This window comes from Vibrio phycocola (assembly GCF_053850235.1).
This window is the reverse complement of the sequence record NZ_JBSQDJ010000002.1, coordinates 576,714-634,384: the sequence shown is the minus strand read 5'-3', so window position 1 is coordinate 634,384 and position 57,671 is coordinate 576,714. Positions and strand designations below refer to the sequence as shown.

Here is a 57,671-nt window from a genome sequence, read left to right as displayed (position 1 = left end):
TGTTCGCTGGAAAAAATCGATCTTAGGGAGTTGCTTGTCGTCTGCTCTTCAATCGCGCGGTGAAACTTACAATTGAGATTTGCGACGGTAAAATGAACCTTGCCGTCGCCGGTGTCTGCCGAAGGAGAAACCGTGGCAGCGTTGGCAACCCACATGGACGACGCTGAACTTACGTTCGCCAGTAATTGTGGAGCGTGTTGCGCGGCTTTTTGCAACACAACACTATCTTCACCGGTAAACCCAAGCTGACGTAGTGTTTCGATGCACGGGCGATCTTGTGAAGGGAGCACGCCTTGCTTAAACCCGAGATCAGTGAGAGCTTTCATTTTATCCAACCCTTGCAACGCCGCGAGCTTGGGATTCGCGACCGCACTTTTATTCGATGTTGACGCGACATTACCAAACGACAATCCAGCGTAGTTATGCGTCAGACCAACCAGTCCATCGAAATTTACTTCATATGCAGACATAAGCGCCTCCTTATTAATTAGTTAAAGTTTAAACCTGGGAGGTTTGTTTCTGGGCGCTGAATACGTTCGCTTTCCATCGAAGCCATTGGCCACGCACAGTAATCGGCGGCGTAATAGGCACTTGCTCTGTGATTTCCAGATGCACCGATTCCACCAAATGGGGCGTTACTCGAAGCCCCGGTGAGTGGCTTGTTCCAGTTGACAATGCCTGCGCGCGCTTCAATTAATAACTGCTCATAGAGATCGCGTTGCTTAGATATAAGCCCCATTGAAAGTCCATAACGGGTGTGATTGGCGATCTTTATGGCTTGGGTAAATTCTTCGTAACGAATTACCGTCAATAATGGACCGAAGTATTCTTCGTCGGGTAGCTTATCCACGTTAGTCACATCGATAATCGCAGGAGTCAACATCGCTGCGCCTTCTTCTACACGATTCATCTTAAGTAATGACGTCCCACCAAGAGCGCACAGAGAATCTTGAGCGGCCAGAAGCGTATCCGCTGCTTGATTAGAGATAACAGCACCCATGAAAGGCGCTGGCGTTGCGTCCCATTTACCCACGGAAATATCGCGAGAGACTTCGACAAGGCGATCGATGAATTGATCTCCGTCTTTACCCTTTGGAACAAGTAAACGGCGAGCACAAGTACAGCGTTGTCCTGCACTGATAAAAGCTGACTGAATTGTAATATTGATTGCGTCGTCGAGATTGTCATAGCTATCAATGATCAGCGCATTATTTCCCCCCATTTCTAGGGCGAGAATTTTCTCTGGTTGCCCTGCGAGTTGACGATGGAGTTGGTAACCTGTCCCCGCGCTTCCTGTGAAAAGAAGCCCATCAATGTCACTATGATTAGAGAGTGCAATTCCAGTTTCCTTAGCGCCTTGGATTAAGTTGATTACGCCATTAGGTAATCCTGATTTTTGCCAAATTTCTAAGGTGACTTGGGCGGTCCAAGGAGTCAGTTCGCTGGCTTTGAAAACGATACAGTTACCCGCAAGTAACGCAGGTACTATATGACCATTCGGAAGGTGGCCCGGGAAATTGTATGGACCAAATACTGCTAATACACCGTGTGGACGATGCCTCAATACCGCTTGACCATCTGGGGTTGGGGTTATTTTGATTCCAGTACGTTCGTGAAAAGCCTGAACAGAAATTTTGACCTTGTTTATCATGGCTTGAACTTCGGTTTTTGCTTCCCATTCCGGTTTACCGGTTTCTTGTGCGATTACTCGACCAACACGTTCCGCATCATTAGACAGGTTTTGCGAGAAGGTTTCCAAAACCTTGATTCGGTCTTCTAAATCTTGCTTAGCCCAACTAGGAAATGCGGCTCGTGCCGCTACTACCGCTAAGTCAACTTCTTGCTCAGACGCAGCATTACCAGACCAAAGAACGGCATTAGAACTAGGGTTAGTTTTGTCTAAGTGCTCGCCAGTACCTGAAAGCCAGCTTCCATTAATAAAGTGAGTGAGAGTGCTCATAATTCTTTTTCCTTTTCAAATAATGGGACGACGCGTATTGAGTCTTGATTACTTACATTGAGGACATCTGCTTGCTCTGAGGTCAGATAAATATATTCGTCATCGATAGCGGGCTCACCGATAATGGCGCGAAATGTTAGGTATTGTTCATTCCCGATTAATAGCGTTTGCTTACCTGGCGATAGTGTGTCGCTTGATTCATTTGCCACAATTGAGACGCGTCGTAATTCACTTTTTCTTACGATGCGTAGGTCATCGGTGTAGGCTTCGAGAGTTGGACCACCATCAAAGATATCGACGTATCCTTCATGGCGCAGTCCTTCGCTCTCGAGAATCTTTCGAGCAGGAATAGTATTGGTATGAACTTCACCTATCACTTGTTGTGCGGCTTCACTTAAGAAATCGATATAAATAGCGTGCTTTGGCATTAGCTCAGCAATAAAGGATTTATTTCCTATTCCGGTTTGATAGTCCACTTCGTCAAATGAAAGATTAAAGAAGTGTTTACCCAGTCCTTCCCAAAGAGGGGAGTTACCTTGTTCATCGGTATATCCACGCATTTCAGCAAAGAGTTTGTTTGAGAACAGTTCTTTAAACGCAGCAATGAATAAAAAGCGGCATTTTGACAGCAGATGGCCATTTTTATTCTTACGATAGTCGGGGTTTAGAAACAGAGTACAAAGCTCGCTATGTCCCGTATGATCATTGCTTAGGCTTAGCTTTTTCATCTTTCGGTAGATCCCGAGATCTTTTGAAGCGTGTACTTGAGTCCCTATGTGGAAGGTGTACCACGGGTCACCAAGGCCAATCGCGACTTCTATTGCACTTACGCCAACCATTTCTCCGGTTTCTGAATCTTCTAAAACAAATAAATACCCTTGGTCACAGAGTGGAGCAGTTCCTTGCTGAGTTGCCAGCATTCGATCGATCCGATTAGTGATGTGTTTTTCATCATGGGGTAACGAGGTAAAACCGGTGCCGGTTACTTCAGCCATCTGCAAAAGGGTTTGCGTATCTTGTTTCTCTATCGGGCGTATGAACATCATGATGTTAGTTCCTCACCTGATTGTGTGGAAATTCAGTAAGCGCAACGGCATGCACCATTGTTCCGACTGGAAGTTTAAGTTCGGTTAGATCATCAGAACAAATGTGAAGTTGGTCGCCTTCAAGCACGCCATTAATCAAATAGGATTTAAATCCATCTTCATGCTTGATACCGACCATGAATGTCTTTGGAGTGTCGGACTTTTCATTGGTTACTAACTGAACGAATTTCGTTTGTTGAGTTAGTAAAATATCTTTACGGCGGGCGGTTAGAATTGCCCCCGCATCAAAAATTTCGACGTAGTTGTCTGGGCCAAATCCCTGTTCAGTCAGCAGCGTATTCTGTAGAGCAGCACGCTCATGGATTAACCCAATGACGTCTTGCGCTTCTTTGTGCATTAGCGTCACATACAGCGGGTGATAAGGCATCATTTCAACGATGAACGTCTTTTCACGCGTACTGTTGTAATATTCGACCTGACTGTAGTCGATATCACAGAATTTACGGCCAACATGTTCCCAAAATGGCGCAACCCCGTGTTCATCAAAAATACCGGGTAACACCGCCATCCATTGGTCAGAAAACCGCTGTGGAGCGACTGACATATAGAGTAAACGCCCTAAGGTAATTACCGATGGGTAAAGACTTTCGGCGAATTCAGGATCGATATAAAATGAGCAGAGCTGAGAATGGTCGCTGAGATCATGATTAAGGATTAACGCTTTAACTCGATTGTTTACGTTGAGCTTTCGAGAAGCGTGAATTTTGAATTCTGTCCGATATGAATAAAATGGTGCCTGATTTCCCGCTAGGGCATTGATACCGCCCGTACCAAGAAGCCGCCCAGTGCTTGAATCTTCTAATACAAAAAGATACGACTCATTGCTTGGCGCGGTCACGGCTTTGGCAAAAGATTGCTTCGATTGCTCGACCTTGCCCAAAAGATGGGTATGACTTTCTGGAAGCGTAGAAACGAGAGGCCCACTAGCATTGGCGAACCGTTCTAGGTAACAGATATCATTTGGCTGTGCAGGTCGCAGAACGATCATTGTTGTGCGCTCCCTAGCCACGTGTCTAACGCTGTGGTGAATCGTGCTAATCCCGCTTCGATGTCAGATAAAGGAATGTTGAGTGCCGGAGCGAATCTCAGGATATCTGGTCCCGCAATTAGCATCATCACGCCTTGCTCAGCAACAAGGTTAGAAATTTCCTTAGACTTGCCCTTGTGTTCTTCAACGAGTTCGCAACCAATCAATAAGCCGACTCCACGTATATCTTTGAAGACATTTCGCGATTGATTAATTTCGTTGAGACGAGAGAAGAAGTAATCTTGGCGCTCGATGACACCTTGTAGAAATCCAGGCTGATTGACTTCATCAATAACGGCATTAGCCACCGAAGACGCAAGAGGGTTGCCTCCGTATGTTGTGCCATGAGTACCAACCGATAAAGTGGACGCTAATTTGTCAGTGGTGAGTACAGCACCAATCGGAAAACCGCCACCTAGCGCTTTAGCGGAAGATAATACATCTGGTACGACACCGTAGTGCATGTAGGCATAGAGGTGTCCTGTACGACCGACACCAGTTTGAACTTCATCGAAGATCAATAGCGCATCATGCTGGTCACACAATTCGCGCAGTCCTTGTAAGAATGTTGGGTCAGCAGGAACGACTCCGCCTTCACCTTGAACGGGCTCAACGATTACCGCACACGTATTCGAATTAATTGCGGTTTTAGCTGCTTCCAAATCGTTAAATGGAACGTGGTTAATCCCACCCGGTAATGGCGCGAAATCTTGTGAATATTTAGGCTGTCCGCCCGCACTGACGGTGAACAGGGTACGACCATGAAAACCACTCTTGAAGGCAACGATTTCATTTTTGGTTTCACCGTACTTATCATTGCCATATTTACGAGCTAATTTAAGTGCAGCTTCATTCGCTTCAGCACCGGAGTTGCAGAAGAAAACTTTATCCGCAAAGGTGTTTTCAACTAACTTTTTAGCTAGGGTCAACACTGGTTCATTAGTGTAACCATTGCCAAGGTGCCAAATACTGTCGGCTTGAGAAATGAGGGCTTGTTTTAGTTTTGGATGGTTATGCCCTAGGACATTAACTGCAATACCCGCGGTAAAGTCGATGTACTCTTTTCCTTGTTGATCGGTAATGATTGATCCTTCACCTTTCACAGGAATGAATGGAGCAGGTGAATAAGTAGGGACCAAATATTGATCAAAATCGCTTCGAGTTACTTCCTGTACCATGACTGTGCCTCTTAAATTGGTATTAACAAATCATTTAAATTAGCGCTGATGAAAACCGTTTCTAATGGAATATCAACACTGATTTTTCCTATGAGTTTGTAGTATGAATTCAAAATATTGGTATTGCTAGAGCAGGGACTGTGCCAAAAATAGTTGCTGATTCATTAAGTTAAAAAAACAATGCGTACAATTGAACTTTATGCGATGGAGAAGAAAATGCTGAAATTAAATTCGCGTTTAAACGATTTGATGAAATTAAATGCAAAAATAAATTTACATGATTTTGTGAAGTGAAACGGGATTGCGACTTATTCAAACTATTTTGAGTAGTGATGGTGCGCGTAAGCACTATTCTAGTGCGATCAATGTAGAGTTGTAATAAATACAGAAGGTGAAATGTTGTCATGCTTCCGCTTAAAGGCAGTTTTTTTTGTCCATGACAGTGGCATTGTTAAAAGAGCCAATCAAAGAAACTGGATTTAATTAATTTAGGATTGTAAGGTTAAAATAGGATAAACCACCGATGTAGTGATACGTCATTAATGAACGTAGAAAGATAACTTAATGAAAAAACTAGATAAAATAGATTATAAAATTATCGAAATACTACAAAAAAACGGTCGTGTCACCAATCAAGAGCTTGCGCGACAGGTCGATCTTGCTCCAAGTTCTTGTTTACTTCGGCTTAGGAGTCTCGAGGAAGAGGGGGTGATTAGTGGCTATCACGCAAAAATAAACCTTCACTCTGTATGCCGCTTTGTAACCTGTATTACCAGTGTCAATTTAAAGAACCATACCTATCAAGAGTTTCAATCATTTAAAGCGCTCGTTGAATCAATTCCCGAAGTGGTTGAATACTATACGGTAAGTGGGGAATCTGATCTCATACTGAAAATTATTTGTCGTGATATGGCGGCGTATTTGGCGATAAACGATAGGTTAATCAGCAGTAAGGACTATTCAGCGACAATTAATAGTTACGTTGTAATGGAAGAGAATAAAACCTTTTCTGGTGTCGACTTAGATACGTTGATCTAAATGTTACTAAAACTCCAATAAACCCACCATAAATGTCAAAAAATGTAAGCCCTCTATACTTGCTGTGATCGCGAATGTTAGTCTCGGGTTAAGTGAATTCAAAATATTTTTCAATTTTATGTAATATTCTTGTTTTAAGCACGTCTAACTAAGTACATAAACAGAAACCTTGGTTTAAGGAAATCAACATGAAGCAATTATCTAAATGGCTGTTCTCTTTCGGAGCATTATTGCCAATACTGGTTTTAGCTGTTATGCCGGATCGATCAGCAAACGCGGAAAGTAGTAATGCTATGCCAAAAGATAGCCAAGTTGCGACAATCGCGGGCGGTTGTTTCTGGTGTACCGAGTCCGACTTTGAAAAGCTTGAAGGTGTTTCCACTGTTGTCTCAGGATATGCAGGAGGGAGCGAAGAAACCGCGACTTACAAGCAGGTATCATCAGGAAAGTCTGGACATATCGAAGTTATTCAAGTCACCTATGACGGTGATGTATTAAGTTATGAAGAAGTTATTGATTACCTATTTAGACATATGAATCCTACCGATGGTGACGGTTCTTTTGTTGACCGTGGTCCTCAATATCGTCCTGCAATCTTCTATCATAACGCGGAACAAAAAACGATTGCAGAGCAGTTCATTCAAGATGTCGATGCAGCTAAGATCTACCCAGATCCTATCGCTACTGAACTGATCGAATATTCTGAGTTTTTCCCTGCTGAAGAGTACCATCAGGATTACTATAAGAAGAGCAGTATTCGTTATAAGTACTACCGTCATGCTTCAGGACGCGACCAATACCTAGATGATTTATTTGGCGAAGATCGCATTAAAAACCCAGTGACATTGCGTCAAATGATCGATCAAAAAAATCAATCATCAGCGGTAAAGCAATACGCTAAACCAACCGACAACGAGATTCGTAAGTCGCTGACTTCTTTACAGTATGAGGTAACTCAAAATGACGCAACGGAGCGTCCGTTTGACAATCTTTATTGGGATAATAAGGAGGCGGGTATCTATGTAGATATCGTGACGGGCGAGCCGTTATTTTCTTCAACAGACAAGTACAAATCGGGAACCGGTTGGCCAAGTTTTACTAAACCTTTGGACGGTAATTACGTTATTACCACCACGGATTACAAACTCTTTTACCCAAGAACCGAAGTCAGAAGTCGCTTTGGTGATTCCCACTTAGGGCATGTGTTTGAAGATGGCCCAGAGCCGACGGGATTACGCTATTGCATGAACTCTGCTTCTCTGCGCTTTGTACCTGCTGATCAGTTAGAGAAAGAAGGCTACGGCGAATATCTAAATTTATTTCAAGCATAAAAATATCCGTGACATTGATTTAATTTAAGCCATCTTAAATAGGTATTTAAGATGGCTTTTTACTCAGTTTTTCAACCACAAAATCAAGAAATACTCGTACTCTCTTCGGTTGATAGTCTCCACCTCGGAACAGAGCATTTATGGGGAAATGCAATGGTTCAAAGCCAATATCTAACTTTTGTAGACGACCAGATTTAACATAGCGCGCCGCGATAATATCGGATTGATAGCTGACTCCCATTGCCGATAACGTCAATTGTCGGATCAGGCGTGGGTTATTACTCCGAAATACACTGCGTACAGCCATGGTTGTTATTTCAGAATGTTGATTTAAACAAGAGGTAATAGGCCACCGAGCGGTAGGGTGAAGGTTGTTATCGATAAGACATGGGAGTTGCGCTAGATCAAGGTCGCTTTGACACAACTGCGCCAGTTCAGGTGCGGCATATAATGAACTCTGAGTTGTCATAATCTTACGACAGTTAAGGCTAGAATCGTCGAGCTCACTGGCGCGAAATGCAATATCAATTGCGTTTTCAACCAAATCGAGTTTTTGATTGGTGACGATAATATCGATCTCTACGTCGGGATAACGATGATGAAATTCGGGAATTATTGGGCTTAGTAACTCCTCTGCAAAACCTTGAGAAGCCGTGACACGTAATGGCCCAGAAGCGATGTTATGACTTAAATCGAGTTGGCTATACAATTTATCGACTTGCAATAATACCTGCTGTGCTTGAAGGTAATATTGCTTACCCGCTTGTTCAATAGATAGCTTACGAGTGGTTCGATTGAACAGTTTAGCTCCGATCTGTTTCTCGACTTGATTAACGTATTTAGACGTCAGCGATTTAGAAATACCTAAACGTTCCGCAGCAGCAGTGAATGATCCGGTTTCAATTACCGCAACCACTGTTCTCATTCCATCAATAGTGTCCATAGATTATCAACATTTGGGAAATTATCATTCCATAGTAGCGGGGTTTCTATTCATGGCAAGTTGTACTTTAATAGCCACAGGATAATTAAACAGGAAAATACAATGATAAAACTGTATTGGCACCCGATGTCTGGGCATGCACATAGAGCCCATATGTTGTTGAGTATGCTGGAATTGGATTTTGAATTGATTGAGGTAGACTTGCTCGCCGGCGAACAGCAACAGCCTGAATTTCTGGCGCTGAATCCTTTTGGTCAGGTTCCAGTGTTAGTGGATGGCGAAGCGGTTATTTATGATTCCAATGCGATATTGGTATATTTGGCCAGTGTTTATGACGAACAGCAGACGTGGCTTCCTCAGTCTCCAGTTGAGCGTGCGCATATTGAACAGTTTCTTTCATTAGCCGCGAATCGTTTAGCTGGCAATGTCGCTAAATTGCGCTGGGCAAATCTATTTGATCGTGACCTTGATAGAGAAACGTTAACTGAACAAGCCAATAAACTGTTCACTGAACTGCAAGGGTATCTGAAGAACCGAGAATGGTTGGTGGGTGATGTTCCTACAATTGCGGATCTGGCATTTTATTCCTATACAAAATTAGCTCCTGAAGGCGGAATCAATTTGGCGGATTTTCCACGAGTAGAAGAGTGGCTAGAACGAGTAGAAACCCTCTCAGGTTTTGTGCCAATGAATCTTTCAAACGTCGGGCTGCGGCACGAAAAATAGCTTAGTGGTGTGGGTTTAGATAAATAGTGAGTAGAGAGGTAGCAGTTAACACGCTACCTTAATCGCTTATACTTGTACGGAAACTATTACAGAATAGGAGGGAGTGAACGACTTGTTAGATCTAATTACATGGAATCGCTTTACGATTGGTCATTAAAACTGTTGATGAAGTGGATTGTTTCATCAGCGTTCATTGGTTTAGCAAAATAATATCCTTGAAATAGGTCGCAATCGCATTGTTTTAGAATTTCGTATTGCTCCTTGGTTTCGACACCTTCCGCGACACTTTTCATATTAAGTTGTTTGGCGAGTTTCAAGATGGTTTGCACAAGTGATAACGACTTTTGTTCATTCGTCATGGTCATAACAAAAGAACGGTCAATTTTGAGCTCGCTAATCTCGAGCTTCTTAAGTACCGATAAAGAGGAATAACCGGTCCCAAAATCATCTAGTGACAGCCTTATCCCATAGAACTCAAGTTGCTTACAAACCGGTCTGATATGTTGATTGTCGTCGATAAAAATAGATTCTGTCACCTCAACAATGATGGATGAACCACTAATACCATACTTCGTCATACCATCAACAATGAAGCGCAGAAAGCGTTTATCCGACAACTGCTGTATTGATACATTAAGTGACAACGATAATGGGCTAGATACATGCTCTTGAATATAGGAAAAGTCTCTAAATGACTTATCGATGATGAGGAAGCCCAAATCATTCATTTGCCCAGTGACCTCCGCTACATGGATAAACTTGTCCGGAGCAATCATTCCAAATTGTTCATCTTTCCATCTGGCAAGGGATTCTAACGATTGAACTTGTCCATGACGGTTAATCTGAGGTTGAAAAACCATAAAAGGAAGGTTTTCTTCAATGGCTCCACGTAATAGTTTTCCGATCTGAACTCGAGATTGATAACGCGCTAAAATACTTGAGGAGAGTGATGTTACGGAATTTCGAGACTTCTTGGCGTCCGATAAAGCAATGTCAGCCGACATCATCAAATCGTGATAGTCTTCTCCGTGTTCTGGGTAAGACACAATACCGACACTTGCCGTAATGGAAATGTGAGATGATTCGAGTAAATACGGTTCGGTGAGTATGGCTTGTAAGGAATCCCCATAACTCACTGGCGAGTGTTCTCCAATATCAGGTGTGATTAGCAAAAATCTATTGGCGTACTCCCGAACAACTAACGCATCTTTTCCCGCTTCAGACATGAGCCTCTGTGCAATTTTTATCAGAAGAGTGTCACCTACGGAGTAACCAAAGCCTTCATTTATATCTTTGAATTTATCCACATCGATATAATAAAGCGTTGCCACTTTATGGGTTGCTAACCAATCATTCAAATTGTTTTTCAAGTAGACTCGGTTAGGTAGATAGGTGATGTGATCGTGCTCGAGTTGATGTAATAGAGTGTCCTCATTTCTGGCTTCTATACGATTTATATATCGAGTCAAACCATAAAATATGATAAGCAAACCAATAATACCGAAGGTGAGTGGCAATTGTTTTTTAGCATAGGTTGCAACTAACTGTGAGGTTGGAATTGTAGAAACAAACCACAGGCGTAATTCTGGCATAAAAAATATTACCGCTTGATACGATTTGCCGTCTTTCGTTACGGTTGTAATTTCCGTTTGATGTCGATTGAATGAATTGTGACTAGAAATTTGATTGAAATACGACTCAGGGACTTTTTTGGATAAATCAGAATAGATGGATCGTATAGAAAACTGTAAATATTGGTCTTCTCTAATTATTTCATAAGAGTGGTACGCTTCATTACCTATTTTTTCAAAAAATAGCGGCATATTTTCAAATACAATCCCTGATGTTACGGCTAATAGAGGAGTGTTACTGTCCTTGATTCGACCAACATATCGTCCAAAAGGGATGACGGACTCCGTAGCGCCTTCGACTAAACTTACGTGACTACGCTTCATGATCGTGCCGTTGGGTAATTTGCTTTGTCTAAATAATTGAAGCGGATCGTCTTTATTTCGGTCGGGATGATGAGGAGTGAAGTTTGAGCTCGCGGCGATAAATGTACCATCCATCGTCATTACGGAAAGTGCTTTGATCCAAGAGTGTTGTTGCACTAGTTTGTCAATCAAAGGGTAATGAAAGTCATCTTCTGTAAGTTCAATTGAAATGAGATGCTCGCCCAATAGATCGAAGCTTGAGGAAATCTGAGAGAAAAATGCTGATGTAGAATCGGTAAATAGGGTTAAATGAGAATGTTGGTATTTTGCCGATTCCTCTTTTACCTGCTGCCACTCTTCTACCGAGTAAAATAGAAATGCGACACTCGTCGTAAGAGAAACCAGAATGAAAATAAGCCCAAAATGTTTTCTTAAGTTCATCATACCCGACTCGTTAGTTCAAAAGCTACTTTATAAACATAGCACGTTAAATGCGCGATACCATCTTAGATTCATATAAATGCTAACTTAGTTAAAACACTATCCAGCAACCCACACTGTTACCCATGACTCGAAGAAATGTCCAAGTGATAAATTAATTACTCTAATGAATGTTTTTTGCTTAATTCAAAAGATGTTTGTTTGCCTGTAGTGAAGACATTTAATTAAAGTTAAATAGATTTTTTAGATTGTTAATTTAAATAATTCTTATTACGAATATATATAGCTTCTAAGGAAGCTGGATATACCTTTTATTTATCGTATTCATTTAGCAATTTTTTCATTTAATGAAATCCAGATCATATTTCACTTATATATTTCGTGGTTTTATCTAAACTAAACCGATCGTTAACCCTTGATGACTTAGCGTTTCTATGTAATCGGATAAGTGCGTTTTTACGCAACATTAAAAGCCGATATATAAAAAGGTCACTTAATCTAATCGGAATATTTATTCACTTTGACACATGGAAACAACAGATGAATACAGAAGCAATCTCTTTAGATACCTCTAAACCCAAGCCGAGTCGTTTTAAATTGCATATTAAGCATAAGAAGCTGCTTGCGTTATACGCTATTTTATTAGTCATTCCATTTCTTGTTACTTTATCTCTCGACATGGATGGAAAAGGTTTCTACTTAAGTGCGATCAGTATTTTTAATGTCATCTTCATGATGGCGTTTTTCGTACAGTTCCCTTTGGGTAGCCGTGTAAAACAAATCTCATTATTCGCAAATATTGATTGGAGTATGTCCAAGCATAAAAAAATTGGTCAGTGGATTGGGATTTTCTTCTTTCTTCACCCTTTGTTTATTTTAGCCCCAAAATTCTTTCAGTCTGTCGATGATGGCATTCGAAGCGTTATTGAGATCGTTGTTGCACCGCAGATGCTAACAGGTCTTATTGCATGGGTTGCAATGATTTTATGGGTACTCACAGCTGTATTTAAGAATCGCCTTAGAATGAGCTACGAAACCTGGCGCCTGACTCACTTAGTCGGCTTTGTTGTCATTGCCGTTTTAGCTACTTTACACATCACCACCGTGGGCAGTCATGGTCAATTTAGCGGTGCGTTTAATGCGATTTGGTGGTTACTTTGTGTTTCTTCAGTGCTACTCGTGGCTTACAACCATATTACTAAGAAACGCATGATTCTGGCTAAGCCGTTTACCTTAGTCGACATAAAGAAAGTCAGTAGTAGAGATTGGAAGGTTGTATTAGAGAAAAATAGCAACGACGATTTCTCTTTTGAGGCAGGACAGTTCGTGTGGATTAATACTGGAAGTTCAGTGTTCAACTTGAATGACCACCCATTTTCAATCGCATCAAGCACCGATGAACTTCCTCGCTTTTCAATGGTGATCAGAGAACTAGGTGATTATACATCTCAGCTCAACACGCTATCTATTGGTCAAGAAGTGTTTGTTGATGGCCCATACGGAAGCATGGGTTTAAATGAAAGCAAAGATGCAGATTCCATCGTTCTTATCGCAGGAGGGGCGGGGATCGGACCAATGTTAAGTCTATTAAGCGAACTTGCCGCGAATAAAGATCCACGTCCGATACGTCTGATTTACGGTAATGGTGATTATCAACAGATGTCGCTACAGGATGAGGTTAAGAAACTGGAATCAGAGATGCCCGACTTTAGTCAACAATTGGTGTGTATGGAGGTCGGTGATGAACCCGATGTTCGCAAAGGTTTTGTTGATCAGGAATGTATCCAATCTGTCCTTAAAACGATTAATGGAACCAATCACAGTGTGTATCTTTGTGGTCCTGAAGGCATGATTGCATCGGTACAGAAAAGTCTTGAAGCAAGCGGCATTCCTACCGCTGACATTCACTTCGAACAGATCTCATTTTAAATACAGGTTTTTGAGGAAACGATATGCCAATTAGTCAAATATCAGGTTGCATAGGGTGTAAGACCTGTGTTGAAAGTTGTCCAACCGATGTTATTCAGTTTGACGAGAACAAGAAAGTTGCCGTGATCACTTATCCGGAAGATTGTCAGATCTGTCATTTATGCAGACTGTATTGTCCAGTGGGGGCGATAACCATCACTCCTGAAAAAACATTACCCGTTATGGTTTCTTGGAGGTAGTAACATGAGTGATAAAACAAAAATATCTAGACGCCAATTTATTGGTGTTGCCGGTGGTGTAATTGGTGCTTCAATGCTTGCATCTTCAGCTTTTGCAGCAGGTAGGCCAGTAGAAAATAAGCCCACAATCAAGGTAGAAGATTACACTCAAGAGAACCATGAAACTGACGTGCTCGTTATCGGTGGTGGCTTTGCAGGTCTGTTCGCTGCGGTCAAAGCACACGACGCCGGCGCCAAAGTTATGATGGTGTCGAAAGGGCGCTTAGGCAGTTCAGGTTTAACGCCATTTGCGAAAGGCTTTTTTACTTATGATAAGTCCAATGCCGAAATAAGCATTGATGAGTTTGTCGCGCAAGTGTCGGAATCATCGATTCAAACTAATAACCCGGTATTTACTCGTCAGTTAGCAGAGCATTCACAAGCCAGAGCTGAAGAGCTGAAATCGTGGGGCTATTTTGATTCTCCTTTGTATAATAAGTCGTTCTCTAAGCCAATAAACGAGCGCGATATCCCTCTTCAAGAACGCGTGATGATTACCCACTTAATGAAGGAGAAGGGTCGCGTCGTCGGCGCTGCTGGCTTCAGTATGGATGAGAACAAAGTCATATTCTTTAATGCGAAAACCGTAGTACTGTGCACCGGTTCTGGAGGCTTTAAACCAAATGGCTTCCCAATGTGCGACCTGACTCACGACGGCACCATTATGGCTTATGATATTGGCGCAGTTGTGACGGGTAAAGAATGGAACGATGGTCACCCAGGCTCATCAGAAAACTCAGGGTCTAGTTATGATAACTGGCATGGATTGTTTGAAGATAAACCTCAGCTTAATGGTGTTGTGGTTAAACATCACCTAGGTGTTGATTCGAACTATGAAGCGTATACAAAGGGGGCTCCAATTGTTATGGGACCACCGCCTAAGCCAGGGGAGGCGGCGCAGGCCGTAGCGGCTCCAAGTGAAGGACCATATACCCCAGAAGCATTCGCTGATAAGAGTTTGCCGGGCATGGGGGGACCACCTCCGGGTATTGCTAGCTTGTTAGCTATGTTTGGAGAACCGCCTCAAGAGGGGCCTCCAGGTATGGGTGGTGAACAAGTTGGGGGATCGACTGCAGGTATGGCGATTCACAAAGCAGAAGGTATCGTCCCTATTGATGAAACCGGCTTAAGTTCTATTCCGGGACTTTATGCGGCAGGTGATGCCTTAGGCTCATATATGTCAGGTGGTATTTATACTCAGATAGGAGGCTCGTCAGCGGGTTCTTGTGTTCAAGGTGCTATGGCTGGAGAAGCGGCTGCGAAGGCAAGTAAAGCCATCGAACAAATGGTCGCTAGTGATGCAAATAAAACCAAGATCAATGACGAAATTCTTGCTCCACTCAAAAGGGAGAGAGGGTACAGCCCAGCTTGGGTAACACAAGTATTACAAGGCGTGATGATTCCGAACTTTGTTCTCTATATTAAGAAAGAACGCATGATGCAAGGCGCGCTTGCTTATATTGAAGAATTGAAAGAGCATCATGCACCAATGTTGTTGGCAGAAGATCGTCACCAACTAAGATTGGCTCATGAAACCAAGAATATGATTCATACCGCTGAAATGAAACTAAGAGCGTCGATGATGAGAACTGAAAGCCGTTGTAGTCACTACCGCTTAGATTATCCAGAGGTGGATTATGAAAATTGGCAAGCTTGGATCAACATCCAAAAAGGTGAAAATGGCGAAATGGTATTAACTAAACAGCCATTCGACAAGTGGCCTGAGCTGGCTTAGTGCTCGATCAATAATAAAATAAAACGTCACCGACTTGAGGTGACGTTTTTATATCTCATAAATTCTATGCAATATTTCTTACTTAGCTTGGTCGGTGTGATGTTTTAGATTTAAAAGATCATCAACCCAAGACCTATGATAACCCCAGAAGCCAATAGAGACACAATGCAGTAACCCATAATATCCTTAGCACTTAATCCGGCAATACTTAGAGCGGGTAGCGCCCAAAAAGGCTGGATCATATTAGTCCATGCGTCACCCCATGCGATTGCCATAGCTGTTTTTGCTGCTGGGACTCCGAGTTCTAAGCCTGCTGGCATCATTATTGGAGCTTGCACGGCCCACTGCCCCCCACCAGAAGGAACAAAGAAGTTTACAATACCAGCACTTAAAAACGTAAAGAGAGGGAATGTCACGTCATTCGAAATTGAAACGAACATATCAGACATGGCTCCCGCAAGTGATATTCCATCTGGTCCTTTGGCAACCATCATCCCCATAATACCGGCATAAAATGGAAATTGAAGCAGTATACCTGTAGTGTTTTTGGTTCCCTCGGCTACTGCATCTAGTAATTTTTTAGGTGTTCCATGGAGTAAAATCGCAGTGAACAAAAAAATGAAGTTAACAATGTTTAAGTTGAGCGCGAAACCATTGTCAATAAAATAGCTGATGATATAAGTGAAGCCAAGTAAAGCTAACAGTCGATTAATCCAAGGGCTATGTTCGAGTCTTTCTGCTGGAGTTTTAGGAATATACTGTTCAATGTCTTTATCACTTTCGTTACTAAGTAGATGTGGGGGAATAGTAAAAACGTTTTCGTTAGTTGGATGCATGGCTCTATTTAAGATTGGAATTATAGCCAACATCACGAGAAGAATAACGATATTCATACCTGAAAATATAGTGTGATCCGTTGAAATAGCAGTAGTCACCACACCAGAAGTAACCGTTTCTAAGTTACTTCCACTCGCCAATGCAAGGGGTACAGAACCTGATAGACCCGCATGCCAGAATAGGAACCCAGTATAGGCTGAAGCTATAAGAAGTCGGTAATCAACTCCTTTGACTTTTACTGCTAGTTCTCTTGCGAAGATAGCGCCTACAACTAAGCCAAATCCCCAATTGATCCAACACGCTATTGCGGAGATAAAAGTTACAATTAGAATCGCTTGGCCTGGGGTTTTTGCAATCATAGCCAAGTTTGATAGCCCCCGTCTAAACACAGGAGCTGATGCCATCGCATGTCCTGTTACTACAACTAAAGCCATCTGCATCCCAAACTTTAATAACTTCCAAAAACCTCCGGCAAATGCATCAACCATTTGCAGTGGACTTTGGTTTGTTATTGGCATAGCTAATAGAAATACGATGAAGGTTAGAATGGCAGCAAAAAGAAAGGGGTCGGGTAAATATCGTTGTACTACTGTAGTACAGATAGAAGAAAAACCTTGTAGCAGAGTGGGGTTTGATTTTGGATAAGGTTGTGTAGACATGGTGGACTCCAAGTTTGTAGAAATACAAATTAATTGAAATAGTTATATTTACGTATTTTCATAATTCACTCAGTAGGAGTGTTGAATATTGAGTATTTGTAATATTTGTGATTGGTTCACGGGATCAACGTTTCGATTTTCAGCTTAAGTCTCATGTGAAAGCATATGCATTAAGTTTATGCTTGGATTTAGTTTGATATATCGATGTAAGTAGCGTTTATATTTAGTAGGCGTCCAATTGATAAGAAGTTGTTTTTCACTAGTGGGACAAGAGTTGATTGCGTTGTATAAAGAGGAGCAAATGCAGTTTCTTTATAACAATGCCGAATTTTCCATCGCAATTTAACTTACTACTTTGGTTATAATCAGTGACCATTCACACCACACGCGTGCTATTTCATTCTGTAATAATCAAAAAGTAAAAATTAATTACCAATATTAGGCGTTGTCGTGTTGTTTGCGTTGCTTTCTAATTAGGTATTCGAATACCTAAATACCTAAATACCTAAATACATAGAGGTAGGTGTGAATAGTTTAATTAACATCTCTGAAGGCACATCTTTGGCAATTCATGGACTGGGATTGCTCGCGGAAATGGCTCCGAAACGCGTCAGTGTAAAGTACGCCGCAATGCGACTTTCTGCTTCTGAAGCGCACCTAGCAAAAGTGTTTGGGACATTACATAAAGCTGGTTGGGTAAGTTCGACGCGGGGCCCATCTGGTGGTTTTGCGCTGACCGTATCACCTAGCGATGTAAGTTTTCTCGATGTCTATGAGGTATTTCAAACAAAAATAAAAATGAACAGTTGTCCGTTAGGGCGGACGAGTTGTCCATTTAATAATTGTATGTTTGATGACCGTATTCACAAGCTAAACCTGCAAGTCTATAACACATTGAAAAAGACAACGATTACTGAATTGAACTCAGCTGCTGACATACGGACATAAGCCAAATGATAGATAAACAAAGTACCTTATTCGAGATTACCGATCGTTACCCAGAAACCATCGCTGTGTTTGTGTCGAATGGTTTTCCGCAAATGAATGATCAAGCGATGCGTACCAGTATGGGCAAGAGTATTTCTTTAGCCAACGCGGTGATGATGAAGAAAATGGACCTCGATGCGTTTACGGGTTTATTGGAAGAAGCCATCTCAAGTAATTCAAATGAAAGCGATGTTACGTTGATGGAGAATAAAACCAGTGCGGCAGATGCAAGTTCGTTGAACGTAGTCGGTATCTTACCCTGTCCGATAAGAATTCAATTGATGGAAAAATGGAATTCGTTTTTAAAACAACGCCAAGAATCAGGCCAGCCAGAGATAAAACACGAACTCAAAGCGGCATCTATGGGGCTAGATTGGGTTCAGAAGAATATCGATGGCGTTAATGATCCCGACTTGCTGCCGGATTTGTTTCTGTCGGCGGGGTTTGACATGTTTTTCGACCAGCAACGTTTCGGTCGCTATCGACAGCAAGGCATGTTTGCAGACTTTACTGGGATTGATGACTACAATTCTGACTTTTCGGGATTAAATATTAAAGATCCCAAAAAACACTATTCCATACTTGCAGTTGTACCAGCGCTGTTTCTAATCAACACCGCAGAGCTTGGTGACAGACCAATGCCTTCTTCATGGGCTGACCTTCTAGACCCGCAGTTTGAAAACAGCGTCTCTCTTCCGGTATCCGATTTCGACCTGTTTAATGCGATTTTATTAAATATTCACAAAATGTATGGCGATGATGGTGTTCGTGCGTTAGGTCGCAGTTTACTTGAGTCAATGCACCCTGCAGAAATGGTAAGAAGTGAACGGCGTAAACAGCGCAAGCCGGCGATTACCATCATGCCTTATTTCTTTTCAAAAATGGTGAAAGGTGACGGACCACTGCAAGCGGTATGGCCACAGGATGGTGCAATCATCAGTCCTATTTTTATGCTGGCGAAGTCTGAGAAAGCCGAGCAGCTTAAAGATATTGTCGAATTATTTGCTTCAGAAGATGTGGGTGACTTGCTCGCCGGCCAAGGGTTGTTTCCGAGTACTCATCCGAAGGTTACGAATGTGCTGCCGGAAGCGCATCCATTTATGTGGCTGGGGTGGGATTATATCGAACAAAACGATCTCTCTTCACTTATCAGGCACTGTGAAACGTTATTTACAGCGGAAAGTGGTGCAAGTGCGCAGAAGAATTGTAATAGCGGAGGGTGTTGTAAGTGAATTTAGTCACTGTATCGGGTCCACCGTCGTCGGGCAAAACCGCAGTCATTGTTAAAACCGCAAACGCATTGAAAGCGAAAGGTTTAAACATTGGTGTGGTTAAATTTGACTGCCTCTATACCGATGATGATTTGGTGTATAAAAAAGCTGGGATTCCAGTCAAAAAAGGGCTGTCCGGGTCTATGTGTCCCGACCATTACTTTGTCAGCAATATTGAAGAAATCGTCAAATGGGGATTATCACAAGAGATGGATTTACTGATCAGTGAATCTGCTGGCCTATGTAATCGGTGCTCTCCTTATGTCAAAGAAATCAAAGCGGTATGTGTGATCGACAACCTAAGTGGAATCAACACACCCAAAAAAATTGGGCCAATGCTGAAATCAGCTGACATTGTTGTGATTACTAAGGGCGATATTGTGAGTCAGGCTGAACGGGAGGTGTTTGCGTCCAAAGTAAACTTGGTGAACCCAGCCGCGACAATCATGAATATTAATGGCTTAACCGGTCAAGGTTGTTTTGAGCTAAGCACGTTGCTCCATAGCGAACAAAGTGTAACAACGGTTGTAGGTAGTGAGCTTCGGTTTACCATGCCGTCGGCACTTTGTTCATATTGCCTTGGTGAAACTCGCATTGGTGACAGTTATCAGATGGGTAATGTGCGTAAAATTGATATGGAAGACAACTCATGATTGAACGTACTCAAGTAGAACATCGAAGTGTTGCGTCGTTGTTATTCGATTACCCATTTCTGACCACGTTTTTCAGTGATAACCAGCTAAAACTAAATGACGATGAACAACGCACTGTGTTGGAGTATTTGAATCAGTTTGACCAGATTGAGCAGGAGGATAGAGCAATCGATCCAAATGTTCTGATTGACCAGATGACGGACTTTATCAATCAAATGCTTCAGTTTTTAGGTCAAGATGATGACGTGCGCTCAATTACCTTACTGGCTGGAACCGATAAATCAGGTACCGATGAAGGCTTTACCTCGCTAACCATTAAAAGCGGCGAAGTCGTCTCTATTGTGGGCCCAACGGGTTCTGGTAAGAGCCGGTTATTGGGGGATATTGAATGGGTCGCTCAGGCGGATACCCCGACGGGAAGAAGAATACTCATCAACGGCGATATTCCTGATCACTCTTGGCGATTCTCCACAACTAAGAAATTGGTCGCTCAACTATCGCAAAATATGAATTTTGTTATGGATTTAGAAGTCCGAGAATTTGTGTCGCTTCATGCTGCAAGCCGTTTAGTGCAAGACGCGGATGAAATAGTCGACCGCATCATCGCAGAAGCAAACGATCTCGCGGGTGAACCGTTCACGCCGGAAACTCCAATTACCAGTTTATCGGGCGGACAATCTCGGGCACTGATGATTGCAGATACCGCGATTTTAAGCCGGACACCGATTGTGTTGATTGATGAAATTGAAAACGCTGGAATCGATCGTAAGCGAGCGTTAAAACTGCTGCTGGCTGAAGACAAAATTGTGCTGATGGCAACCCATGATCCTATTTTGGCGCTTATGGCTGACCGTCGATTGGTGATAAAAAATGGTGGTATCGCGCGTGTACTCGATACTTCGGACCAAGAGCGTCAACTACTCGGAACACTTGAGAAGCTTGATCAAACACTAATGGGATATCGCAACCAATTACGATTTGGTGAGTCGCTGACCCTAATAGATAACAATGATAACTAGAGGAAATTAAGATGCACGATGGATGTTCTGCAGAATTTGAAGACGGCAAAGCAGTTGTAGATAAAGTTAGAATGATGGGGTTTTCTGAACAATCGATGCCAATAGCGATGACCTTGGATTGCAAAGGCTGCCGTACTCAGTTTGAGATGGAGACATTTGAAGCGCAATGTCCGGAGTGCGGCGCAGTACATGCAGTAACACCTTGTCACGCTTTCGATCCTGACAATGTACAATCGGCAGGAGTCGGTTATTAAACGCTAGACTCTCTGATACCCGTTGATACAGGATAAGGAAATATCTTTATCCTGTTTTATCGAGCGAATTCCTCACCTCTGCCTACCTTACGTTTCTTTTGACGTCGTTCGCCTAATACACTCTAACAATATAAATACGAAAGAAATGCTCAACCCAAAAGACCAAGGCATTGCCTAGTTCGTCACCTCGGACAAGATATTTGCATTCAATCACGAAAAACTGTTTTGATTGTTGAGGAGTCGCGATATTCTGGAGGGTCGAAAAGGATTTTAGTTTGTTGGAACTTCACTATAGTTCCTTATTGGTAGGGAGAGTAATCAATGAAAAACACTACAATTCTAAAGGGAAACATTCTCTATACCGCAATCGCAGATAAGTTTGATGTCTATCCAGAAAGCTATATTGTTGCGATCGATGGCGTCATTAAAGGAATTTATCGCGAGCTTCCACAAGAGCATAACGATGATGTGGTGATAGATTATGGTAATCGGTTGATTATCCCAGGTTTTGTCGACTTACATTTACATGCAGCTCAATTTCCGCAATGCGGTATTGGAATGACTCACCAGTTACTGCAATGGTTAAATGATTATACGTTTAAGCTAGAGAAGGAATATCAGGATCCCGAATTTGCACGAAAAATTTATGCTCGCTTTGCTGATAAGCTAGTCGCGAGTGGGACATTAAGGTCGTGTATATTTGCTTCTTCTTCAACCGAAGGTACGGAGATTCTATTTGACGCGTTAAGGGACCGGGGTGTCGGAGCCTTGGTCGGGAAAGTCAATATGGATACCAACGCGCCAGAATTTATCATTGAGACAATTGAGGACTCGATAACAGGAACAGAGTACTTAATCGAGAAGTACAAAGACGAGGCGTTAGTGAAGCCGATTATCACGCCACGCTTTGCGCCAACGTCGACACCAGAGTTACTCAAACGGTTAGGTGAACTGGCGTTAAAACATAATTTACCGGTGCAATCTCATTTGAGTGAGAATCTAGATGAAGTCAACTGGGTTAAAGAACTATTCGAAGATGCAGAAAGCTACTCCGATGTTTATCATAAGCACCAGTTATTTGGACAAACACCGACGCTGATGGCCCATGCCATTTATCTCGACGATAAAGAGATCGAACTTGCTAAGAAAAACAAGGTGTTCTTAGTCCATTGCCCTGATTCAAATATCAATGTGCGCAGTGGCATCATGCCGGTTAGACAATATCTAGAAATGGGGATGAAACTCGGTTTGGGCAGCGATATAGCGGGTGGGCACAAACTGGGTATGAACGAAGCAATTACTCGAGCTATTCAATTATCGAAATTGTACAGTCTAGAACATCCTGAAGATCGCCCGCTTTCTATAGCTGAAGGGTTTTATTTAGGAACGAAAGGTGGTGGTGAGTTCTTCGGCAAAACTGGGAGTTTTGAACAAGGTTATGCACTTGATGCTTTGGTGATTGAAGATGATGATTTTACCGCTGAATGGTATTCATTAGAAGATAGGCTAGAGCGGTTTATTTATACCGGAGATGATCGCAACATTGTTGCTCGTTATGTTGAAGGAAATTCAATTTAAGTGTGGCTATCTTATTTAATGCTTAATTCATAACATCTTAGTATTTTTAATGTTGATGGATGAGAATAATAATATATCTCATCCATTTTTTACATTGCCTTCTGTTTTATATATATTCTTATCCCTTCTTATAATTTTAATGTTATAAAAACTTATTTTTTAATAACGTAATTACATTTCACTTATATCAAATGTTTTAATGTTATTGTTGAAAATATATATTTGGTTATATCAAGATCTATTTTGAAACTATTATTTAATAATTTTCGACTCTTAACGACCATGTTGATAATCGTTATCATAATCATTACTTATTATCTTTTAATTAATATTAAGCAATGAATGATTAGTTCATATCGTGATTATTATTAGCGTCTTATATAAGGGAAATAGATTTTGATATGTGCATTGAATTACTAATTAATAATATGACCATGACCACTTTATATTATTTATAAATAACCATACTAATGCCCCTGTTGAAAAGCATTTCTCAATACTTGTCTGTAAATCACTAAAACTATTTAATTTAATTACGTACAGGAGCATCAGTTATGGATGGCTACGATACCCTTGAGAGTAACGGAATAACGCGTCGCTCGTTTATGAAATTTTGTGCTGGTCTCGCGGCTACTATGGGAATTCATAATGCGTCTGCGGCTCAAAAAGTTGCTGATGCTCTCGTGAGTAATAAAAGACCTCCAGTAATTTGGATTGGTGCTCAAGAGTGTACGGGATGTACTGAGTCCTTGCTTCGCTCTACTCACCCGACGGTTGAAAACCTAATACTCGATATGATTTCACTGGAATACCACGAGGTACTTTCGGCGGCAGCTGGTCATCAGGTTGAAGAGAATAAACACCGCGCAATAGAACAATACAAAGGCGAATATGTGTTGGTGGTCGATGGTTCGATTCCGACAAAAGATGACGGTGTCTATTGCATGGTTGCAGGTAAACCAATCCTTAAACATATCGAAGAAGCAGCGGAACACGCCGCTGCGATTATTGCGATAGGGTCTTGTTCTGCTTGGGGTGGAGTGCCGTCAATTGGTGTAAATCCAACCGACGCGCGTTCACTTCAAGATATTTTGCCCGGCAAAACCGTTGTTAATATTCCAGGGTGCCCACCGAATCCACATAACTTCTTAGCGACTGTCGCACACCTAATTACCTTTAATCGCCTGCCAGGGTTGGATAATAAAAATCGACCAGAGTTTGCTTATGGCCGACTTATACACGAAAACTGTGAACGCCGACCTCATTTTGATGCTGGCCGTTTTGCCAAAGAGTTCGGTGATGAAGGACATCGTCAGGGCTATTGCTTGTATAAGTTAGGCTGTAAAGGGCCAGAGACTTATGGAAACTGCCCATCGCTTGAGTTTTGTGACATTGGCGGTGGAATCTGGCCGGTTGGAATCGGGCATCCATGTATTGGTTGTAACGAAGAAAATGTCGGCTTTAGTAAAGGCATTCATGAACTGGCGAATGTGACATTGGCTACGCCTCCAGAAGCGCTTCCTGAGGTTGATGTGGTGGTTGGAACAGGACCGACCCCGACTGCCACCGCTATTTTAGGTGGTATTGCCGGCCTTGCAGCTGGTGTTAGCTTGGTTACCGCAAGAGAAATGACTCGCCAACAGAGGAAGCGAGCATATTCATCTTCTGCTCCTGCTGCTCCGAAAGAAGAGGAGTTCTAATGGAACGAAGAGACTTTTTAAAGCTCGCTGCGAGTGGCGCGGTGATTGCTACCAGCGCACCTACAAGCGCTCGTGAATCCCATCCTCCTTTGCCTAATGCAGTCGGAATGCTGTATGACTCGACGCTGTGCATTGGCTGTCAGGCATGTGTTGTTAAATGTAAAGACGTCAATCATATGCAGCCTAGCCCTGATGGTGGTGCAGAGCAGTGGGAGATGAATGCCAATCTGTCGCCTTATGCATTAAACGTTATTCGTCGCTACGACTGTGGAGATGGCTCGGTAAAAGACGATCCAACCAATGGTTATTCTTATATTAAACGTCAATGTATGCACTGCGTCGATCCTAACTGTGTATCGGTTTGCCCAGTGTCGGCGATGACTAAAGATCCCGTTACTGGCATTGTTTCGAATGATCCCGATATCTGTACTGGCTGTCGCTATTGCATGGTTGCCTGTCCATATAATGTTCCCAAATATGAATATCACGACCCCTTTGGGCAAATCCAGAAATGCGAACTGTGTAATCAACCGGGCGTAGAACGTATCGACAATGGATTACTGCCTGGGTGCGTTGAAGTGTGTCCGACTGGAGCCATTATTTATGGAACGCGTGAAGAGCTTTTATCTGAGGCAAAAAGACGCTTGATGATGAAACCCGGCGATATTTATGAGTATCCACGCGAGACACTTTTCGCGGGCCTAGAACATAAAAAAGCGATCCCGAGCTACTACGATAACGTTTATGGCGAATTTGAAGGTGGTGGCACTCAGGTGTTGGCATTAACTGCGAGAAAACCTGATGCGTTAGATTTACCAGATTTGCCTAAACAAGCTTACGGTGCACGATCCGAAACGATTCAACATACGCTCTATCAAGGAATGATGTTGCCGTTTACTGCGTTAATGGGGCTTATGTATCTAACCCGGAAGAATATGTATAAAGAGCCGGGAGAAGATAAGACGCTAGATAACGGTAACAAGGAGGATCATCATGAATGATCATCATAAAATAAATCCGTTAGGTGGACGTTTGCTCACTCGGCCCGTCATCTTTTTTGGATTTTTCGCCTTCGTATGTTTTCTGATCATTATTAAACGAATGGTACTTGGTTTAGAAGACGTGACCAACTTAAATGGGGGCTATCCTTGGGGAATCTGGATCGGCTTTGATTTGTTAGTAGGAACTGGCTTTGCCTGCGGTGGTTGGGCTCTTGCGTGGATCGTTTATGTGTTTAACAAGGGTGAATATCATGCGTTAGTTCGCCCGGCGTTATTGGCGAGTTTATTTGGATATGCGTTGGGTGGTTTATCGATTCTGATGGACATGGGACGCTGGTGGAACCTGCCTTATTTCTACCATCCCGGTTATTTCAATGTGAACTCAGTGCTGTTTGAAACGGCAGCGTGTATGACGGTTTATATCTTAGTGCTTGGATTAGAATTTGCTCCCGCGTTACTCGAAAAACTTGGGCTTAAGATTCCGTTACGCGTATTGAATAAATTCTTATTTGCAGTGATTGCGCTAGGGGCTTTGCTGCCAATGATGCACCAGTCTTCAATGGGATCTCTCTTCGTTTCCGCAGGCCATAAAATTCATCCTTTGTGGCAAAGTTATGAGTTCTTGCCGATCTTCTCATTGCTTGGCGCTCTGATTATGGGCTGTTCCATTGTGATATTCGAAGGTGCACTCGTTGCCGCTGGGCTCAAAGATCGTATGCCTGATGAACGTCCATTGATGAATAAGTTAATCTCATTTATTCAAGTATTGGTCGGGATGTTTATCATTTTACGTCTTCATTCCACCAATATCGCTCATAAATGGGATTATGTTTTTGAAGGCGATATCTACAGTTGGCTATATATTGCAGAACTTGTATTGATCGCTTGGCCAGTCATCTTGGTAAAACGGATTAGAGATAACGGCGGGCTGTTATTTTTAGCTGCATTGAGTCTTTTAGTCGGTGCTGCTATGTACCGAATTGACTTGGCCATCGTTGCTTATCATCCGGGGCAAGGTTATCAGTACTTCCCATCTTTAGAAGAAATACTGCTTTCTTTCGGACTTGTTGCTATTGAAATTGTGGGGTACATCCTGCTGATCAAATTGCTGCCAATACTACCGGGTGCAGCAACAACCAACCGAATTAATCAAATTAAACAAACGAATAAAGCCTAGATGGCCTCAATCGATTTAAAGAATTTTAAAGGAACTATTCATGAGTCAACGAATTACTATTGATCCAATTACTCGTATTGAAGGCCATTTGCGCATTGACTGTGAAATCGACAACGGTGTTGTGACCAATGCTTGGTCTTCGGGCACGATGTGGCGTGGCATGGAAGAGATCTTAAAAGGACGTGATCCTGTCGATGCATGGATGATTACGCAACGCATATGCGGAGTTTGTACTACTGTACACGCTCTGGCTTCAGTTCGAGCCGTTGAAAGTGCACTCGAGCTCAAAATTCCCGTTAACGCACATCATATTCGCAACATCATTTCTGCGGCGCATAGTATTCATGATCACGTGGTTCATTTTTATCAACTCTCTGCTCTAGACTGGGTCGATGTCGTTTCTGCACTTTCTGCTGATCCGAAAAAGTGTGCTGAAATTATGGAATCACTTTCTACTTGGTCGTTAAATTCAGTACAAGAATTTACCAAGGTGAAGGCGAAGCTACAGAGGCTAGTCGATAGCGGTCAACTTGGTATTTTTGCCAATGGCTACTGGGGACATAAAGAGATGAAGCTTTCCCCTGAAGTTAACTTAATCGCTGTCGCGCACTACTTACAAGCTTTAGAACATCAGCGCAATGCTAACCGTATTGTTGCCGTCTTAGGTGGGAAAACGCCCCATATTCAGAATTTGGCCGTGGGCGGAGTAGCAAACCCAATCAATTTAGACTCCGAAAGCGTTCTTAATATGGAACGTTTGATGCTGATTAAGTCATTTATCGACCAACTTGATGAGTTTATCGAGCAAGTTTATAAGGTCGATGTGGCTATCGTCGCGGCGAATTACCCTGAGTGGTTATCGATTGGCAAAGGGGTAACGAACTATTTGGCTATGCCAGAGATCCCAACCAATGCAGAGGGGACTGGGTTTAGAATGCCAGGCGGTTATTTCGAAAATGCTGATTTGTCTACATTCAAATCCATCGATAGCCATCAAGATCAGTATTTAATCGATGGCATCGCCGAAGGCAGCAAACACGCTTGGTACGAAGAAGATGGGCCATTTCACCCTTGGGAAGGTAAAACCAACCCGGATTACACCGGTTTCGAAGATGATGGTAAATACTCTTGGGTGAAAGCTCCAACTTTCTACGGTAAGCCGGTGCAGGTTGGTCCTTTAGCGCAAGTGTTCTGTGCAGTTGTTGCTAAAGACGAAATGACGATTACCCATTTGAATGATGTACTTGGTGCGTATGAAAAACTCACTGGTATAAAACCAGAGCTAAGTCAGTTGCATTCTACATTAGGTCGCCATGCTGCGCGCGCGGTTCGCTGTGGAGTATTGAAAGACGTATTACACCAAGAATGGAAAGCCCTGATAGACAATATCGCTACCGGTGATACCGAGACCTATATCAAACCAGAATTCCCAGAAGGTACGATTAAGGGCGTTGGCTTCCTAGAAGCGCCTCGTGGTCTGTTGTCCCATTGGATCGTGATTGAAGATGGCAAAATTGAAAACTATCAGGCGGTTGTCCCTTCAACTTGGAATTCCGGCCCGCGTAATAACGATGGACAACTTGGGCCTTACGAGCATTCGCTAATCGGGACGCCCGTTGCAGATCCTGACAGGCCGCTAGAGGTGATACGCACTATCCACTCATTTGATCCTTGTATGTCATGTGCGGTGCATATTGTTGATACGCGCGGGAAGGGCATTATGGAAATTAAAGTGGTATAGAATGAAAGACTGCAAACCAAATATCTTAGTGTTAGGGGTGGGTAATATATTACTAAGTGATGAATCTGTAGGTGTCCATATTGTTGAACAGCTTGAAGACACCTTTGATTTTCCGAGTGGTGTTGAAGTCGTCGATGGCGGCACCGCGGGAATGGAGTTGCTTGATTACATTGCCAGTCGTGACCACGTTATTATTATTGATGCGGTGTTAACCGGAGCCGATCCCGGTACGGTTGTTGTTTTAAAAGATGACGATGTTCCAGCACTGTTTAACAATAAAGTGTCACCACATCAGCTCGGACTTTCCGATTTACTCGGCTCATTAAAACTCACTGATGAATCCCCAAACCATATCTATCTTGTGGGGGTGGTACCGGAGTCGGTTGAACCCGGCTTGGACATGACCCAAACAGTGATTAATTCAATGCCAACGATGAAAAAATGCGTACTCGATTACCTTACTGAAATAGGCGTTTACCCAAGAACGAAAACGAGCACCACATGTGTATAGGGTATCCAGCAAAGGTGGTTACCGTGTCACATAATGGTATGGCAGCAGTAGTGGAAACGCGGGAAGAGCAGCAAACCGTTAACCTGATGATGCTTGAAGAAGTTGTCGAAGTCGGAGATTACTTGATCATTCAAGTTGGTGGATTTGCTGTAGAAAAAATGGAACAAGATGAAGCACTCAACGCGATTGCTTTAATTACTGCCATTGAAGAGGGAGATATTCAACGTGCCAATGAACTCTATTGAAAACCCTAGTGTGGTAGTGAGTGAGGTATTCAACAGTATTTATCACACTGAAATGAAAGCTCTTCCTTTTGTTAACACGAACTTATCGGTCGAATGTATTGGCTTTGCTCTGCACGAAGAAAATTGGCTTGGGGTGCTGTTAACCCCATGGTGTATGGATTTGCTGCTATTTCCTGGGCCCGGTCGAGAATGGTCGCAGTCACTTAATGTCGGCGACAAAATGGGGCTGACGCTGGGTGAAAATCAATATACTTTTTTCGCCAGTTATCATGAAGAGTTGGGGCAATACTTGTCGTGCTCGTTGTGCTCTCCGGTAAAACACTTAACCACTCATTCGGCAGCGAGGCAGCTCGCAATCGATATTCGCCGCCTGATTGTCGCGCTTCCGCTTGATACTGTGAATGATAAGTCACGGCGTCAATTGTTTACTAAGTTGGTCAATCCAACGCCAGCGTTATAGCGAGGCGAAGTGACGTGGACGAGTTAACCAAACCCGAAATGCCAAACAGTGCTATTGCCTCTACAGGTAAGATAGAAATTGAGCTGCATTTAATCGCTAAGGGCTTATCTGAACTAAGACTGGTTGAGCGGTTAACGATTCAAAATAGCCGACCTCAAAACCTCGGTAAACTACTTGTTGGATTGACACCCGCACAAGCATTACTGAAGATTCCAGTGTTGTTTTCTTTGTGCTCACAAGCACAACAGGCTGCGGCTTATAGCGCGTTGGCCGGAGCAAGAAATATTGCACTCGAGCCAAATCAACAATCGATTTTGGTTGAACGTTGTAGCTTGGAATGGGTCAAGGAGCACAGCTGGCAACTATGGATGATGATGCGAGCATTAATTGGCGACGATTACGCTAAAAGCGAGAGTATCGCGATTACCCAACCGTTGCTTAAGCAATTACAGCAACAGCCGAATTTGTCATTAAGCTCACCGTTACCAACGTCAAGTGACATCGATTGGGAGGCGATTAAAGGTTCAATGACAGCTATTTTTGGCGTAATGCCGAGAGAATTTTTAACCCTTTCTTGGTCTGAGCTCATGCGCTGGGCGAAAACCAACGCACCTTATGCGACGTTATGGTCGTCAATGCTAGATCTAGGAAGTGTGCGATTGGGGTCATTTGAGCATTGGGATCCTCTACTTGAAAGTGGCCCATTGAATAGAGCACACCCACGCCATCCGCTTGTGGAACAATCATTGGCACTCTGGGGGCCAAGTGTTGTTACCCGCGTATTGGCGAAATTGATCGAATTGGCTCAAGCCTGTGTAAACCCACAGATTGCATCACCGATTGTTCAGGGACACGCTCAATCGTCGCGCGGTGAGTTAATACATACCGTATCGCTTGACCAAAATGGTGTGATTGAAAGCTATGACATAAATGCACCAACTGACCGACATTTTGGCCGAAATGGGCTAATGGCAAAATCGCTACTTGGCCAGACTATTTCGGAGAATCAACTTAACATGGTGAAACAACTAATTTGGGCAGTCGACCCTTGTGTTGACTTCAACGTGACGTTTCTATTCGGAAATAAAAAAATTCAGAGCTAATTATTTTATCGGGACTCAACCTATGAGCGAGCATCACTATGCATGAAATGTCACTTTGCGAAAGCATCATCCAATTGATTGAAGACCAAGCCCTTGCTCAGCAATTTAATCGTGTGACTAAGGTCTTTATTGAAGTTGGAGCATTTGCTGGTGTCGAAGTCGACGCAATGCATTTTTGTTTCGATGTTGTTAGCCGTAATACGCTGGCTGAAGATGCCAGCTTAATTATCACCGAATTAGCAGCACAAGCTTGGTGCTTTGATTGCTCGACTCAAGTGAGTGTAACCAGTCGATTAGATTTATGCCCTCTTTGTAGCGGTGTGAGTTTGAAGTGTGAAAGCGGTGATGAAATGAGAATTAAAGAATTGGAGGTGCACTAATGTGTACAACTTGTGGCTGTGGAGCTGGAAATACGAGAATTGAAAACATCGATAGGCACGACCATTCACATAGTCATGATCACGACCATCATCACGGCGAACACCATTCGCACCACCATGCGGAAGAGCATCAACATGATCATTCACACAATCAAGCGGGTGGCATCAATCAAGTGATCCATCACCATTACTATTATAATCAGGTTCATGTTCATCATTATCCATCGGCACCGAACTCTGTTGCGCCACACGGACATCATCGTTCTCATGCACATCACCATCCAGAAGCACATTCACACTGTGATCATGTAGACCACGAACACTCTGATGCTCATTCTCACCAACATACTCATCATCACGAAGAAGAACGGTTTGTACCTGAATTGAGCGGTGAAGATCTTCATTATGGAGAGGGAGCGGCGCACTCGCACGCACCTGGTATGACTCAAACGCGGATGGTTCAGATTGAACAAGACATACTGGCAAAAAACGATGCAATAGCGGAAAGGAATCGAGCATTTTTACAGTCTCGAAACATTAAGGCTCTCAATTTAGTTTCGAGCCCGGGCTCAGGTAAAACCACGCTGTTAACTGAAACCTTAAAGCGGCTCGACACCGATCAGTGTATGGTGATAGAAGGCGATCAACAAACCACCAATGATGCTGACCGAATTCGTGAAACCGGTGCTCAAGCGATCCAAATTAATACCGGTAAAGGGTGTCACCTTGATGCGCAGATGGTCGCCGACGCGATTGCGCGGCTATTACCAGAGCAAGATACAACTCTGTTTATTGAAAATGTCGGCAACTTAGTTTGTCCTGCCGCGTTTGATCTTGGTGAGAGTCATAAAGTGGCGATTCTTTCTGTCACAGAAGGAGAAGACAAACCATTAAAATATCCAGATATATTCGCTGATGCAGACTTAATGTTAATCAATAAAATCGACTTGATTCCATATCTGAATTTTGATCTTGATGCTTGTACGGCCAATGCAAAACGAGTCAACCCAGATCTGGAAATATTGCTGGTCTCGGCAAGTAGCGGAGAAGGTATGCAAGTGTGGCTTGACTGGTTAGGAGAGCGTTAAGTCATGTGCTTAGGAATTCCCGGAAAAATTATTGAGATCACCGATCCGGTTGAAATGCTTGGTCATGTCGAAGTGAGTGGGATTAAACGTGAGGTAAACCTGGCTTGTGTGGTTGAAGATTTACCAGAAAACTTAATCAATCACTGGGTACTCGTTCATGTTGGTTTTGCGATGTGTGTTATCGATGAAGCTCAAGCTAAAGAGACGTTAGAAGCGTTGGAAGCAATGAGCGCCTTGGATCACGAACTCGATGATTTTAGTCAACGTCAACAGAGTGAGAACGGCTAATGGAATATGTTGATGAGTACCGAGATCCAAAGCTCGCCAAAGCAATAATTAAGCAGATTGAACAAGCTGTTGCGGATATTCCAGATGCGAAGAAGCCGTTACAAATTATGGAAGTCTGTGGCGGACACACTCACACACTATTTAAATATGGAATTCTTCAACTGTTGCCGAGCAGTATTGAGTTTGTTCACGGTCCCGGTTGCCCGGTATGTGTGTTACCTAAATCTAGACTTGATCAATGTATCGCGATTGCCGAACAACCCAATACAATTTTATGTACGTTTGGCGACGCGATGCGTGTGCCGGGTTCGAATGGCTCGCTGTTTGATGCCCGTGCTCGTGGCTGTGACATTCGCATGGTGTATTCGCCTTTGGATGCATTGCAATTGGCTGAGACGAACCTCGATAAACAGGTCGTCTTTTTTGGGCTAGGGTTTGAGACTACGATGCCAGCGACAGCGATGACATTACGTCAAGCTAAACAACGTGGGATTCAAAATTTTAAACTGTTCTGCCAACATATTACGATCATGCCGACATTGAATGCGCTACTGACCCAAGATGATGTGCGTATTGATGGCTTTTTGTTACCAGGTCACCTTTCTATGATCATTGGCACCAAACCTTATCAACCACTAGTTGATGAATTTTCAAAGCCGTGTGTTGTTACCGGATTCGAACCGCTCGATATGCTCCAAGCCCTGTTAATGTTAATTAAACAATTCCGCGATAAGCGTTGTTGTATCGAAAATCAGTACGGCAGAGTCGTTAAAAATGGTGGAAACAGTAACGCACTTAAGGCGATGGAAGAGGTTTATCAGGTTAAAGCGCGGAGTGAATGGCGTGGACTTGGCTTTATTGAAAATTCCGGTAGTGAACTTACAACTGAATATCAACAGTTTGATGCTGAATTGTTCTTTAAACCAAAATCAAAATGCAGCAGTGATCCACAAGGAAGTCGCTGTGGTGATGTATTGTCCGGGAGATGCAAACCAACAGATTGTTCGTTGTTTGGCCGAGAATGCGTACCAGAAAATGCGATCGGAGCACTGATGGTTTCCTCCGAAGGCGCGTGCGCAGCCTATTACCATTATCACCGCCAACCGACTATGACCCCGACAAGTACTAATGAGGTTACAAATGGATAGAATCACACTTGCTCATGGTAGCGGTGGTAAAGCCATGCAGAAATTGATTGATGATGTGTTTATGCGCCATTTTTCTAACCCGACTCTTTGCCAGCAAGAAGATCAAGCGCGTCTTTCGTTGCCTGAATTGGTGAGCTCGGGTGGGCAGTTAGCTTTTTCGACCGACTCATTTGTCGTTGACCCATTGGTTTTTCCCGGTGGTGATATCGGTAAACTCGCCATTTATGGAACTGCGAATGATGTTGCGATGAGTGGCGCGAAACCCGTGTATATGTCGAGTGCATTTATCCTTGAAGAAGGACTACTGATATCAGAGCTTGAAGCTATTGTTTGTTCTATGGCTGAGGCAGCTAAAGACGCTGGAATAAAGATCGTAACCGGTGACACAAAAGTCGTTGCGAAAGGCGCTGCGGATAAACTGTTTATTAATACTAGCGGGCTTGGGGTTATTCCTAATGAGATTGATTGGGGAACATCCAATATTCAATCTGGCGATCGCATTATTGTATCGGGTTGTATTGGTGACCATGGCGCCACTATTTTAAATCTTAGAGAAAATTTAGGTCTAGATGGTTTGTTGCAAAGTGATTGCCAGAATCTGTATCCATTGGTTGAAGCACTTCTTCCTATATCTGGCATTCGTTGTTTACGAGATGCAACTCGTGGTGGTGTAAATGCGGTATTACATGAGTTTGCATCAAGCTCAGGTTGTGGCTTTGAGCTCGATGAATCAGCGTTACCTATTAATACCGAAGTTCGTGGAATATGTGAACTCCTTGGGTTGGAAGCGATTAATTTTGCTAATGAAGGAAAGCTTATCGTGATTGTTTCAGAGCACGATACCGACCATGCGTTAGATAAATTACGAGCACTTTCTGGAGGTCAACAGGCCGCAATTATTGGCGAAGTGAACGACTCAAAGCAGATAACCATGCGCAATTTATTTGGTGGCAGCCGGTGGATTGATCTTCCGTCAACAGAGCCAATGCCTCGGATTTGTTGAGTTGATTTTATGAGTAACGGCATTGCGATTCGAGTTAAAGGTAAAGTGCAAGGCGTCGGGTTTCGTCCCTACGTATGGCAGCTTGCTAACGCGATGAATTTACATGGCGACGTTATCAATGATGGAGAAGGGGTTCTCATTCGGTTATCGAGTTTGCAGAGCTCAACGACCTCATCTTCAATAAAATGGCGCGAATTCGAAAGGGCATTGATCTCTAAGCTGCCGCCTCTTGCTCGAATCGAGTCCCTAACATCAAGTTCGTTTGATTGGCGGACGTTACCCTGTCGCTTTGTTATTTCAACATCCCAATCTACAGTTATGGATACGCAGATTGTACCGGATGCGGCGACTTGTCCCGCGTGTGTCGAAGAACTGCTCAAACATCAAGATCGTCGTAGTCACTATCCGTTAATAAATTGCACTCATTGTGGCCCTCGTTTTACCATCGTGAAGGCATTCCCTTACGATAGAGCAAACACAGTGATGTCGACGTTTCCACTGTGCTCAGATTGCTCGACGGAATACACCAACCCAACTGACCGACGTTACCATGCACAGCCGATAGCGTGTCATCAATGTGGCCCACAAGTTACGGTTTATAATTCCAAAAAGGAGTTGCTTGATATTAATTGGTTGGATATTGCTATCGAGGCATTAACCAACGGTCAGATTATTGCGCTCAAATCGGTAGGCGGTTTTCATCTTTGTTGTGATGCGACCAACGCTCATGCAGTTCAACTATTACGCCAACGTAAACATAGACCAGCAAAACCCTTTGCGGTGATGGTGCCGACTCTGAGTGCAACCGCCGAGGTAGCAAATTGTACTAATGACGAGGGAGAGATGCTGGCAAGTCCGGTCGCACCGATCGTCTTGGTTAGCAAGAAAACCAACACAGATTTAGCGCAAAACATCGCCCCAAATTTAGCCGAAATTGGCTTAATGTTGCCGTCAAACCCAATACAACATCTGTTAGCTGATCATTTCAATAGACCTTTGGTGATGACGTCGGCTAATGGAAGTGGGCTTCCTCCGGCGATCGATAATCAGGATGCGTTAAGAGACTTATCACCGTTTGTTGATTATTTGGTGCTGCATGACCGCGATATCATTCAGCGTTGCGATGATTCGGTCGTTCGAGTAAAACCTGACTCAACGATCGAAGTATTACGTCGCTCACGTGGCTTGGTTCCAGACGTGATCAACTTTCCTCACGGCTTCCCAGATGCCGATGGATATCTTGCCTATGGTGGTGATCTTAAGAGTGCGTTCGCGGTTGGCAAGGGGCGTCAAATCGTCGTGAGTCAGTATTTAGGTGACCTCGCCAATATTGAAACCCAGCAACAGTACAAAAAGACCATCGCCGACTACCTCTCGCTGTATCAATTACGTATTAAAGCCCATGTTATTGATCAGCATCCTGGATATTTCACTCACCAACTGGCTCAAGCTAAGGCTTCAGACTCTAACGTCATTCAGGTTCAGCACCACCACGCACATATTGCGAGTTGTCTGATAGAAAACCAGTGGCGACCAAATCAAGGAAAAGTACTTGCTCTTGCACTAGATGGCCTAGGGATGGGAGAAAACGGAGAATGGTGGGGCGGCGAGTTATTTATCGCAGACTATAGCAGCTGCAAACGATTGGGTGGGCTGCCACCGATCGCTTTGGTTGGTGGTGATAACGCGGCTAAGCAACCTTGGCGCTCATATTTTGGTCACCTAAAAGCCTTTTCGTCACAAATAAGTCGCAAAGAATTAGCGGGTATTTTTCCTAACAAACCACTAGACCTGCTTGAACGAGCTATGCAGAACCAGATTAATACACATGTGGTGTCATCAACTGGACGTCTATTTGATGCTGTCTCCGCATCACTAGGTATTTGTTTTGATGAGATTGAATATGAAGGGCAGGCTGCTAGTCAGCTAGAAGCGCTGGCACTTCAAGAGCAAACGTTGTGTGACGATGAATTTGCAATTCCGATCAACGATCATCATTTGGATTTGTCGACATTTTGGACTAACTGGTTGTTAGTCGAAGCAACAACAGCACAAAAAGCTTTTCTGTTTCACCACGCTCTTGCTGATGCATTTGCGACACTAGTGCTCGAAGCCCAACAAGAGCATAAAGTTAATCACGTGGTATTAACCGGTGGTGTTTTTCATAATGCGTTGCTTACAAAACTGCTTACTCAGCGACTGAAGAATCATATCCAAATTCTACAACATCAATATTATTCATGTGGCGATGGCGGATTAGCCTTAGGACAACTCGCCGTCTCACTGTGTAAACCAACACTTTGATTTAAACAATAAAGGAAATCACTTACGATGAAAAAACGACTATTAGCATTACTTATTACTTTGCCAGAACTCGCATTTGCTCATACGGGGCATGGTGCTCATTCTCATCCAGAAGAAGTATATGGAGGCTTTATGTTAGTTGCTGCTGTAGTGGGAGCCTACTATATATGGAAGCGTTTTCGTTGATAAGATGATTGTGGGGTTGAACGGTGTTAGTGATTCGTTTGTATCAGCGCCGTTCATACTCAGTCTGTATCGTACTCAGTTTGAGTCTAGTATGGGTAAGTAAATTGGTAAGTGAATCACTGCTGTATATATCTATGATATAGTGAAGTTTAACAATTCTTATCTACTTCATTAGACAAACAGTACCATGAACGCGATTAAACAGTGGTGTTTAACGAATATAGAAGGCGTTGATGTTTGGTTATTCAGACCCGACGAAATATTAGACTTCGGGTTATTTAAAAGCCAATTTTTTCACCTCCTTTCTGCCGATGAGCAACGAAAGTTCGAGGCTATCAAACGAGAACAAAAACGTCGTGAATATCTCTTCACGCGGGTATTTGTGCGTCACGTACTGTCTCGATATTGCTCACTTGCGGCAGGACAACTGGTCTTTAGCAAAGAGAGTAATGGAAAACCTTATTTATCCACTCCTGAGCGCACCCCACATTTTAATCTCAGCCATACAAAAGGTTTGCTTGTATGCGCGGTTAGTGATCGCTTAGACGTCGGGATCGATGTTGAGAATATTACCCGTACGACTGACTTTGAAAGTATCGCATCGCAATATTTCTCCAATGATGAAAATAACCGTTTAAACACCAAAAAACTTCATGCTCGAAAAGCGTATTTTTATGAACTTTGGACATTAAAAGAAGCGTATCTCAAAGCGTTAGGGATTGGCATCTCAGTTCCATTGAAGAGTATAAATTTCTATGAAAATCAATCAAATGGAAATAAGAGAGTTATGATTGATGACAAGGGCAATACTCTATTTGAAGTGATGAAGTATGGTGAAGAGCACCTAATCTCCGTATGCGCTAGGCAAAACTCAACATTTGAAAAGGGTGTTTAACTAAAACTTAAAACCAAATGCAAGCGTAAACGGCACATCGATACCATCATTCGGTTGCTTTAGATTGGCGTTGCTAAAGTGGCGATATTGAAAACGAACCTGATATTTTCGCTGCGAGTCAAGATAAACTCCGCCACCCACCTGAGCCTGAAAAGCAAAATGAGAAGCTTGTTTTCGTTCGCCGAATTGTTTTGTACTTAAGTAGCTCGGTCCTAATGCTCGAACATGAAAGAAGGCTTCTTTTCCTGCAAGCGTTTTAAATAGCTTGAGCTCTGGAAAAATAGAAAACGCGACTAACGACTCTTCACCCTCCTGACTATCAGTGCCCATGTAAGTAATACTGGAACCTAAGCTTAAAATTTGTCTCTCACTTCGAATGTGATCGTACAGTATTGCATCGAGATAAAGTGTTTTATTCCAATCATTGGTGCCGAATTGAGGCCCGAGACCGCCACCGAGCATTAATTCTGATGCGTAGCTATAAGCAGACGACATCCCCGTCAGTGTCAATAGTAGTATCTTCGGGGTAGATAGCCTCATCGGTTGATCTCACGCGTTAGTTATTGTTTACGACAATGAATTAACGAATGGCCTAGGCCAATGTTATCGGTGACTGAAATTATTTGTAGTCCTGCTTTTTCGATGAGTGGTAAAAAGTCGTCACTCATGTAAAAGCGACTATTACCATTGGCTAGAGCGGTAAAATATAGACTTGTGCCATTTAGGGAGTAGCTAGCGGATTCAAATTCTTGTCGGTCTGGAAACAGCTCCATAATATAGACGTCAGATTCTTGATTCATTGCTTCAACAACCCGACTTAAAATACTGACAATTTCGGGTTGGCTGAAGCAATCAAGAAACTGGCTCATCCAATAAATATCTTTATTTTGGGGTAGCGTGGTATCGATGTTGAGTAAATTGCAAGGATGAGCGGTGACACGCTCAGAAAAGCCATGTTGCTCTACATTTTTCTGTGCGACGGCAATTTGCTGTGGTAAATCAACCATGGTAACAGTAACGTTAGGATTGAATTCGCAGCATTTAAGCGTCCATTTCCCAGTATTTGCGCCGATGTCACAAATGGTTTGTCCATTACCACTAAAAACGGTATTCAAAATCGTAGGAAAGCTTCGGTCAGAATAATAGTGGTCAAAATCAAACCAACTGCGTTTTTCCTGATCGCTTAAGCTCGATAAGCCTTCATAGATGGTCGACCATTCACCTAACGCTTCGAGGCCAGCAGGGCGGTTTTCTAATATGGACTCAGTAAGCTGCGCCATTCCTTGATAACACACGTCAGACACAAAGTTCATGTTTACTTTGGTCATCTCATCATGATTCACAAAATGCCCAAGCTTAGTAATGATATAACGATCCTGATTTTTGGTGACTAACTTGACCGATAGCCCCATGTCCAATAACACAGCAACCCCATAGCGACTGATTGTCAGTTGTTCAGATAACTCATCAACCGTTGCACCTTGTGATTTGAACTTAGATAAAATATTCAAGATACCTAAGTCTCGCAGTGATTTGGAAGCTTGGAATGCGATTGGAGCAAAAGCGAGCCTTTGAGCTTCTTCTTTTGCTTCAACGGCAGATAGGGTGTCGGTGCTATAAAATTTCATCGAATTATTATTCAGTTAATCAAAGTGTTGCTAGCCTATTTAAATTTATAATGAAGTGCAAGCCTCAAAATATAGGTTTTAATTATTCATATAAAAAGCAATGAGAATTATCCGGATATCGCTATGGTATCGTGAAAATTAGACTCTATAGAATGAGCTATACTTTTACTTTGCCATATTAAATATAGTGTTATAGGATTCACTCAATTGTTTGTAAAACAGCATGTACTACGTAAATAATGAAAATAGATATTAAAATATGCGTTAGTGGAAATCTCGATTCGTTTGATTCGCTTAGTGAGAATATTTCTTTGTGTAATTCGTCTCCAAACGTACCTAAGTCGATTCTTCGCCGCAGCAGTACACTAACAAAGAAAGTCCTTTCGTTTTCAGATTTTATTGTGTCTAGTAATACTAATTTCATGGTGTTTGCAACGCGACACGGCGAATTGAGCCGCACTTATAAGCTTTTACATTCAATCGCTTCAGGGCAGGAATTATCTCCAACTCAATTTGCTCAGTCGGTTCACAGTACCGCTCCCGGTTTGTTAACAATCTCCAATAAGAAAAATATCCCATTTACAACAATTTCAGCAGAACAAAATACATTTGTAATGGCATTAGTCGAAGCGATAACACATCTCAAAATTAATCCTACAGATGAAGTATGTGTCATTTATGCTGATGAATGTGTCCCTGACGAGATAGCTCCCTATATTAGTGATGATTGTGAGCTATCATTAGCAATTAAATTAAGAGTAGGAAATCAGTATATTGTTGATGTGGACACTGAAAATACGAGAGTATCTTCCACTGAATGTGATAATAGAGCTAACATCTTTAATATGATTAACCGATTATCCACATCGAATGAGTTTCAATTAACATCAACGTCACTAAATTTAATATGGACACGAACTGACAGTGATCGCAAAGCGTCTTAGACAAATAGGGTTTGGATTTTCATTTTTAATGTTCGGCATTGGTGGGCTGATGTTGTCGTACTTGGTCTTTCCGCTAATATTTATCTGTTATCGCGATAAATTAAAAAGACAAGATATATGTCAGTTTATGATTTCATGTTGCTTTGAACTGTTTGTTTTGATGTTGTCTTCGCTTCGAATCGTGTCGGTCGAAATATTCGACAAACATCGCCTAAACCCAGAGCAAGGTGCGCTCGTTGTTGCAAATCACCCAACATTAATTGATGTTGTGATTATCATTTCGCAACTGCGTCAATGTGATTGCATTGTTAAGTCATCATTGTGGGAAAACCCGTTTATGCGCCATGTAATTCAAATGGCGGGTTATATTCCCAATGAATCCCCTGATATTTTAGATATTTGTCATGAGAAATTATCCTCTGGACGGAAGTTGCTTGTTTTTCCTGAAGGCACTAGGACCGTTCCCGGCGAGCAGATTCGGTGTCAGCGTGGTGCGGCGCAATTAGCGGTTAGATGTGAAGCAGATATTCAACGTATTCTAATTCATACTCATCCAGCAATTCTTTATAAAGGAATATCTTGGTACAATGTGCCTTCCGAACAACCAGAAGTAAAAGTTCAAGTTATGGACGTGGAGTCGGTAACGACACTAATTGAGAGTTCTAGGTCAACCCCAATCGCAGCGAGGCGTCTTACTCGTTACTTTGAAGCGGCACTAGAACCGAGCAGTATTCACGAGTCATTAAATATTGAGGAATTCACAGTTGGAATCTCTAGAAAACAAAATTAAACAACTTATTATAACAACACTAAACCTTGAAGATTTGTCCCTCGATGATATTGATTCAAACGAACCTTTATTTGGCGATGACGACGGATTAAATTTAGATTCAATTGATGCATTGGAACTTGGACTTGCAATAAAGCAGGAATTTGGCGTGGTCATCAACGCTGATGATACCAAAGCTCGAGAATACTTCCGTTCGGTAGCCTCACTATGTGAATTGATCGAACAACAATCATCAATAGTGGAGTAATCGAGCATGGAAGAGTTAAAAGTATTCGAATTGATTAAAGACGCAATGGTTGAGTTATTTGAATTAGAACCTAACAGCATTACGCGAGATGCTCATATCGTTGATGATTTGGATCTTGATAGTATTGATGCTGTTGATTTAATCGTTCACTTGCAAAGACAGACTGATATTAAGATTAAGCCAGAAGAGTTTAAATCTGTTCGAACAGTGGATGATATCGTTAATGTCGTAATGAAACTCATCGATAAATCGGAAGCATAATTTTTTGGTCCGACTTCTCACAATACTGATAGTCATCGTTACAGTTTGCTATCCGGTACTCATTTATTGGGGAGTCACTTCAGGCAACGTGATTGGCGTTGCTTGGATGATGATATCTTTATTGTGTGTAAAACTTACCATTCAGGTTTACAAGAAATCGACACGTGCAAATGAAATTTTGCCTCCAATCATCGGGATATTGGTTTTAGCGTTTACGTTGATTAGTGAAGATGTTAGAGGGACGCTTTATTATCCTGTCGGAATAAATATCTCCCTGTTGATTACGTTTTTTCTTTCACTGTTTTATGGACAGCCCATAATTACAAAAGTGGCACAAATAACGACGACTTTGGATGAGGCGGGTCTTATATATACACGAAACCTGACTAAACTATGGGTGGTTTTTTTCGCAGTAAATGGGTGCATTGCTCTTATCACGACTCAATTAAGTTTTGAAATATGGGCTCTGTACAATGGCGGGATTAGTTATGTTCTTATTGGTAGTTTTATTTCGGGCGAATGGATATATAGAAAACGGGTTTTAGAGAAGTAATTATGCTGTCTAATTTACACCAACTGCTTTTTTCTGATCGAGACACGACAATCTTAGCGTACGATTCAAACGGTAATAAGTGCATTGCTGATTTGAAAAATGAAGTTAACTGTGTTGTCCAATTATGCCGGGACTTTACTGATCAATATTTTGTTATTGCTTGTCGCGAACCATGGTCACACCTCGTTGCTATGCTCGCAGCACAGCAATTAGGCAAAACCGCTATTTTTCCTCATAACCAAGCGACGCTCACTCTGAAGCAGTATCAAAGAGACGCGGTTCTTATTTCTGATGACGCCTCTGTTTCCCCTGATATCTTAGTAGACTCCAGAATGCTTAGTAATATCACTGAGTCAAGGCGCCCAATACAAGTTGATGCGGCAGCATGTAAGGTCGATCTCTATACATCGGGGTCTACCGGATTCCCAAAGAAAATAACCAAGTCACTTGCAGTACTTGAACGAGAAGCTGGAGTCTTAGATGACCTGTTTGGAACGATAACTGACGTCACTCATGTAGTCGGCAGCGTTTCACATTTTCACATCTATGGCTTTCTATTTCGAATTGTGTGGCCATTGCTATCGGGAAGAATCTTTCAACGTCAACTTATCACCAATGCAGATGTTCTTTCTAGATTAACCTCACCAACTACTGCATTAATTGCGAGCCCAGTAATGCTAGAGCACTTGGTTTCGGAAGGGGCAGAGTTTTCCGCAGGAATTGTGTTTAGCTCAGGCGGCCCGCTGCAATATAAAACGAGCCAAGAGACTCTAGCTCTATCGGGCTTTTTACCCATTGAAATATTTGGCAGCTCTGAAACAGGAGGGGTTGCTTGGCGCCGTCAAGCCTCACTTGAGCAAGATTGGGAGCTTCTGCCAGGAATCAGCTATCGACAGGACTCTGAACGGCTCAAAATCGTATCCCCATTTATTGATGAGCCAGGCGAGTACGTTACAGATGATTCAGTTTCTTCGATAGATGAAACTCACTTTCGCTTACTTGGTCGCCAGGATAGGGTGGTCAAACTTGCGGAAAAACGCGTCTCTCTTACCGCGATTGAACGTTCTGTTGAAATGCTACCCGAAATCGAATCAGCGGTGGTGATTACAATGCAAAATAGACACCGCCAAACCGTCAATCTTGTTATAACCTTGTCAAACGTTGGCAAGAAAATTGATGATATGTCAAATAGCGACTGGTGGAAAAAAATTAGGCGTCATCTATCACAAGATACAGAATCGGTAGCATTGCCTCGACGTATTCGGATAATTGATAGCATCCCTCGTAATACTCAGGGTAAAATAGATAATCAACAACTTTTGGAACTATTTCAGTCACATGGTTAGGCAGTTACCGTTTGTACAAAATGTCGAAATAACTCACGATAGAGTGGTGTTATCGATCTCGATTCAACCTGAACTTGAATATTTTTCAGGTCATTTTGATGGTTTCCCAATTTTACCGGGGGTCGCTCAACTTGATTGGGCATTGTATTTTGCCGCACACTATTTTGAAGCTCCCTTTGAGTTCTCTGGTATGGAGGTCGTGAAATATCAAAAACCAATCTCACCTTCAACCGCATTACAGCTAGAGCTTAAATGGGAACGAGAGAAGAATAAATTACAGTTCAGTTATTTTGATCGCGATAGCATTTATTCCAAGGGCAAGGTAAAGCTAAGATGAAGTATGCGATTCTCATCCCTTGCTACAATCACGGCCAAGCATTAATAGAAGTAATTAATTCGCTGCAAGAGACCGCGTTGCCAATTTTGATTGTTAATGATGGAAGTGACGCAAATACATCAAACATCATCGATGATTTAGCTTCGAAATTTGAGTCTGTTTCCCCACTGCATTTACCGGAGAACTCTGGCAAAGGTGGGGCCGTTATGGCTGGCATTAAGCACTTGCAAACTCTTGGTTTTAGTCATGCGATACAAGTGGATGCCGATGGACAGCATGATTTAAAAGCCATTCCTGAATTATTGAAAATCTCACAGCGCTCACCAGATAAATTGGTCTCTGGTGCTCCAATATATGGTGATTCCGTTCCTAAAGCTCGATTATATGGCCGCTACGCAACTCATGTTTCAGTTTGGATATCGACACTTTCGTTTGAGATTAAAGATTCGATGATTGGTTTTCGTGCTTATCCTATCGAAATGTGTTGTGCACTATTTTCTCGTAAACAGCTCGGTACTCGGATGGATTTTGATACGGAAATTCTCGTCCGACTTTATTGGCAAGGTGTTGATATTGAATACCTCCCTGTAAACGTACACTACCCAGAAAATGGGATCAGTCATTTCTCAGGGCTTAAAGATAATTTGCGAATCAGTTGGCTTCATACGCGGCTCATAACTGAAATGTTCATTCGCTCACCACAATTGCTTAAACGTAATTGGAAGCGCAATGTTCATTGGTCTCGTAAAAAGGAAAATGGCTCCATATTAGGGATGAAAGCCTTACTCTGGAGTTACAAGGTCTTTGGTCGTTCATTGTTTAAAAGTCTACTCTATCCGGTGATCTTGTATTACTACTTAACCGATCATAAATCACGTAACGCGTCAAAACAGTTTCAATTAGAAGTGGCGAAACGCAATAACGCACCCATCGCCAGTAGCTACCGACATCTTTTTAACTTCGGTGAAGCGATGCTAGATAAGCTCGCAGCGTGGATGGGGCAATACAGTGTCGATGATGTTGTGGTGCACAACGAAAGCTGTTTTGAAGAAGCGATTAAAAGTGATACCGGTTGCCTTATCTTGGGAAGTCATTTAGGCAACTTAGAAGCTTGTCGCGCACTCAGCGAACGTTATACCGGCCTAAAAATGAACGCGATTGTATTTACCCAACACGCTGAGAAATTCAATTCGGTGATGGAATCAGTAAACAAAGACAGCAGCTTAAACTTGATTCAAGTGACCGACTTAGGGCCTGATACTGCCATTCTACTTGAGCAAAAACTTAATGCGGGAGAATGGGTTGTTATCGTTGGTGACCGCACGCCTGTTACCAAAAATAAGCGAGTGGTTTGGAGTGATTTTATGGGTAAACAAGCTCCATTCCCATTAGGGCCCTTTATACTGGCCTCTATTTTAAAGCATCCAACATACGCTATGTTTGGGTTCTGTTTTAGCGGCAAAATTGAAGTACACCTAGAGCCACTACCATTCCAGCCTCTAGTAAGAGGTAAACGAGAGCAGGGATTGCAAACGAATGTCGCGATGTATGCGTCTATCTTAGAGCGCTATGCGCTACGTTATCCCTTACAGTGGTTTAATTTTTATGATTTTTGGAAGTTAGATAATGAGTAATATAGAGTCAGTGGTTTTCGGTTCTCAGTTCATAACAATCGAAGCGATTAATGCCATCGCTCATGGCAAAGCAAATGTTGCTCTTAACAATGAATCATCTTATTTGGGAATGATCGATAATTCTGTCGCGTTTTTAGAACGTTTGCTATCCGAAGATGGCGATATATACGGTGTCACGACAGGGTACGGTGATAGTTGTACCGTCCAAATTCCACAGCATTTAGTTCAATCGTTACCTTTGCAATTAACTCGTTTTCACGGTTGTGGCTTAGGTGATTACTTTAATGCCGAAGAGACCAGAGCAATTGTTGCTGCGCGTCTAGCATCACTAGCGATTGGTAAGTCTGGTGTCTCTCGAGAGTTGCTCTCAGGACTGACTCATTTACTGACTCACGATATATTGCCTCAAATCCCTGAAGAAGGTTCAGTGGGAGCTTCTGGCGATTTAACACCTTTATCGTACGTTGCGGCTGCACTTATTGGTGAGCGTGAAGTGACGTATAACGGAAGTGTTATCGATGCAAAAGACGCGCTCGAGAAGACAGGAATGGACGCAATAACGCTTCGCCCTAAAGAAGGGCTTGCGCTTATGAATGGCACGGCGGTAATGACCGCAATTGCTTGTTTAAATTGGCAACGTGCGAGTTACGTGTCGGAAATGGCGACGCGAATTACTGCAATGACTACACTTGCTATGCAGGGAAATGCCTTTCATTATGATGAGCGTCTTCACGCTGTAAAACCTCACCCAGGACAAGTTAAGTGCGCCAGTCGATTACGTGGAGATCTTGCATCAGAGCTGCCACCTCGTAATTCCGATCGTCTTCAGGACCGTTATTCGTTACGTTGTGCTCCTCATGTGATCGGTGTTCTAGAAGACACGTTAACGTGGACTCGGCAGTTAATCGAAACCGAATTAAACTCGGCTAATGACAATCCAATCATCGACGGCGAGAATGAAACCGTACTCCATGGTGGCCATTTTTATGGTGGTCATATTGCTATGGCAATGGACAGTTTAAAAACGGCGGTTGCCAATGTCGCTGATCTCTTGGATAGACAATTGGCACAACTGTGCGACTATAAATTTAACAATGGATTACCTTATAACTTAACCGGTGCTGCAGATGATATTTTACCGATAAGCCATGGTTTTAAAGCGGTACAGATCGGTGTATCTGCGTGGACGGCTGAAGCTCTGAAAAATACGATGCCAGCGTCGGTTTTCTCTCGTTCGACCGAGAGCCACAATCAAGACAAAGTGAGTATGGGAACCATCGCATCGCGAGATTGCCGTCGAGTGTTAGAATTAACCGAGCAAGTGGTCTCAGCGTGTTTGTTTGCTTCGGTTCAAGGGGTTGAATTAAGAGTGAAGGCACAGCAACTCAGCGATACAGAACTCAGCAGCGCAGTTACGACAACAATGAAAGAAGTACGAGAAATATCGTCACTGCTCGAAGGCGATCGTCCTTTGGAGGCGGAACTTCGCGAGTGTCTCTCGGTCATCGCTAAACGAGAATTTACTGGGTATTTAAATGATTAGTGCAAATGCGTATGTGACGGTGGCCTTTCAAGATTGCGACCCAATGCAGGTGGTGTGGCACGGTAACTATTACCATTATTTGGAAGAAGCTCGTCGAGCATTATTGGAGAAACTCCAGTTCACCTACGAATATATGGAGAGTAACGGCTTATCGTATCCTGTTGTCGACACGAGGATGAAGTTTACTTCTCCCGCGCGCCACGCCGACAAGCTCGAAGTTACTGCCACGTTATCGGAATGGGAAAATAGGTTAAAAATTAATTTTGTTGTGTTTAATCACACGACTCAAAAAACCTGTGTAAAAGCCCATACCATTCAATGCGCAGTCAATATGACCACCAATGAAATGCTCTATGCATCACCTCAGTGTTTATTAGATAAGGTCGCTGCATGTCTCGATTGATACCGTACTTATTGGTCTCTCTATTTGCTTTTTCGTCATTTGAATCCTTAGCAGACAAAGATGAGGAGATGCCCCCCGAGCTAACGAGTATCATTTCGATGGTAAGCAGTCAGCCTCAACAAATGGGCACGTTTTTGCAAGAAAAGAACATCTCTGGTCTAAGTCAGAAATTACTCTCCTCTGGTGAGTACTTTATCGAAGCAGGCGAATTAGAAACAAATAACGGAATTGTGTGGCAGCAAAATCAACCTTTTGATGATCTCTTAGTGGTCAAAAATCAGCAGCTGTATACCAAATCTGGTGATGGGCTCAAGCTTCAAAATGTCCCAACAAATGTTGTTAGCTTGATGACGGATATTTTCTCGGGCCTAATGACGGGGAATGTGACAAATCTGCAGAATCAATTCGATGTTGCGGTTAATGATAGCGACATACTTACAACTGACGATGCTGAATGGTCACTTACCCTAAAACCAAAGAGTACTCCACTGGACAGTATTTTTGAATTAATCACGCTATCAGGTAAAGACAGCGAGCTAAATAGTGTTAGATTACTAGAGGTTTCAGGTGACTCAACCAATATTGAATTGACCTCTTCATCGGAAGTCTCTGATATAGCAAAATGGTTGCGGAGCATAGAGTAATGCGTGACGTTGTAGCGCGTAGAAGTTGGTTCATTATTCTTATCGTTGCGCTTCTATTTTGTGCTATTAAGCTGCAAGGTAGTAATACAGTTCAAACCAGCGTGTTTGATATGTTTGCCAGTGAGACCAAAACACCCGCTTTGGATATCGCACTTAACCATGCTACTAAAGTGTTTGAACGTGATTTGATAGTGGTTGTTGAAGCGAACAGCGATAGTGAAGCTCGGCAAACCTCCCAAGCGCTAATCACAAGAATTGAAACATTTCCCACGATTGAGTTTATCGATAGCACTCAACGCGTAAGTTACCTCTCTGAACTGTTCTCACACCGCCAGCAACTTATCACAGAGCAAGATAGGGCGATAATTGCTCAAGGTCAGTCTGATCAACTTAGCCAGAATGCATTACGGCGCCTTTATTCACCCGCAGCGATTAATGGCCAGAGTTTTCTTAGTGACCCGTGGCAGACCTTTGAACGCTATCTTTTAGAACTGGTCGGTGAATCCTCATTTGAATATCAAGATGGGATGTTGATTGCGCATCTGAATAATAAAACACAAATAATGCTTCAACTGTCCTTGGTGGAGAGTGCTTACAGTAGCGAGGCGATAGAAGACATATCTCAGTTGAATCAATTTATCTTGGAACTTAAAACAGCTAAACACCAAACTTTTAGTACTGAGATTAGCTTAGAGGGTTCTGAAGGTGTTATTGCGAACCAAGAATTCAACATCTACCGAACGGGAGCAGGGTTTTATTCAGTTAGTGCCATGACATCGGCTCAAGCTGAAATTTCAATAATAGGCGGCGGTGCATTGTTGTTGATCATCGCCGTAGTGTTGTGGTTATTTGCTCAGTTTAAACCGTTGGGTATGACTATCTTGTCTCTGGGCAGTGGTGTTTTATTGGGACTTGCGGCGACATTAGCCTGCTTTGGTCAAGTTCATGCCTTCGCCTTGGTGATGGGAAGTAGTTTGATTGGTCTGGCGTTCGATTACGCGTTTCATTATCTTAGCTATCAGGTATGTTGTTCCGATCATACCCATAGCGCCGAGGTAGGAAGAAAACTTAGGCCTGCTTTAATTGTCGGAATGGTGAGTTCGATAATTGCATATGGCTGTTTGTTTTTTGCCAATCTTCCGATATTGAATCAATTGGCTGTATTTTCCGCATTTGGTTTGATGGGGGCTCTTGCCACTGTTTTGCTATTTTATCCGGCGTTTGGCCAAGTTAAACACTCTAACCGTGCAATTATCGTTGCTCATCAATTAACGCGTTTCGTTACACAGTATTTTAAACCGAAATATATCGGGGCTGTTGTCGCGTTATGTGCCGTGATTGCCGTGGTTGCCATGTTCCGTGGTTATTCGAATGATGATGTTCGAATTTTGCAGTCTCCAGAGCAACAGCTTGTTCAAGAGGAAGCCTATATCAAACAATTGTTTGGTTCGAAAAGCGGTTCAGATTGGATCATAACGATTGGTGACGACTTACAACAAATCGCACAAGATGAAGAACGTTTAACTGCGAATTTGAATATTCTTATCGATCAAGGAACACTGACTGGGTACACGTCATCAACACAATGGGTTCCTTCAATAAAACGTCAAACTGAAAATTGGAACCTTTATAAGGCGCTGCTTGATCAACAAGGAGCTTACTTAGCTACGCGAGCGGGAATGAATCAAGTTCCACAACTGATGCCGTTTGTTCCGCTCGATAAGCTTAATGACCAAGCAGGTATGCCTCGGTTGATCGGTGAATTACCAGAAGGTGGATTCTTTTCATTAACTATGCTCGACGGGCTCAAAGCAAATATTGATTCTGATGTATTGAGCGAGAATCAGTTCTACCTTAATTATGTTGATGATATCGGCAATCTATTGGGTGAATATCGTGAGCACGTAACCAAATTGTTGGGCGTTGCCATTGGTTTGGTGATCATTTTTATTTTTGGATATTTTGGGCGTAAAAACCTATTAAGGCTTATCCTTCCTCCCATATTAGCCGTCGTACTCGCCGCGACGTTGCCGGCTGCGTTAGGGTTACCAATTACGCTTTTTAATGTACTCGGCCTTTTTTTGATTTTTGGTATTGGGATCGATTACTGTGTATTTTTGCTTTGTCATGGCGAAGCAGAACATACTATTTTGGCGGTATTTATTGCGGGGATTAGCTCGTTACTCTCTTTTGGTTTAATGGCGTTGTCGAGCAACTATGCGATCTCCAGTTTTGGTATGACGATTGGGATTGGAATTCTATCTTGCTGGCTGGTTGCACCCATGGTTCTTGTCACTAGGAGTTCCAATGAAGAATAGAATAGTTAGCAGTATATTGGTTGGTCTTTTGTTAGGTCTTGCCGGATGTTCTTCATCTCAATCGACCTTTAATCAGACACTGTCATCGGATACCACAACTGAAGACAAGCTAGTACTGCTGAGTCCTGAATCATATCATGGAGAGCTAATAACTCAGCAACTAATGGACGTCGAATATGACGGTCAACAACATCGCTTGCGAATGATTCTAGAAGTGAATCCTAGCGGTGTTACATTGGTAGCATTGACCGGATTCTCGCTGCCAGCTTTTACGCTTTCTTGGAACGGTGAGGTGTTAGACCTCGACTCTAAGCTGCCGATTGAAGCGAAAGGAATCGATGCGCAACGAATCATACAAGATATTATGCTCGCACTTTGGCCTTCGACGTCTTTAAAGCCATTACTAACATCAAAAGATTGGGTATTAGTTCGTGATGGAGAAGTTCGCCAATTTGTAGGCGGTGACCAAAACCAAACCATGACGATAAAATATAAAGACCACCGTAATCAAAATGGAATCATTGATGTCTACCATCACGATGCAAATATTGGCTACCAATTAACAACACTGCAGTGGGAATCTAGGTATGAGTAAACATGTCTATATTGAAGATATGGCTGTGAGTTGTGCCATCGGCTACGAAAGCAATACTATTTTACATAACATGCGTACTGGTCTCGCCCCAGGTCTAAAGCCTTGGAAAGAAGTGTTGTATTCAGGAAGAGAAGCCTATGTTGCGACGATTACTCACGAACTCGATGATGTTAATGATGCATCAATTGTTAACAATCGCAATAACCAGTTAGCGAGTTTTTTATGCAGTGAACTCGAACCGAGTTTGACAAAACTTCGCCAGCGTTATGCGTCACATCGAATTGGCGTGGTCATTGGTTCAAGTACATCAGGTATCGAAAAAACAGAACAACAGATTGCTGAAAAAGTTAGAACTGGGGAGTTTCCACAAGATTATACTTATCAGCATCAAGAGATGGGCGATGTTTCTCAAGTTGTCGCCTCATTAGCAGGAGCAACGGGCCCGATTTATTCGGTATCTACCGCATGCACTTCATCTTCGAGAGCGTTCATTAGTGCTGCGAAATTGATTCAAAGTGGAATATGCGACGCTGTTATCTGTGGTGGTGTTGATACTTTGTGCCATCTTACCGTAAATGGCTTTGATTCTATTGAACAAGTTTCTAGCGAGCCTTGCAGGCCATTTGACCCAGATCGAAAAGGGATCAATGTTGGTGAGGGCGGCGCATTATTTATTTTAACCGCTGATAAGAGTGACATTGAACTTGCTGGTTATGGAGAATCGTCTGACGCTCATCACCTTTCGAGCCCACTACCTTGTGGATCTGGTGCGTACGATTCAATGCAACAAGCACTAGCTAATGCGCAATGTTCGACAGAGCAGGTGGACTATATCAATGCCCATGGCACTTCAACTCAACAAAATGATGCGATGGAAAGTAAAGCAATCTCAGATCTATTTTCAACGTCGATCCCCGTTAGTTCTACTAAAGCTTTAACTGGGCACTGTTTAGGCGCCGCTGGTGCTGTGGAGATCGCTATTGGTTGTTTAATTCTTAGACATCCCGACGAACCGTTACCCAAACAATGGCCTTCACAACGAAAGGTGGATATAAATATTCCACAAATTCAACTTGTTGAAGAAGAACTCATCGTTGAGCCAAAAGTGGTATTATCAAATTCCTTTGCGTTTGGTGGCAATAACGTCTCACTTATTATAAAGAAAACACTGTAGTATCATGAATTCAAAATTATACCCTGCGATCGAACAACTTCTTCCTCATAGTGCCCCGATGGTTCTATTGGATAGGGTCGTTGAACATACAAATACATCGATAACATGTGAGGTCATCATTAATGAAAGCAGTTTTCTTTTTGATGATGAACTCAACGGCGTCCCTGGCCAAGTTGGAATAGAATACATGGCTCAGTCGGTGGCGGCATTAGGCGGAATCGAAGCGTCTGCAGACGGTGAAAAACCACCAATAGGCTTTTTGTTAGGGGCGAGGCGTTATCAGCATAATTCTGGGTGTTTTACTAAAGGTAAACGATATCGGATTTGTGCGACTGAATTAATACGAGATGAAAACATGGCGGTGTACCAATGTGTTATTTGTGATGAAGCCGAAGAAACGATTGCATCTGGTCAGGTCAATACCGTTATCGCTTCAGATAGCATGTTAAGCGCAATGAATAATAATGAGTAATAGGCTGTTAGAGAATATGAAAAATGTGTTGGTTACTGGTGCAAGTAAAGGTATCGGTCGAGCTATTGCGATGAGATTAGCAGAAGATGATTTCATTGTTACCATTCACTATGGTCGCGATCAGCAAGGCGCTCAAGAGACCGCGGAGCTAATTCAAGCCAAAGGTGGTCAATGTCGTATTGTACAATTTGACATCGCTGATCAAGCAGAGTGTAAAGCGATTATCGAAGACCAAATTGAACAATATGGCGGCTATTATGGTGTGGTCAATAACGCGGGTATGTCTAACGACAATGCATTTCCATCTATGACAAGTGATGAGTGGCGTGGTGTTGTCCATACAAATTTAGACAGCTTTTATAACGTCATACACCCACTGATTATGCCTATGATTGGACTAAAGCAGGGTAGAATCATTACGTTGTCATCATTAAGCGGTCAAATCGGAAATCGTGGGCAAGTCAATTATTCTGCCGCCAAGGCTGGAATTATTGGGGCAACCAAAGCACTAGCATTAGAATTGAGTAACAAACGTAGGCAAATTACGGTTAACTGTATTTCACCAGGTTTAATCGACACAGGAATGGTAGAGCAGCATGTTGTCGATAGAGTCATGCCTCAGATCCCGGTTCAGCGAATGGGTAAACCAGAAGAGGTTGCAGAGTTAGCCGCATTTTTGATGTCTGAGAATGCGAGTTATATTAACCGTCAGGTAATTGGTATCAATGGAGGTTTGTATTAATGACGAATAGAGTTGTCGTCACCGGAATGGCGGGTGTTACAGCACTAGGCGAAGACCTTTCAACGGTATGGAATGGTTTACGTCAATATAAAAATGCTGTCGTCACGATGGATGAATGGGATAAGTACGATGGGCTGCAAACTCGCCTTGCTGCCCCAATACAAAATTTCGAACTGCCAAAGCATTATACACGTAAACGTATTCGCTCCATGGGGCGAGTTTCTTTGTTATCAACAAGAGCTACCGAATATGCCCTTGAGCAGGCGGGGTTGATTGGTGAAGATGTTTTAACTGACGGATCAACAGGGATAGCATTTGGCTCATCGACTGGTAGCACCGGCCCGGTATCTGCGTTTGCGACAATGCTCTTAGATCACAGCACTCGTAACATAAATGCAAACACTTATGTGGCAATGATGTCGCATACTACTGTTGTTAACACTGGACTCTTTTTTGGGCTACGTGGACGGGTTATTCCAACCTCATCGGCATGTACATCGGGTTCTCAAGCCATTGGCTATTCCTACGAAGCAATCAAGTTTGGAATTCAAAAAGCAATGGTTGCTGGTGGAGCAGAGGAGCTATGTCCAACCGAAGCCGCGGTGTTTGATACGTTATTTGCCACTAGCCAATACAATGATCAGCCTCACCTAAGTCCTAGACCTTACGACCAAGACCGCGATGGCTTAGTTATTGGTGAAGGTGCTGGCTCCCTTATTTTAGAAGATTATGAACATGCCATGGCGCGTGGAGTTAAGCCCATTGCGGAACTCGTTGGTTTTGCGACAAACTGTGATGCGGCCCATGTTACCCAACCAAGAGCGGAGACCATGCAACGTTGTATGGAAATGGCGCTTAAGGACGCAAACCTAAAACCTGAACAAATTGGTTATGTGAATGGTCATGGAACGGCAACGGAATTAGGGGATATTGCAGAAACTAACGCGACATTTAATGTCTTCGGTAGCCGTATGCCAATTTCAAGTTTGAAAAGCTATTTTGGTCATACATTAGGTGCATGTGGTGCTGTCGAAGCATGGTTGACCATCAACATGATGAATCAAGATTGGTTTGCGCCAACGTTAAACCTTAATTCGGTGGATAGTCGTTGTGGCGACTTAGACTACATTAAGTCTGAGGGCCGAAGTATGTCTTGTGAATATGTTATGACCAATAACTTTGCGTTTGGTGGTATCAATACATCACTGATTTTTAAACGACTATAACCGTGAAATTCGGCGTAAAGGGGAAAGTGAAATCTATACGAACAAACTAGATGAAGGCATTCATATTATTTCGTTCCCCAATTGTGAACCGTGTGCGCTTGGGGATCTTTTTCCTTCTGAAATAGCGGGTAGTGAAATTGAAATCCTCGACCAGCAAGGTAACTGGGTTAACAAAGATACCATCGAGCTAGAAGATGATAAACTCGTGGTTCCGGTCGCTTATAATATCATTCCTCCATTTCCTACTTTTAAAATTATTCTAAAAAATTCGATCCAATTAGCGTGGAAAGTTAAGTTAGAGCGTAACGGATTGCCCACTAAGATGGCGGTCTCTTTTGATAATAAGTTTAATTTTTTAGGCGCACTTCCTCTCGCCAAGCTTGCGTGTTTAATGTATTCACAAGAAGAAATGGTGAAAACAACGCTCGCACGTCATTACGATTTTGATACGTATTACTACCATTCAACAGCCAGTCATAAAGGGATGTTGAGTCGGGGTTTTTTGCATCAACTCTATGTTTATTTTAAAGGTAAGAAAAGTGTCGTCGACCTTCAGTTTTTGTATTTAAGTAAGATCGATAAACAAACCAATAAGCGTTTAATCGTTGTGGTGTTCCAAGGTTCAAATAAACCACAAGACTGGATGACAAATGCGACTTTTCAAGGGGTCGATTTCTTAAGTCGAGGACGGGTGCATCAAGGGTTTTACGGTGCTTTTAAACTGTTTTTTCGTTCTTTAAAAAGTAAAAAAGCGCGTTCAAACAACTTAATGTTAAGCCAACTTTTAAAAGATGTAAAAACCTTAAATGAAACGACAAAGATTGTTTTTGTTGGTCACAGTTTGGGTGGGGCGTTAGCGACACTTGCAAGCTGTTATTTACATGAGTTAGGCGTGAATCCTGATATTATGAAGGTATATTCGTTTGGTGCACCACCAATTGGAACTAAAGAGTTTTCCGACTATTTTTCCGATAAGATCGCGATCAATCGTGTGGTAAATGACTTAGATGTTGTTCCAAAGTTTGACTCTATCATCAATCTCTATCACGTCGGTGAACCTATTGTTATGCCGTCTAACGAGAACGAAATCCATTCATGCGATGGGTACGTTGATAACATCATTGATGCTATTCAAGCACAGCAAGATGAAGGCTTAAGTCGTTAAGTGTTAAAGAACCTTAGTTTACTTAAGCCCCTTTAATGAACGTTAAGATGCCTCAAAACTTGGGCATTGAGTCACTATAGCCGGTTCTCGTTTTAGGATTACGTCACCGTTTCTCACTGACCATAATACTTCAGACTGCTCTCGTATCACTTCGACGTCGTTAGCGCCTTGTAAGATGATAAAGTTAGCGGGCTTTCCAACTTCAATACCGTAGCTTTGGTCGATGTTCATCACCTTTGCGCCATTGTCGGTAATAAAGTCGAGGCCTGTTTTAAAATCATCGTAGCCCATCATATGACAAGCGTGTAGAGCAAAGTCAACTTGTCGCAACAGTTTTCCATTCCCCAAACTATACCAAGGGTCTTGAATTGAATCTTGCGCAAGTGCAACGTTAATACCTGCATTGCGTAACTCTTTGACTCTTGTGATCCCACGGCGCTTAGGAAAGGTATCGAACCTTCCTTGAAGGTGAATATTCTCGGTCGGGCAAGACACAAAGTTAATGCCCGACATCTTCAATAAACGGAATAATTTGGAGCAATAAGCATTGTTGTAGGAATGCATGGCAACCGTATGACTCGCGGTGACTTTTGATGTCATGCCTGTTTCTAATGCGGCTGTGGCTAATACCTCAAGGAAACGAGAGTTACCGTCGTCAATTTCGTCGCAATGGACATCAACGAGCTTGTTGTGTTTCTTGGCTAAATCAACCACCCAGCGCATCGAGTCGACACCATACTCTCTGGTGAATTCAAAATGAGGAATGCCTCCAACGACATCAGCACCAATTTCCAGAGCTTGTTCCATTAACTCTTTACCATTGGGAAAGGACAAAATGCCTTCTTGAGGAAATGCGACGATTTGAAGATCGATAAACGGCGCAAGTTTATCTTTGAGAGGAACAATCGCTTTTAATGCGGTGAGACTTGGATCAGTGACATCGACATGAGTTCTAACGTGCTGAACACCATTTGATATGAGTAGTTCTGCTGCTTTAAGAACACGTGACTGTACATCCGCTTCGTCCAACATCTGTTTGCGCTCTGCCCAACACTCAATCCCCTCAAATAGAGTTCCACTTTTGTTCCAACGCGGTTCCCCAGCGGTGAGTACCGCATCGAGATGAATATGAGGTTCGACAAATGGCGAACACATTAATTGTTGCTTAGCATCGATATCACATTCGTCATTGATGGTTGCAGATTGTGGTATGATGTTAGTGAAGCGTCCTTGTTCGCATTCTATTGTATGGAGTCCATCGGAATGACGTAAGCGAGCGTTAATTATTTTCATTATTATCCTTAGGAATCTATTGGAGTTGGAAACATCGCCCGTTCTATTAACAGCGCATTTTGAATGCCGAGGCGATGAGTTGCATCTGTCATAGAAAGCCCTGTTATAGCTTCAAAACGATGCAGACGAGATGTTACCGTGTTTCTATGAACATTGAGTACTGAAGCCGTCTGACGTAGAGCTCCGAGTTGTTCGAAGTAACATCGCAATGTTGTTTTTAGAGTAACACTGTCGATATCTTG

At 42.7% G+C, this 57,671-nt stretch carries 58 protein-coding genes (2 of these 58 cut by a window edge); 46 read left to right on the top strand and 12 right to left on the bottom strand.

All coding sequences use genetic code 11. The features are described from left to right. The 5 genes in view from astB to ACWU4D_RS06130 are tightly spaced (at most 17 nt apart) and all read right to left on the bottom strand, a layout consistent with a single transcriptional unit that may run on beyond the window. Nucleotides 1-470: the beginning of an N-succinylarginine dihydrolase gene (gene astB, locus ACWU4D_RS06150; RefSeq protein ID WP_456050521.1), read on the bottom strand. 874 nt of this gene lie to the left of the window's left edge; 470 of the gene's 1,344 nt are visible here — the first part of the coding sequence; it begins with the start codon at nucleotides 468-470; its stop codon lies beyond the left edge, outside the window. 17 nt (nucleotides 471-487) lie between these two features. Then, nucleotides 488-1,960 carry a succinylglutamate-semialdehyde dehydrogenase gene (gene astD, locus ACWU4D_RS06145; RefSeq protein ID WP_456050520.1) on the bottom strand — a complete coding sequence of 491 codons (1,473 nt, stop codon included), beginning with the start codon at nucleotides 1,958-1,960 and terminating at the stop codon, nucleotides 488-490. After that, nucleotides 1,957-3,006: an arginine N-succinyltransferase gene (gene astA / locus ACWU4D_RS06140; RefSeq protein WP_456050519.1), complete on the bottom strand. Its 1,050-nt coding sequence runs from the start codon at nucleotides 3,004-3,006 to the stop codon at nucleotides 1,957-1,959. The genes astD and astA overlap by 4 nt, the downstream gene beginning before the upstream one ends. A gap of 4 nt (nucleotides 3,007-3,010) precedes the next feature. Further along, a complete protein-coding gene (locus ACWU4D_RS06135) occupies nucleotides 3,011-4,054 on the bottom strand; it encodes an arginine N-succinyltransferase (protein ID WP_456050518.1) in 1,044 nt (347 codons plus the stop codon). Continuing rightward, nucleotides 4,051-5,271, bottom strand: coding sequence for a bifunctional succinylornithine transaminase/acetylornithine transaminase (locus ACWU4D_RS06130; protein ID WP_456050517.1), 1,221 nt, complete (start codon nucleotides 5,269-5,271; stop codon nucleotides 4,051-4,053). The genes ACWU4D_RS06135 and ACWU4D_RS06130 overlap by 4 nt, the downstream gene beginning before the upstream one ends. Nucleotides 5,272-5,835: 564 nt before the next feature. Between ACWU4D_RS06130 and ACWU4D_RS06125 the strand changes: the two genes are divergently transcribed. Next, the gene (locus ACWU4D_RS06125; RefSeq protein ID WP_456050516.1) at nucleotides 5,836-6,309 is read left to right on the top strand and encodes an Lrp/AsnC family transcriptional regulator; all 474 of its coding nucleotides are present in this window, start codon (nucleotides 5,836-5,838) and stop codon (nucleotides 6,307-6,309) included. Nucleotides 6,310-6,497: 188 nt separating this feature from the next. Continuing rightward, nucleotides 6,498-7,640 (top strand): peptide-methionine (R)-S-oxide reductase MsrB, encoded by a 1,143-nt coding sequence (msrB, locus tag ACWU4D_RS06120; RefSeq protein ID WP_456050515.1) that lies wholly within the window; start codon nucleotides 6,498-6,500, stop codon nucleotides 7,638-7,640. A 46-nt stretch (nucleotides 7,641-7,686) separates the two neighbouring features. On the opposite strand, the gene ACWU4D_RS06115 is transcribed toward msrB, so the two are convergent. Continuing rightward, nucleotides 7,687-8,583, bottom strand: coding sequence for a LysR family transcriptional regulator (locus tag ACWU4D_RS06115; RefSeq protein ID WP_456050514.1), 897 nt, complete (start codon nucleotides 8,581-8,583; stop codon nucleotides 7,687-7,689). A gap of 102 nt (nucleotides 8,584-8,685) precedes the next feature. On the opposite strand from ACWU4D_RS06115, the gene ACWU4D_RS06110 reads away from it, so the two are divergent. Continuing rightward, nucleotides 8,686-9,309, top strand: a complete 624-nt coding sequence (locus ACWU4D_RS06110; RefSeq protein ID WP_456050513.1) for a glutathione S-transferase family protein — start codon at nucleotides 8,686-8,688, stop codon at nucleotides 9,307-9,309. Nucleotides 9,310-9,449: 140 nt separating this feature from the next. Here ACWU4D_RS06110 and ACWU4D_RS06105 read toward each other — a convergent pair whose 3' ends face one another. Next, the gene (locus ACWU4D_RS06105) at nucleotides 9,450-11,687 is read right to left on the bottom strand and encodes a putative bifunctional diguanylate cyclase/phosphodiesterase (RefSeq protein ID WP_456050512.1); all 2,238 of its coding nucleotides are present in this window, start codon (nucleotides 11,685-11,687) and stop codon (nucleotides 9,450-9,452) included. Nucleotides 11,688-12,224: 537 nt separating this feature from the next. Between ACWU4D_RS06105 and ACWU4D_RS06100 the strand changes: the two genes are divergently transcribed. Genes ACWU4D_RS06100 through ACWU4D_RS06090 form a run of 3 tightly spaced genes read left to right on the top strand, consistent with a single transcriptional unit; the run spans nucleotide 12,225 to nucleotide 15,626 of the window. Continuing rightward, nucleotides 12,225-13,613, top strand: a complete 1,389-nt coding sequence (locus ACWU4D_RS06100) for a ferredoxin reductase family protein (RefSeq protein ID WP_456050511.1) — start codon at nucleotides 12,225-12,227, stop codon at nucleotides 13,611-13,613. Nucleotides 13,614-13,636: 23 nt separating this feature from the next. Beyond that, the gene (locus ACWU4D_RS06095) at nucleotides 13,637-13,852 is read left to right on the top strand and encodes a 4Fe-4S dicluster domain-containing protein (protein WP_456050510.1); all 216 of its coding nucleotides are present in this window, start codon (nucleotides 13,637-13,639) and stop codon (nucleotides 13,850-13,852) included. Between the two features lie 4 nt (nucleotides 13,853-13,856). Beyond that, the gene (locus ACWU4D_RS06090; protein WP_456050509.1) at nucleotides 13,857-15,626 is read left to right on the top strand and encodes an FAD-binding protein; all 1,770 of its coding nucleotides are present in this window, start codon (nucleotides 13,857-13,859) and stop codon (nucleotides 15,624-15,626) included. 110 nt (nucleotides 15,627-15,736) lie between these two features. Here ACWU4D_RS06090 and ACWU4D_RS06085 read toward each other — a convergent pair whose 3' ends face one another. Continuing rightward, the gene (locus ACWU4D_RS06085; RefSeq protein ID WP_456050508.1) at nucleotides 15,737-17,122 is read right to left on the bottom strand and encodes a short-chain fatty acid transporter; all 1,386 of its coding nucleotides are present in this window, start codon (nucleotides 17,120-17,122) and stop codon (nucleotides 15,737-15,739) included. Between the two features lie 525 nt (nucleotides 17,123-17,647). On the opposite strand from ACWU4D_RS06085, the gene ACWU4D_RS06080 reads away from it, so the two are divergent. From ACWU4D_RS06080 to ACWU4D_RS05975, 22 genes are all read left to right on the top strand, one after another. Beyond that, a complete protein-coding gene (locus ACWU4D_RS06080) occupies nucleotides 17,648-18,070 on the top strand; it encodes an RrF2 family transcriptional regulator (protein WP_456050507.1) in 423 nt (140 codons plus the stop codon). Between the two features lie 5 nt (nucleotides 18,071-18,075). Continuing rightward, nucleotides 18,076-19,341 carry an ABC transporter substrate-binding protein gene (locus ACWU4D_RS06075; RefSeq protein WP_456050506.1) on the top strand — a complete coding sequence of 422 codons (1,266 nt, stop codon included), beginning with the start codon at nucleotides 18,076-18,078 and terminating at the stop codon, nucleotides 19,339-19,341. Beyond that, nucleotides 19,338-20,033, top strand: coding sequence for a GTP-binding protein (locus tag ACWU4D_RS06070; protein WP_456050505.1), 696 nt, complete (start codon nucleotides 19,338-19,340; stop codon nucleotides 20,031-20,033). The genes ACWU4D_RS06075 and ACWU4D_RS06070 overlap by 4 nt, the downstream gene beginning before the upstream one ends. Beyond that, nucleotides 20,030-21,052: an ATP-binding cassette domain-containing protein gene (locus tag ACWU4D_RS06065; protein ID WP_456050504.1), complete on the top strand. Its 1,023-nt coding sequence runs from the start codon at nucleotides 20,030-20,032 to the stop codon at nucleotides 21,050-21,052. Before ACWU4D_RS06070 ends, ACWU4D_RS06065 begins: the two co-directional genes overlap by 4 nt. Nucleotides 21,053-21,063: 11 nt before the next feature. Continuing rightward, nucleotides 21,064-21,306 carry a hypothetical protein gene (locus ACWU4D_RS06060; RefSeq protein ID WP_456050503.1) on the top strand — a complete coding sequence of 81 codons (243 nt, stop codon included), beginning with the start codon at nucleotides 21,064-21,066 and terminating at the stop codon, nucleotides 21,304-21,306. Between the two features lie 321 nt (nucleotides 21,307-21,627). Then, a complete protein-coding gene (locus tag ACWU4D_RS06055; protein WP_456050502.1) occupies nucleotides 21,628-22,884 on the top strand; it encodes an amidohydrolase family protein in 1,257 nt (418 codons plus the stop codon). Nucleotides 22,885-23,438: 554 nt separating this feature from the next. After that, the gene (gene hybO / locus ACWU4D_RS06050) at nucleotides 23,439-24,584 is read left to right on the top strand and encodes a hydrogenase 2 small subunit (protein ID WP_456050501.1); all 1,146 of its coding nucleotides are present in this window, start codon (nucleotides 23,439-23,441) and stop codon (nucleotides 24,582-24,584) included. Then, complete coding sequence (gene hybA / locus ACWU4D_RS06045; protein ID WP_456050500.1) at nucleotides 24,584-25,585, top strand: hydrogenase 2 operon protein HybA; 1,002 nt, start codon at nucleotides 24,584-24,586, stop codon at nucleotides 25,583-25,585. Before hybO ends, hybA begins: the two co-directional genes overlap by 1 nt. Next, nucleotides 25,578-26,762, top strand: coding sequence for a Ni/Fe-hydrogenase cytochrome b subunit (gene hybB / locus ACWU4D_RS06040; protein WP_456050499.1), 1,185 nt, complete (start codon nucleotides 25,578-25,580; stop codon nucleotides 26,760-26,762). The genes hybA and hybB overlap by 8 nt, the downstream gene beginning before the upstream one ends. A gap of 40 nt (nucleotides 26,763-26,802) precedes the next feature. Beyond that, complete coding sequence (hybC, locus tag ACWU4D_RS06035) at nucleotides 26,803-28,503, top strand: hydrogenase 2 large subunit (RefSeq protein WP_456050498.1); 1,701 nt, start codon at nucleotides 26,803-26,805, stop codon at nucleotides 28,501-28,503. A 1-nt stretch (nucleotide 28,504) separates the two neighbouring features. After that, nucleotides 28,505-29,014, top strand: a complete 510-nt coding sequence (locus tag ACWU4D_RS06030; RefSeq protein ID WP_456050497.1) for a HyaD/HybD family hydrogenase maturation endopeptidase — start codon at nucleotides 28,505-28,507, stop codon at nucleotides 29,012-29,014. A gap of 23 nt (nucleotides 29,015-29,037) precedes the next feature. Further along, on the top strand, nucleotides 29,038-29,259 hold the full coding sequence (locus ACWU4D_RS06025; RefSeq protein ID WP_456050496.1) for a HypC/HybG/HupF family hydrogenase formation chaperone: 222 nt from the start codon (nucleotides 29,038-29,040) through the stop codon (nucleotides 29,257-29,259). Beyond that, nucleotides 29,246-29,719 carry a [NiFe]-hydrogenase assembly chaperone HybE gene (hybE, locus tag ACWU4D_RS06020; RefSeq protein ID WP_456050545.1) on the top strand — a complete coding sequence of 158 codons (474 nt, stop codon included), beginning with the start codon at nucleotides 29,246-29,248 and terminating at the stop codon, nucleotides 29,717-29,719. Before ACWU4D_RS06025 ends, hybE begins: the two co-directional genes overlap by 14 nt. Nucleotides 29,720-29,733: 14 nt before the next feature. Continuing rightward, nucleotides 29,734-30,822, top strand: coding sequence for a hypothetical protein (locus ACWU4D_RS06015; protein WP_456050495.1), 1,089 nt, complete (start codon nucleotides 29,734-29,736; stop codon nucleotides 30,820-30,822). A 38-nt stretch (nucleotides 30,823-30,860) separates the two neighbouring features. Next, complete coding sequence (gene hypA / locus ACWU4D_RS06010; protein WP_456050494.1) at nucleotides 30,861-31,202, top strand: hydrogenase maturation nickel metallochaperone HypA; 342 nt, start codon at nucleotides 30,861-30,863, stop codon at nucleotides 31,200-31,202. Beyond that, a complete protein-coding gene (gene hypB / locus ACWU4D_RS06005) occupies nucleotides 31,202-32,290 on the top strand; it encodes a hydrogenase nickel incorporation protein HypB (protein ID WP_456050493.1) in 1,089 nt (362 codons plus the stop codon). The genes hypA and hypB overlap by 1 nt, the downstream gene beginning before the upstream one ends. A gap of 3 nt (nucleotides 32,291-32,293) precedes the next feature. Next, entirely contained in the window at nucleotides 32,294-32,578 is a 285-nt protein-coding gene (gene hypC / locus ACWU4D_RS06000; protein WP_456050492.1) for a HypC/HybG/HupF family hydrogenase formation chaperone, read from the top strand. Next, the gene (gene hypD / locus ACWU4D_RS05995) at nucleotides 32,578-33,726 is read left to right on the top strand and encodes a hydrogenase formation protein HypD (RefSeq protein ID WP_456050491.1); all 1,149 of its coding nucleotides are present in this window, start codon (nucleotides 32,578-32,580) and stop codon (nucleotides 33,724-33,726) included. Before hypC ends, hypD begins: the two co-directional genes overlap by 1 nt. Continuing rightward, the gene (hypE, locus tag ACWU4D_RS05990; protein ID WP_456050490.1) at nucleotides 33,719-34,729 is read left to right on the top strand and encodes a hydrogenase expression/formation protein HypE; all 1,011 of its coding nucleotides are present in this window, start codon (nucleotides 33,719-33,721) and stop codon (nucleotides 34,727-34,729) included. Before hypD ends, hypE begins: the two co-directional genes overlap by 8 nt. A 9-nt stretch (nucleotides 34,730-34,738) precedes the next feature. Continuing rightward, a complete protein-coding gene (gene hypF, locus ACWU4D_RS05985; protein ID WP_456050489.1) occupies nucleotides 34,739-37,033 on the top strand; it encodes a carbamoyltransferase HypF in 2,295 nt (764 codons plus the stop codon). 27 nt (nucleotides 37,034-37,060) lie between these two features. Continuing rightward, nucleotides 37,061-37,219, top strand: coding sequence for a hypothetical protein (locus tag ACWU4D_RS05980; RefSeq protein WP_456050488.1), 159 nt, complete (start codon nucleotides 37,061-37,063; stop codon nucleotides 37,217-37,219). 187 nt (nucleotides 37,220-37,406) lie between these two features. Further along, nucleotides 37,407-38,114, top strand: a complete 708-nt coding sequence (locus ACWU4D_RS05975) for a 4'-phosphopantetheinyl transferase family protein (protein ID WP_456050487.1) — start codon at nucleotides 37,407-37,409, stop codon at nucleotides 38,112-38,114. On the opposite strand, the gene ACWU4D_RS05970 is transcribed toward ACWU4D_RS05975, so the two are convergent. Then, nucleotides 38,115-38,654 (bottom strand): acyloxyacyl hydrolase, encoded by a 540-nt coding sequence (locus tag ACWU4D_RS05970; RefSeq protein ID WP_456050486.1) that lies wholly within the window; start codon nucleotides 38,652-38,654, stop codon nucleotides 38,115-38,117. It lies immediately after the preceding gene. A gap of 20 nt (nucleotides 38,655-38,674) precedes the next feature. After that, nucleotides 38,675-39,742, bottom strand: coding sequence for a methyltransferase (locus tag ACWU4D_RS05965; protein WP_456050485.1), 1,068 nt, complete (start codon nucleotides 39,740-39,742; stop codon nucleotides 38,675-38,677). 239 nt (nucleotides 39,743-39,981) lie between these two features. Between ACWU4D_RS05965 and ACWU4D_RS05960 the strand changes: the two genes are divergently transcribed. From ACWU4D_RS05960 to ACWU4D_RS05875, 18 genes are all read left to right on the top strand, one after another. Then, nucleotides 39,982-40,686: a beta-ketoacyl synthase chain length factor gene (locus ACWU4D_RS05960; protein WP_456050484.1), complete on the top strand. Its 705-nt coding sequence runs from the start codon at nucleotides 39,982-39,984 to the stop codon at nucleotides 40,684-40,686. Then, nucleotides 40,667-41,476 carry a lysophospholipid acyltransferase family protein gene (locus tag ACWU4D_RS05955; RefSeq protein ID WP_456050483.1) on the top strand — a complete coding sequence of 270 codons (810 nt, stop codon included), beginning with the start codon at nucleotides 40,667-40,669 and terminating at the stop codon, nucleotides 41,474-41,476. Before ACWU4D_RS05960 ends, ACWU4D_RS05955 begins: the two co-directional genes overlap by 20 nt. Continuing rightward, nucleotides 41,451-41,723 carry a phosphopantetheine-binding protein gene (locus tag ACWU4D_RS05950; protein ID WP_456050482.1) on the top strand — a complete coding sequence of 91 codons (273 nt, stop codon included), beginning with the start codon at nucleotides 41,451-41,453 and terminating at the stop codon, nucleotides 41,721-41,723. Before ACWU4D_RS05955 ends, ACWU4D_RS05950 begins: the two co-directional genes overlap by 26 nt. A gap of 6 nt (nucleotides 41,724-41,729) precedes the next feature. Beyond that, on the top strand, nucleotides 41,730-41,984 hold the full coding sequence (locus tag ACWU4D_RS05945) for an acyl carrier protein (RefSeq protein WP_456050481.1): 255 nt from the start codon (nucleotides 41,730-41,732) through the stop codon (nucleotides 41,982-41,984). Between the two features lie 88 nt (nucleotides 41,985-42,072). After that, nucleotides 42,073-42,537 carry a hypothetical protein gene (locus tag ACWU4D_RS05940; RefSeq protein WP_456050480.1) on the top strand — a complete coding sequence of 155 codons (465 nt, stop codon included), beginning with the start codon at nucleotides 42,073-42,075 and terminating at the stop codon, nucleotides 42,535-42,537. A 2-nt stretch (nucleotides 42,538-42,539) separates the two neighbouring features. Beyond that, nucleotides 42,540-43,883: an AMP-binding protein gene (locus ACWU4D_RS05935; protein WP_456050479.1), complete on the top strand. Its 1,344-nt coding sequence runs from the start codon at nucleotides 42,540-42,542 to the stop codon at nucleotides 43,881-43,883. Further along, complete coding sequence (locus tag ACWU4D_RS05930; protein WP_456050478.1) at nucleotides 43,876-44,220, top strand: ApeI family dehydratase; 345 nt, start codon at nucleotides 43,876-43,878, stop codon at nucleotides 44,218-44,220. The genes ACWU4D_RS05935 and ACWU4D_RS05930 overlap by 8 nt, the downstream gene beginning before the upstream one ends. Continuing rightward, on the top strand, nucleotides 44,217-45,854 hold the full coding sequence (locus ACWU4D_RS05925) for a glycosyltransferase family 2 protein (protein WP_456050477.1): 1,638 nt from the start codon (nucleotides 44,217-44,219) through the stop codon (nucleotides 45,852-45,854). Before ACWU4D_RS05930 ends, ACWU4D_RS05925 begins: the two co-directional genes overlap by 4 nt. Then, nucleotides 45,847-47,397 carry an HAL/PAL/TAL family ammonia-lyase gene (locus ACWU4D_RS05920; protein WP_456050476.1) on the top strand — a complete coding sequence of 517 codons (1,551 nt, stop codon included), beginning with the start codon at nucleotides 45,847-45,849 and terminating at the stop codon, nucleotides 47,395-47,397. The genes ACWU4D_RS05925 and ACWU4D_RS05920 overlap by 8 nt, the downstream gene beginning before the upstream one ends. Continuing rightward, complete coding sequence (locus ACWU4D_RS05915) at nucleotides 47,390-47,800, top strand: acyl-CoA thioesterase (RefSeq protein WP_456050475.1); 411 nt, start codon at nucleotides 47,390-47,392, stop codon at nucleotides 47,798-47,800. Before ACWU4D_RS05920 ends, ACWU4D_RS05915 begins: the two co-directional genes overlap by 8 nt. Then, nucleotides 47,788-48,444, top strand: a complete 657-nt coding sequence (locus tag ACWU4D_RS05910; RefSeq protein ID WP_456050474.1) for a LolA family protein — start codon at nucleotides 47,788-47,790, stop codon at nucleotides 48,442-48,444. Before ACWU4D_RS05915 ends, ACWU4D_RS05910 begins: the two co-directional genes overlap by 13 nt. Next, a complete protein-coding gene (locus ACWU4D_RS05905; RefSeq protein WP_456050473.1) occupies nucleotides 48,444-50,762 on the top strand; it encodes an MMPL family transporter in 2,319 nt (772 codons plus the stop codon). The genes ACWU4D_RS05910 and ACWU4D_RS05905 overlap by 1 nt, the downstream gene beginning before the upstream one ends. Then, nucleotides 50,752-51,357: a DUF3261 domain-containing protein gene (locus ACWU4D_RS05900; RefSeq protein WP_456050472.1), complete on the top strand. Its 606-nt coding sequence runs from the start codon at nucleotides 50,752-50,754 to the stop codon at nucleotides 51,355-51,357. The genes ACWU4D_RS05905 and ACWU4D_RS05900 overlap by 11 nt, the downstream gene beginning before the upstream one ends. Next, complete coding sequence (locus ACWU4D_RS05895) at nucleotides 51,350-52,531, top strand: beta-ketoacyl-ACP synthase (RefSeq protein ID WP_456050471.1); 1,182 nt, start codon at nucleotides 51,350-51,352, stop codon at nucleotides 52,529-52,531. The genes ACWU4D_RS05900 and ACWU4D_RS05895 overlap by 8 nt, the downstream gene beginning before the upstream one ends. Before the next feature lie 4 nt (nucleotides 52,532-52,535). After that, nucleotides 52,536-53,003, top strand: a complete 468-nt coding sequence (locus ACWU4D_RS05890; protein WP_456050470.1) for an ApeP family dehydratase — start codon at nucleotides 52,536-52,538, stop codon at nucleotides 53,001-53,003. After that, complete coding sequence (gene fabG, locus ACWU4D_RS05885) at nucleotides 52,996-53,745, top strand: 3-oxoacyl-ACP reductase FabG (protein WP_456050469.1); 750 nt, start codon at nucleotides 52,996-52,998, stop codon at nucleotides 53,743-53,745. Before ACWU4D_RS05890 ends, fabG begins: the two co-directional genes overlap by 8 nt. Continuing rightward, complete coding sequence (locus tag ACWU4D_RS05880) at nucleotides 53,745-54,971, top strand: beta-ketoacyl-ACP synthase (RefSeq protein ID WP_456050468.1); 1,227 nt, start codon at nucleotides 53,745-53,747, stop codon at nucleotides 54,969-54,971. The genes fabG and ACWU4D_RS05880 overlap by 1 nt, the downstream gene beginning before the upstream one ends. Before the next feature lie 322 nt (nucleotides 54,972-55,293). Beyond that, entirely contained in the window at nucleotides 55,294-56,136 is an 843-nt protein-coding gene (locus ACWU4D_RS05875; RefSeq protein WP_456050467.1) for a lipase family protein, read from the top strand. Between the two features lie 42 nt (nucleotides 56,137-56,178). On the opposite strand, the gene codA is transcribed toward ACWU4D_RS05875, so the two are convergent. After that, on the bottom strand, nucleotides 56,179-57,429 hold the full coding sequence (codA, locus tag ACWU4D_RS05870; protein ID WP_456050466.1) for a cytosine deaminase: 1,251 nt from the start codon (nucleotides 57,427-57,429) through the stop codon (nucleotides 56,179-56,181). An 8-nt stretch (nucleotides 57,430-57,437) separates the two neighbouring features. Continuing rightward, nucleotides 57,438-57,671: the end of a helix-turn-helix domain-containing protein gene (locus tag ACWU4D_RS05865; protein WP_456050465.1), read on the bottom strand. The gene runs 951 nt beyond the window's last position; 234 of the gene's 1,185 nt are visible here — the last part of the coding sequence; its start codon lies beyond the right edge, outside the window; it ends in the stop codon at nucleotides 57,438-57,440.

Bases quoted from the DNA above. Each gene is read 5' to 3' on its own strand.
- astD (WP_456050520.1), bottom strand. From the start codon at position 1,960: ATGAGCACTCTCACTCACTTTATTAATGGAAGCTGGCTTTCAGGTACT.
- astA (WP_456050519.1), bottom strand. From the start codon at position 3,006: ATGATGTTCATACGCCCGATAGAGAAACAAGATACGCAAACCCTTTTG.
- ACWU4D_RS06135 (WP_456050518.1), bottom strand. From the start codon at position 4,054: ATGATCGTTCTGCGACCTGCACAGCCAAATGATATCTGTTACCTAGAA.
- ACWU4D_RS06130 (WP_456050517.1), bottom strand. From the start codon at position 5,271: ATGGTACAGGAAGTAACTCGAAGCGATTTTGATCAATATTTGGTCCCT.
- ACWU4D_RS06125 (WP_456050516.1), top strand. From the start codon at position 5,836: ATGAAAAAACTAGATAAAATAGATTATAAAATTATCGAAATACTACAA.
- msrB (WP_456050515.1), top strand. From the start codon at position 6,498: ATGAAGCAATTATCTAAATGGCTGTTCTCTTTCGGAGCATTATTGCCA.
- ACWU4D_RS06115 (WP_456050514.1), bottom strand. From the start codon at position 8,583: ATGGACACTATTGATGGAATGAGAACAGTGGTTGCGGTAATTGAAACC.
- ACWU4D_RS06110 (WP_456050513.1), top strand. From the start codon at position 8,686: ATGATAAAACTGTATTGGCACCCGATGTCTGGGCATGCACATAGAGCC.
- ACWU4D_RS06105 (WP_456050512.1), bottom strand. From the start codon at position 11,687: ATGATGAACTTAAGAAAACATTTTGGGCTTATTTTCATTCTGGTTTCT.
- ACWU4D_RS06100 (WP_456050511.1), top strand. From the start codon at position 12,225: ATGAATACAGAAGCAATCTCTTTAGATACCTCTAAACCCAAGCCGAGT.
- ACWU4D_RS06095 (WP_456050510.1), top strand. From the start codon at position 13,637: ATGCCAATTAGTCAAATATCAGGTTGCATAGGGTGTAAGACCTGTGTT.
- ACWU4D_RS06090 (WP_456050509.1), top strand. From the start codon at position 13,857: ATGAGTGATAAAACAAAAATATCTAGACGCCAATTTATTGGTGTTGCC.
- ACWU4D_RS06085 (WP_456050508.1), bottom strand. From the start codon at position 17,122: ATGTCTACACAACCTTATCCAAAATCAAACCCCACTCTGCTACAAGGT.
- ACWU4D_RS06075 (WP_456050506.1), top strand. From the start codon at position 18,076: ATGATAGATAAACAAAGTACCTTATTCGAGATTACCGATCGTTACCCA.
- ACWU4D_RS06065 (WP_456050504.1), top strand. From the start codon at position 20,030: ATGATTGAACGTACTCAAGTAGAACATCGAAGTGTTGCGTCGTTGTTA.
- ACWU4D_RS06060 (WP_456050503.1), top strand. From the start codon at position 21,064: ATGCACGATGGATGTTCTGCAGAATTTGAAGACGGCAAAGCAGTTGTA.
- ACWU4D_RS06055 (WP_456050502.1), top strand. From the start codon at position 21,628: ATGAAAAACACTACAATTCTAAAGGGAAACATTCTCTATACCGCAATC.
- hybO (WP_456050501.1), top strand. From the start codon at position 23,439: ATGGATGGCTACGATACCCTTGAGAGTAACGGAATAACGCGTCGCTCG.
- hybA (WP_456050500.1), top strand. From the start codon at position 24,584: ATGGAACGAAGAGACTTTTTAAAGCTCGCTGCGAGTGGCGCGGTGATT.
- hybB (WP_456050499.1), top strand. From the start codon at position 25,578: ATGAATGATCATCATAAAATAAATCCGTTAGGTGGACGTTTGCTCACT.
- hybC (WP_456050498.1), top strand. From the start codon at position 26,803: ATGAGTCAACGAATTACTATTGATCCAATTACTCGTATTGAAGGCCAT.
- ACWU4D_RS06030 (WP_456050497.1), top strand. From the start codon at position 28,505: ATGAAAGACTGCAAACCAAATATCTTAGTGTTAGGGGTGGGTAATATA.
- hybE (WP_456050545.1), top strand. From the start codon at position 29,246: ATGAACTCTATTGAAAACCCTAGTGTGGTAGTGAGTGAGGTATTCAAC.
- hypA (WP_456050494.1), top strand. From the start codon at position 30,861: ATGCATGAAATGTCACTTTGCGAAAGCATCATCCAATTGATTGAAGAC.
- hypB (WP_456050493.1), top strand. From the start codon at position 31,202: ATGTGTACAACTTGTGGCTGTGGAGCTGGAAATACGAGAATTGAAAAC.
- hypC (WP_456050492.1), top strand. From the start codon at position 32,294: ATGTGCTTAGGAATTCCCGGAAAAATTATTGAGATCACCGATCCGGTT.
- hypD (WP_456050491.1), top strand. From the start codon at position 32,578: ATGGAATATGTTGATGAGTACCGAGATCCAAAGCTCGCCAAAGCAATA.
- hypE (WP_456050490.1), top strand. From the start codon at position 33,719: ATGGATAGAATCACACTTGCTCATGGTAGCGGTGGTAAAGCCATGCAG.
- hypF (WP_456050489.1), top strand. From the start codon at position 34,739: ATGAGTAACGGCATTGCGATTCGAGTTAAAGGTAAAGTGCAAGGCGTC.
- ACWU4D_RS05980 (WP_456050488.1), top strand. From the start codon at position 37,061: ATGAAAAAACGACTATTAGCATTACTTATTACTTTGCCAGAACTCGCA.
- ACWU4D_RS05975 (WP_456050487.1), top strand. From the start codon at position 37,407: ATGAACGCGATTAAACAGTGGTGTTTAACGAATATAGAAGGCGTTGAT.
- ACWU4D_RS05970 (WP_456050486.1), bottom strand. From the start codon at position 38,654: ATGAGGCTATCTACCCCGAAGATACTACTATTGACACTGACGGGGATG.
- ACWU4D_RS05965 (WP_456050485.1), bottom strand. From the start codon at position 39,742: ATGAAATTTTATAGCACCGACACCCTATCTGCCGTTGAAGCAAAAGAA.
- ACWU4D_RS05960 (WP_456050484.1), top strand. From the start codon at position 39,982: ATGAAAATAGATATTAAAATATGCGTTAGTGGAAATCTCGATTCGTTT.
- ACWU4D_RS05945 (WP_456050481.1), top strand. From the start codon at position 41,730: ATGGAAGAGTTAAAAGTATTCGAATTGATTAAAGACGCAATGGTTGAG.
- ACWU4D_RS05935 (WP_456050479.1), top strand. From the start codon at position 42,540: ATGCTGTCTAATTTACACCAACTGCTTTTTTCTGATCGAGACACGACA.
- ACWU4D_RS05930 (WP_456050478.1), top strand. From the start codon at position 43,876: ATGGTTAGGCAGTTACCGTTTGTACAAAATGTCGAAATAACTCACGAT.
- ACWU4D_RS05925 (WP_456050477.1), top strand. From the start codon at position 44,217: ATGAAGTATGCGATTCTCATCCCTTGCTACAATCACGGCCAAGCATTA.
- ACWU4D_RS05920 (WP_456050476.1), top strand. From the start codon at position 45,847: ATGAGTAATATAGAGTCAGTGGTTTTCGGTTCTCAGTTCATAACAATC.
- ACWU4D_RS05915 (WP_456050475.1), top strand. From the start codon at position 47,390: ATGATTAGTGCAAATGCGTATGTGACGGTGGCCTTTCAAGATTGCGAC.
- ACWU4D_RS05910 (WP_456050474.1), top strand. From the start codon at position 47,788: ATGTCTCGATTGATACCGTACTTATTGGTCTCTCTATTTGCTTTTTCG.
- ACWU4D_RS05905 (WP_456050473.1), top strand. From the start codon at position 48,444: ATGCGTGACGTTGTAGCGCGTAGAAGTTGGTTCATTATTCTTATCGTT.
- ACWU4D_RS05900 (WP_456050472.1), top strand. From the start codon at position 50,752: ATGAAGAATAGAATAGTTAGCAGTATATTGGTTGGTCTTTTGTTAGGT.
- ACWU4D_RS05895 (WP_456050471.1), top strand. From the start codon at position 51,350: ATGAGTAAACATGTCTATATTGAAGATATGGCTGTGAGTTGTGCCATC.
- ACWU4D_RS05890 (WP_456050470.1), top strand. From the start codon at position 52,536: ATGAATTCAAAATTATACCCTGCGATCGAACAACTTCTTCCTCATAGT.
- fabG (WP_456050469.1), top strand. From the start codon at position 52,996: ATGAGTAATAGGCTGTTAGAGAATATGAAAAATGTGTTGGTTACTGGT.
- ACWU4D_RS05880 (WP_456050468.1), top strand. From the start codon at position 53,745: ATGACGAATAGAGTTGTCGTCACCGGAATGGCGGGTGTTACAGCACTA.
- ACWU4D_RS05875 (WP_456050467.1), top strand. From the start codon at position 55,294: ATGGCGGTCTCTTTTGATAATAAGTTTAATTTTTTAGGCGCACTTCCT.
- codA (WP_456050466.1), bottom strand. From the start codon at position 57,429: ATGAAAATAATTAACGCTCGCTTACGTCATTCCGATGGACTCCATACA.